Genomic DNA, 57671 nt, shown 5'->3' with positions numbered 1-57671 from the left:
CCGCAATTGGTTCAGCCATATATTTCGCAGAATAGTGAAGAGCCAGCTCTTCAAATTACTATCCGCCCGCAGACTTCCCAGCTTAGGCAGAGCGCGAAGACAGGTTTCCTGCACCAAATCCTGAGCTTCGGAGTCGTTGCGGGTCAATGCCATGGCATATCCGTAAAGCCCGCTCAAGTGCTGCATAAAAGCTGTGTCGTACATCTTTCGAATGACCTCGATTTCTGCTTCAACCTCAGGGCGGCGGGCAGCGCGCAAGGGATGTCGAAACTGGCAGAAAAGTGATACACGTTGCGGCAGTCACTCGCCGATTAGCGGTTTATCTGCCGTTACTAAAAGAAGGCATCGTCACGCATCCAGGAGGTCTGAGCTGAAACCATCCGACCGCCCGGCGCAGTTCGCCTTCGATTTCATCCATGCAACTGCGAGGCATCGATACCGCATGGCAGATGCCGCAATTGAATGTTGATCAATTGCATCCGCGCTTCACATTTATATGTGGGTCGGAGAATTTCGGAAATACCGATCTTAAATTAAAGCGGCAAATCTACGGGGTCCTCGATCGGGGGCTCGCGGAGAACAATTTGTCTCGCATTTTTTTTATAGCCTACAAAGTCCATCGAAAATCGGACTTAGAGCTAGAAGTGACAAAGAAATGACATCCTTTACAGCGAACGCTCTTACACTTCGGAGCTTAGACGGGACACACACATCCCGCCACGCTCTTATACATCAACTCGGCGATCCTCACCTATGCGTTTTATCACGAGATGAAATCTTCACTTACGTCGAGCCGTGTCTCATTAAAACTCATCCCCTCACGGCGCTTCAAGAACCAAATGTGTCAGGAGGAATATCGAATGGTTCCGGGCACGCTACCTCGATGTTATCCACAATCGCATGTTGAAAACGTTAAGGAAAAGTCACCACACCGAACTTACTGTGGTAACTCGCGGGAATATCTTACTTTCCCGCGTGTTTTGCTGGAGGTATGGTGTATTTAGACGGTAAGAGTGGCAGATCCTGTTGACGATTGAGACCGCACGCTTCCATTCTGCGTTTCTAAGACACGTTTTAAAAGGCATGCCGTAGGGCATAGCTGAACGGATCAGGCTCGGGGGAAATGGGGTTAGTTCGGTGACTGGGCGATTGTGTCGAGATATATATTGACGTGCCGTCCGGCCTTTTCCAGAAAGCCCGGCTTCTTGTCAAGCCGATCAAGAGCCATTGCGCCTTCGAGCAGAGAGATCATCAGCGCAGCAACTTCTTCCGGCGAAACCTCCGGCCGTATCTCTTTCCGCTCCTGACCATCCTTCACGACGCTTTCCAGATACGACCGCCATCCCTTGAGCGCGCCTCGCGCTATCCGCTTCAGCGCAACATTGCCATCATCGTTGTCGGTAATTGTGTTCATCAAGGGACAGCCGCCGGGAAAACATGGGCGCGATACCGCATTGGCGGCATGAATCTTCAGCTTTTCAATTGCATTGGACACAGCATCCATGCCGTCCACGCGAGCAGCGCAGGTTTCGTCCCAGGCGTATTCAAAAGCGGCAACAGCAAGCGCCTCTTTCGTAGGAAAATGGCCGTAAAGGCTGCCCTTTTCCAGTCCGACTTCCTCGACAATGTCCTGCATGGAGCAGCCGTCGAAGCCCTTGCGGTTGAAGAGGGCCGCAGCTTTGACGATAATGCGCTGACGGGTTTCCGATCCTTTACTCATGGAAGGTCCACATTTGCACGTTCAGTATAGTTTGACATGCAGAACCAGCTGATCGAGCGTCAGAATTGCGAACGCCGTGGTTCCTTCCGCGTTCGCATGAGGGAGGGGGCAGCCTCCCCCAAGCGCGGCCAGCAGAGTAATGAAACTTACCAGGGCAGCTCTTTACCGGCATGAATGAACTTGCCGTTCGGACCGTCCGGACCGATCAGCGCGAGATCGACGCTGGTCTTTGCGCCGTCGGCAATCTCCATTTGCGCATACTGCGTGCCCAATTCTGTCTTCACCCAACCAGGATGAGCCGAATTCACCTTGATGTTCGTGTCCTTCAGCTCGATCGCGAGATGGACCGTGAACTGATTCAGCGCTGTCTTCGATGCGTTATACGCAAATGCCTTCATCGGAGCGATCGGACTGTTCGGCATTGCCTGCAGTGTGAGCGAGCCCAGGATGCTCGAGAGATTCACGATGCGGCCGGCCGCACTCTTCTTGAGCAGCGGCAGAAACTCGCGCGTCACTGCAACCACAGAGTAAAGATTTGTATTGAAGACAGTCTGAAATTCCGACTCCGTTGTCTCGATAGTGTGCGCGTTGAGCAGGCCGCCCTCTCCGCCGATTCCGGCATTATTGATAAGAATATCGAGCTTGCCGAACTTGTCCGCAACAAAGGCAGCCGCAGCTTTGCGGTCCGCTTCCTTGGTTACATCCAAGACAACTGCGTGAGCTTCGATGTTCTCTGAGGTAAGCTTGTCGGCCGCCGCCTTCGCCTCCTGAAGCGTTCTCGCGCCCACGATGACCGTGACGCCCTTTTGTCCAAGTTGACGAGCCGTCTCGAAACCGATTCCGCGGTTCGCCCCGGAGATGAATGCTACTTTTTTGTCGCTAGGCATAATGCCCTCCTGAACGCATTGGATGAATGGTCGCTAGTCACGATTCACAAAAAAGCGACTGGTCGTTAGTTTTTATTGACACGTCACAATAAGTCTACTCAGCCGTTCCTTTCGTACGACGCCCTATTCGCCGGGAATCTCCTTGGTGGAAGCGCTGCCTCGGCATGCTTTTTTTCGGCCGGCGACATTTACGCGAATCGCATCGGACTCAATTTCATCTTTTAGTGAGAGCTTTCAACCCCAAGCGGCAAAAGGGCTTTTGCGGTGCCGCGGGCAGCGAAGACAAACAGGAGAATGTGGCATGTCGAAGGTATGGTTGATTACAGGAAGTTCCCGGGGACTGGGTCGCGCGTTCGCAGTGGCCGCGCTGGAAGCCGGAGATAAAGTCGTGGCTGGAGCCAGAAAACCGGAGCAGCTAGCCGACCTCGAAGATCGGTTCGGTAAGAATATCCGGGCGATTGCTCTCGATGTCACGAGCGAGGCCCAGGCCAAGCGCGCTGTCGAGACGGCAATCGAGACCTTCGGAAGCCTGGACGTCCTCGTCAACAACGCCGGCTATGGAAATGTCGCCCCGGTGGAAGATACCTCGCTCCAAGAGTTCCGCGAGCAGATCGAGACAAATCTCTTTGGCGTCATTATTATGACCAAGGCCGCGCTCCCCTACTTCCGCGAGAAAAAAGCCGGACACTTCATCCAGGTCACATCGATCGCCGCGCGGCTCGGCCCCATAGGACGCTCCCCTTACGCCGCCGCAAAATTTGCAGTGGAAGGTTTCTCCGAATCGCTCATGAAAGAGGTGAGACCGCTGGGCATCAAGGTCACCATCATCGAGCCAGGAGGTTTTCGCACCGACTTCGCCGGATCTTCCTCTGACCTTCGCGAAGGCCGTCCCGAGTATCAGTCAACCGTGGGAGCCACGGTACGCTTTCAACAGGACTACAACGGGAAACAGCCCGGCGATCCCGCAAAGGCCGCCGCCGCTCTGCTCCACGTCGTATCAATGACGGAGCCGCCGCTACGGCTGCTGCTCGGAAGCGACAGCTACGCCGCCGCCGAAAAGAGCACCCTCGAGAAACTCGAATCGGATCGACAGTGGAAGCACCTGAGTTTATCGACCGATTATTCGTCCTAAGTGAACTCGCCGTGCTCAAGCAACTTCTCAGCGATTGATACAGGAGTATTAGTTTCCACAATTGAGAGTGCCTGTTTCTGAGGATCAAGAGGAGGCGCCACAGAGCTGGTTCTTCAGCGGAGCCGTTATCGGCCCGCGCCCCCGGCACATCCACAGCACTAACTTACTTACTAATTAAACTGGTATCCCCAGATTAGTTACGGTATGCTGTTCGGCACAGGGAGGAAACATGCTCGACAACCTGTTTACGCCTGCCCATCTTATCGTATTTTTCGTACCTCTCTGCCTTATGTTGGCAGTTTACTGTCTGCCGACGATCGTTGCCGTGTATCGCCACCATCACAATCGCATGCCGATAATATTGGTCAACCTTCTCCTGGGATGGAGTGCGATTGGTTGGATAGTGGCCCTCATCTGGTCGCTGACTTCGCCCGTTCCGTCGCAGATTGTAATAGTGCAGCAGCCACAGCAGACTCCCCCAGCCCTATAAGCGACCGCTGGGAGCGGTCACAGGCTCCGAACCCTGGCCCGCCTTCGCTTCATCCTCACCGAGACACACTTCGGCGATAGATCGGCCATCAGGCCCTCATTGAAGGCAAGGCGCGTCTGAGGGTTGAACCGTTTGGGCAGCCCCGTTAGGAAGCACTTCGCAGACGCTCCCCACGCCGGAGGATTCGCCGCTTCGGTCGAAGCAGCTCTTAGGAATTGGAATTGCTCGATTGAGAAGGACAAGTCAGAGACTGTGAATTGGTCGGGGAGAGAGGATTCGAACCTCCGACCCCCTGGTCCCGAACCAGGTGCTCTACCAGGCTGAGCCACTCCCCGAACTTGTTGATAGGAACTCGCGAGCAGGGTGCCTGGTTGGTCCCTGCGCTCTCCGCGAGCTATTCTTGAGTGTAACAGAAAGCAGCCGTTTTGCCCGTGGTCGAGGTCAGCCGCCCAAGAGAGCCGGCAGCCAGCGCCCCACAGTGGCCGATCAGTGATGATTAGAAGCAGGAATGACCGGAGCCTGCTCTTTCCAGATAACAGATGAACCCGATCTCCCAAGCCGACCTGCGTTCCATCCATGTGCTCGATGGAGGCATGGCCACCGAGCTCGAGCGCCACGGCTGTGACCTCTCCGGCCCGTTGTGGTCGGCCCACATCCTCGATTCCTCGCCCGGCCTTATCGAGCGTGTTCATCTCGATTACCTCCGCGCCGGCGCCGACTGCATCTCGACGGCCAGCTATCAGGTCTCAAATCTCGGATACGCCGAATTCAACCGCACGGAGGCCGACGCCGCGCACGCCCTTCGCCAGTCCGTGGAGATCGCCATCGCTGCCCGCGACGAATACTGCAGGGAATCCACCCGTCCCACCTTCATCGCCGCATCTCTCGGCCCGTATGGAGCAGCCCTCCACAACGGAGCGGAGTTTCACGGCCGCTACACCATCTCCTTCGATGACCTCGTCCGCTTCCACGCCGAGCGTCTCGCCGTTGTCGCGGAGACGGAAGCCGACCTGGTCGCCCTCGAGACCGTCCCCTCGGTCGAAGAGGCCCGAGCCATCGCTCAGGCGCTGCAACTATTTCCCCCCGTCGCCGCGTGGGTCTCCTTCACCTGCAAGGACGAACGCAGCGTCGCTCACGGCGAGCCGCTGGCGGAATGCGCCGCGCTGCTCGAAAGCTCCGCACAAGTCGTGGCCATCGCCGTCAACTGCACGCAGCCAAAGTTTATCTCGTCATTGATCGGAGAAATCCAGTCCGCGAGCAGCAAGCCGGTCTTCGTCTATCCCAACTCCGGCGAACTGTGGAACACGGACAACCGCTCCTGGTACGGCTCCGCGGATATCGCCGGCTACGCCAGCCTCGCAACCGATTGGTACGCGGCAAGAGCCCAAGCCGTCGGCGGATGCTGTCGCACCACCCCCGCCCACATCCGCGCCGTGCGGCAAACCTGCGAGGAACGGCGGGCAGCTGCATCCAGATAGACGAGCCTCCTCCGTTTCCCTAGACTGCCCGCCGGCCGCAAGACAAATCGCAGTCTCAAAGATTTGGATTTGGGTGAAAATAAAATAAATCATGAGTGTTTACTCACTCATCTTGCATGTGAAAGGAAATTTTATGAACTGGACCGCCCAAAATATCCCTCAGCAAAACGGAAAGCTTGCCATCGTTACCGGAGCCACTGGAGGCATCGGCTACGAAACCGCGCTCGCCCTGGCCATGGCCGGCGCCGAAGTCATCGTTGCCGCACGCAACCCGCAAAAGGGCCGCGATGCCCTGGCTCGCATCGCCGGACACCGGCCCGCAGGAAAAGTCCGCTTCGAAGAGATCGATCTTGCCAGCCTCGCGTCTGTCTCGGCCTTCGCGGAGCGCATCCTCGCCGAAAACCGCCCGCTGGACCTGCTCATCAACAACGCTGGCGTGATGGCTCCGCCCACCCGCAAAACCACAGCGGATGGATTCGAATTGCAATTCGGCACCAACCATCTCGCGCATTTTGCGCTCACCGCAAAGCTGTTGCCCGCGCTGCGCCGCGCGTCCAGGCCTCGTGTCACGAACGTCTCCAGCCTCGCCCATCGCGCCGGCGCTAAGATCCTCTTCGACAATCTTCAAGCCGAGCATGGATACAAGCCGTGGCCTTTCTACCAGCAATCGAAGCTCGCCAACATGCTCTTCACCTTCGAGATGCAGCGGCGCAGCGATGCCGCCGGCTGGGGGCTCCTCGTCGATGCCGCGCATCCCGGCTTCGCCCGCACCGACCTCATCGCCAATGGTCCCGGAGCCAACTCGCTGCAGGCCAAAGGCAGCCGCATTCTCTCCCGCTTCCTCAGCCACGATTCCCTCGGCGGCGCTTTGCCAACCCTTTATGCCGCGGCCTCACCAGACGCCAGTCCCAATGGTTACTACGGACCCAACGGCTTTTATGAGATGAAGGGACCCGTAGCCCCGGCCTATATCGCGCCTCGGGCAAAGGATGCAGCCTCTGCAAAAAGGCTCTGGGAGATCTCGGAAAAACTCACCGGCGTGCGCTGGGGTTAAAACCCCGCAGCCGTGCGACAATAGTGTTTCAAAGCCATGAAATCAGATACTGCCGCGGCCCCTCAACCGGTCGCTGTCACTCCCGAGCTTCTGGCTCAGCACAGCATCACGGCCGAGGAGTACTCTCGCATCCTCGGCGCGCTTGGCCGCACCCCCAGCCTTACCGAACTTGGTATTTACAGCGTCATGTGGAGCGAGCACTGCTCCTACAAATCCTCGCGCGTTCACCTGAAGCGGCTGCCCACCAAGAGCGACCGCGTGGTCCAGGGACCGGGCGAGAACGCCGGCATCATTGACGTCGGCGACGGCTGGGCCTGCGCCTTCAAGATCGAGTCCCACAATCACCCCTCCTATATCGAGCCCTTTCAGGGAGCGGCCACCGGAGTCGGCGGCATCCTGCGCGACATCTTCACCATGAATGCACGGCCGCTCGCGGTGATGGACTCGCTCCGCTTCGGCCCGATTGAAAAAAGCTTGTCATCCCGACCGGAGCGAAGCGAAGCGGAGGGACCCGCAGTTTCAAACGGTCTCAGCGATGAAATCATCCGCAAAAACCATTCGATCCTCGAAGGCGTAGTCCACGGCATCGCCGCCTACGGCAATTGCTTCGGAGTACCCAACCTCGGCGGCGAGACCCGCTTCGAGCCCTGCTACTCCGGCAATCCGCTGGTCAATGCCTTCGCCCTCGGCCTCGTCCGCCGCGATGAGATCTTCTACGCCAAGGCCTCCGGCATCGGCAATCCCGTAATTTACGTTGGAGCCAAAACCGGCCGCGACGGCATCCATGGAGCAACCATGGCTTCCGAAGAGTTCAAAGAAGGCTCCGAACAGAAGCGGCCCAACGTCCAGGTCGGCGATCCCTTCATGGAGAAGCTGCTCCTCGAAGCCTGTCTCGAAGTGATGAAGCCCGGCACCGGCAAAACCAGTCCGATCGTGGGCATTCAAGACATGGGCGCAGCCGGCCTCACCTCTTCAGGCTGCGAAATGGGAGCGCGTGGCGGCGTCGGCCTTGAGCTGAATCTCGATCACGTTCCGCAGCGCGAAACCAAAATGACCGCCTACGAGATGATGCTCTCGGAATCTCAGGAGCGCATGCTCCTCGTCGCCGAAAAGGGTCGTGAGCAGGAGGTCTTCGACATCTTCCTCAAGTGGGGACTCGACGCTAAGATCGTCGGCACCGTCATCGCCGAGCCCCGTCTCCGCGTTCTGCACAAGGGAGTGGTCGAAGCCGATATCCCCAACCAGTCCCTCACCGACGACGCGCCGCGCTACAACCGTCCGATAGGCACCTGGAAAGCTCCCGTCCCGCTCGATCCCCCGGCAGAAGTTCTCGAAGAGCTGAAGAAGCCCCGCGATTACACCGCCGACCTCAAGAAGCTGCTCGCATCGAGCAACATCTGCGACAAGCGCTGGGTCTTCGAGCAATACGACAGCATGGTTCAAACCAACACCGTCCAAGGCCCAGGCGCAGAAGCCGGAGTCATGCGCATCAAGGGCACCAATCGTGGCCTGGCCATGGCACTCGCCGGCAACGGACGCTGGTGTTATCTCGATCCCAAGCTGGGCGCTATGCATGCCGTAGCGGAAGCTGCTCGCAAGGTTGCCTGCACTGGAGCTACACCCGTAGCCGCCACCAACTGCCTTAACTTCGGCAATCCAGAGAAGCCGGAGATCATGGCGCAGCTATCGGAAGCCATCGACGGCATAGCTGAAGCCGCGGCAGCATTGGGAACACCCATAACCGGCGGCAACGTTTCTCTATATAACGAGACCAGGGGCGAAGGCATTTATCCCACACCTGTTCTGGGGATTGTGGGTATCCTCGACGACGTGACGAAAGCTGTCCCAGCAAGCTTCCAGCGCGCTGGCGACGCGATCATTTTGCTCTCAGGTGTTACTACTCTCGTTCCAGAGGGAAATCTCAGGGGCTTTGGTTCGTCCGAATTCGCGAAGACTTTGTTGGGCTGCCAATGGGGCGCACCGCCCGAGCTTGACGTCGAGGATGACGAAGCAATTCTTCAATATTTCCTGATTAAGATGAGTAAGGAAGGCTTACTCCACTCCGCATCGGATGTATCAGATGGCGGAATCGCCGTTGCAATTGCGCGCGCCACCCAGCCCCTCGGCATCGGAGCGAACGTTGACCTGAGCGATATCGATACTACTCACGTCCGTTCTCCGCTCTCCGCTCCTAAAACGCCAGCAGCCCTGGTCTTATTCGCGGAATATAGTTCGCAAGCAGTGATAACCTGCGATCCCTCAGACGCAGACCGAATCTGCAAAGAATTTGGTTTGATGGCCGTAAAGATTGGCACGACGGGCGGCGATGCGCTCACGATAAAGTACGGACAAGCAGCGATCTCCGGCCCCTTAGGTTCGATTCTAGAACCCTGGTCCCAATCCCTCGAACAAACCCTCCACGACCACACCGCGAACGAGGTGCTCGCATGAACCACCTCATGATCGAGGGCATCGAGGGAGAAAAAGATCGGGTGCCCCATCCTTCCGCGCCGCCGTTGCGCGAAAGGGTGGGAGACCACAGCGCTGCAACTTCAACTGAGGACGACGATCCCAAACTAAGAGAAGAATGCGGAGTCGTCGCCGTCCACGGACACCCGGACGCCGCTCGCCAGGTCTACCTCGGCCTCTACGCACTGCAGCATCGCGGACAGGAATCTGCCGGCATCGCCACCGCCGACGGCAAGAATCTCTCCAACATCAAGGGCATGGGCCTGGTCGCCGACATCTTCACCGACGACGTGCTCAACAAGCTGCACGGCGATATGGCCATCGGCCACACCCGCTATTCGACAACAGGGGATTCAGCGCTGCTCAATGCGCAGCCCATTCGCGTCGAATCCACCAAGGGCCTCATCGCCATCGCCCATAACGGCAACCTCGTGAACCTCGGCAACGTGCGCTCGCGCCTCGAACGCGACGGCGCTTTCTTCCAGACCACCAGCGACTCCGAGATCATCGTCCAGCTCATCGCCCACTCGCGCGCTGGAACCCTGGTCGACGCCATCGCCGACTCGCTCTCGCAGGTCGATGGAGCGTTCTCGATCGTCATGATGACCCGCGACCGTGTCTTCGCCGCCCGCGATCCACGCGGCTTCCGCCCGCTCTCCATGGGCGTCATCGAGAATCCCGGCGGCCAAGATACCGTGGTCTTCGCGTCCGAGACTTGCGCCTTCGATCTGCTCCGCGCCAAGTTCGTCCGCGACGTCGAGCCCGGCGAGCTGGTCATGGTCACGCAGGACGGCGTCACCAGCCGCCGCTTCTCCTCTGGAGTCGAACAAAGCAGCTGCATCTTCGAGCACGTCTACTTCGCTCGCCCCGACAGCAAGATCTACAACCGCTGGGTGCAGGAGAGCCGCGAGGAGATGGGCCGCCAGCTCGCCCGCGAATCCGGCGTGCCTGCGGATCTAGTCGTGCCCGTCCCCGACTCCGGCGTGACCGCCGCCATCGGATACGCTGCTGAGTCCGGCATCCCGTTTCGCTTCGGCCTCATCCGCAACCACTACGTGGGCCGCACCTTCATCGAGCCCGAACAGCGCGTGCGCGACTTCGGCGTGAAGCTCAAGCTCAACCCGGTCCGCAATCTGCTCGAAGGCAAGCGCATCATCCTCATCGACGACAGCATCATTCGCGGAACAACGAGCCGCAAGATCGTAAGAATGGTGAGAGCCGCGGGCGCGAAGGAAGTCCACTTGCGGATAAGTTGTCCGCCCACGGTCTCGCCCTGCTACTACGGCGTAGACACCCCGCGTAAGTCCGAGCTGATTGCAGCCAATAACTCGATAGCCGAGATAAGAAACTACATCGAAGCCGACTCGCTCGCCTATCTCTCGCTCGACGGACTAAAGCAAGCCTGCGACGGCGAAGAACACAACAAATTCTGCGTAGCCTGCTACACCGGCGAATATCCCACGCAGTGGGTGGACGTAGAAGACATCCTGCCCGCAGCCGCAGCCCGCTAGCCTTCCTAAGCCGTCTCTACCGAAGGATTGTCGGCCTCTCGAAAGAAACCGGGTGCCCCACATCTCGCTTCTTAGATGTGGAATTCCACAATCGCCGTTACAACCACGGAACAATTGCCGAAGGCACAATTGCCTGGACGGCCAGTCCTGCCCCAAATCTCGATTTTGAGATGTGGGATTCCACATCATCCAGCGCTGAGTTTACTTGGCGCGCTGCGAAAGCAGGTTGATCGTTCCCGTGCCAACTGTCTGGCAGCCGTTAAGCTGAATGGGATAGTTCGCTGACTTCAGCACCACGCATCCATCGACGTTGATAGCGTACTGCGTCTTACTTCCCTGATTGCTGCAAGTGCCGGAGGGGAGCGTTACATACCCCGCCGTGCCCGGGCCGCCGATCCACATCACATTCGTATTGGAGTCGATGTCCAGCGTGGCAGGCGTTGCGATCGCTGTGCCTGTAGCCGGCGGCGTGCACGCAACCTGGACGCTCTCAGGAATTGGCGACAACTGCGCCTTGACCGCGCTCGTCGTCATTGCCGGATTCGTAGCCTTGGTAATACCGCCGGGACCGCCCGGCGACTTACCCGGGCTTATGCCGGGATCGAAGCAGAGTCCGGCAGTCGAACAGTCGTAGGGAAAGATTCCACCATCGGCCAGGATCGTGCACTTCGATGTGGGACTCGCTTCGTTGCAAAGATTATCCAAGCCTGCATAGGAAGCGACATTTACGGTAACTGGATTTCCCAATGTATCGACCCAGTTAAGAACGTCGCCTACCGAGGGCGCGAGGTCTACTTTGGTGTTGCCTTCAACCACAAATTTGATGTGGTTCGGCCCCGATAAAGGAGTCTGTCCTGTAACCGGCGAGGCATGTTGTTTCCCATACCAGATTCCGATCGCGATACCTACAAAGAGCGCCAGCAAAACCAGTAGCAACGATTTCATTGCTTACAATCCTCAATCGATTTCAAACGTGTGAATTGACTGCCGGCTCGCTCTTCAAGTGGGGCCTTGAACGTGCGTCTTCGCTGCGGCCGATTTATAACGTGGGTCCAATCTAACATCTTTCAAGTCGAGAGCAAGTTCTATTTCCAGGGGATCGAGCCCGCGGGCCATACACGCCAGAACAAGTTGTAACGATTCTTCCTTCTTGCCTAACAACGCCAGCGCCTGTGCCTTGGTGAACTGCGATTCTACGTCCGCTGCGCCCCGCGTATCTGCCTGCTTCAGGTCATCCCAGGCATTCGCTGCATTGCCCAGCTTCGCGTTGTAGAAAGCCAGCGTCATCCAGTCGATACCGTCGCTGGGATTTACTCTCACTTTCTCGTTCATAATGCGCGCCGCATTGCCGTAGCAGTCCAACATCTCTTTGGGATTGCCCAGCATGGAGTAGGTGTCGCCCAGGTTGCGCCACGCCAGATCGCTCGCGGGATTTACTTCCTTTGCCTTGCTGTAATTAAACAGAGCAGTCTTGAAGTCTTTTGAGGAAAAGGCGATGTCTCCAAGGCCCAGGTACGCGATCTCATTCGGGTGCCGGCTCAGGCTCTTTCGGAATGACTCCATGGCATCCTGGTTTCTGCCTAGCTCTACATACATGGTTCCTAAGTTGGCCAGAGGCATGGCCACCTGGGGAGCAACTATCGAGGCATCCTCGAACGCTTGTGCGGCCTCCTTATAACGCGCCTGGCGAAAGAGCGCCCATCCAAGGTCATTGTGTGCCGGCCAATAGTTGGGCCGGCTCTTGAGTATCTGCCGGTAAACCTCCTCGGCATCCTTCCAGCGGTTGAGATACTCATATGCCTGCGCCTTGTGAAAGCGAGTATCCGGATTTTCAGGATCGGCCTTGAGCGCCTGAGTTAAATAATTAAGGGCCTCATCGGTCTTACCGGAGTACAGCAGCGAGAGACCTTTACTTAGCAGCCCCTTTGCCGATTGCGGATTGTACTTCAGCGCCAGGTCCGCATTACTCTCCGCAAGATGCAAAGAGGCCGGCTCATGACGCAGGAGATATTGCCGCGTATACGCCAGCGAGAGTTGCGCATAGCCCAATGCGAAGCGGGGCATGTCGGTCAATATCTGTTGATATTTCCGGATCCCTGCATCCAGCGCGGTATCGTTAGGCTGATCCACCATCTGCCGGGCCTCGGTGTAGGCTCGGAAAACAGCCGCGGGCACTCGCTGCAACTCATCGGGATCGGCGAGGGAAACATCTTTGGGTAGTTCGAGCATGGCCGCGGCTAAATTCGCCGCCTTGTCCGCCAGTCCACCGATTGCATTGGAAAGAACACTCACGTGATCCTTACGCAGTACGTTGCTCGTCTCCGCATCCAGAATCTCCAGAGTAAGAGTAATCAGGAGCCTGGTGCGAATGAGAGACCCGGCCAGCGCCAAATTCGCCCCCAGCGATGTGACCAGGCTGGCCGGCGAAACATTGTAGTTCGGAGCTGTATTGAAGTCAGGCGAGGAGATAATCAGCAGATCCGTCGCATAAGCTTCCGCGCGAGAGAGCCGATTGCCGATCGAGTCCAGCAGATTCGCCACCATCGATCGATCTGCCTCCGCCGTCTGCGGCCACGCGAGCAGAGCTACAAAGCGCTTCTTCGGCAGCGGCGGCAGCGCATGCGATTTGTTGTAGACCTCGAAGGCGATTCCGCCGCAAACTGCCGCAGCTGCTCCGGAAGTTAAGACCAGCATCCCGCGGCGCGAGAGCAGCAAACGCTCTCCCAAACGCGTAGCCGCATTCCCATCGAGCAAGGCCAGCGCATCATCGATCGATGAAAATCGCTCCGATGGTTCAGGCTCCAGGCATCCCTCCACCACTCGCGTCCACGCCGCGGATGGTGGCCGTTCCGTTGCAGCAAAGACCTTTTCAGCCACTACGCCAAAGGCGTAAATATCGCTGCAGATGCTGGCTGACTGTCCGCGAAACAATTCGGGAGCAAGGTAGCCCGGCGTGCCGGCAATCATCAGCGCATTCAGGATGCTCGTCTCACCTGAAAAGGATCGCGCCAGCCCGAAATCCGTGATCCACACCTGAACATCGATGCCGGAGCCATCGATCATGATGTTGTTGGGCTTGATATCGCGATGAATGATGCCTGCCGCGTGCGCTGCCGACAGTCCTGCGGCAACCTTCCGGAGGATAATTTCAGCCTCAGCCAGCGATAGCTTTGCGGGCTGTTCGAGACGAGCCGCCAGCGTGTCTCCCGGCAGCAATCTCATGGTAAGGAAGAGAAGCGATTGCCCACTGCTCTCGCTGCGCGCGATGTCGTAAATCGGACAAAGGTTTGGATGGGTCACGCTGCGCGCGAGCAGCACCTCGTGCTCCAGGCTGCGCTGTGCGTCGGCATCCGCCGCAATCCGCGGAAGCAGCGTCTTCAAAGCCACGCGCACCCCTTGCAGATGCCGGTCTTCGACCTCGTAGACCTCGCCCATCCCTCCGCGCCCGATCATCCGTATGACCGCGAACCGTCCAACCAGCACTTCGCCGAGACGCAAGGTTGTAGCGGGAAAAATTCCTTCAGCGCGTCGAGTCGGGCCATGGGGCGCTGCGCTGGTTATGTCGACTGCAACCGGCCACTCCGGAAACGAGACATCGCCGCCTGAAGCTGCTCTGACTTCAGCGTCACTCGCATTCGATCTGGCCTGCTCGTCCATCGCCTGTCGCTTTCAATCAGGAACACAAATCCGAATCGCTGCCGTTACGCCGGTGCATTTCACCTGCTGCTGTTCGTTGAGCGGGGGCCTCCACGATTGCCGTCGCCGCAGGGACTATCCAGCGTTACAAAGATTCTAGAGGGGCAATATCGATATAGAGCTACGAAATAGAATTTGGAAAAGAAAAAGGGCGCTCCAGGCAGAGCGCCCCTCTCGATAATGCCGCGAGAACTAAGAGCCGGCAGCGAAACCCACGCCTACCAGCACCAGAATCAGCCACCATCCCACCACCGCCGCCGCAGCCTTGCCGCGTGAAACCTTGGCCACGATGGCGATGCCGATCACATTCAGAACGACCGCCCAGATTTCAAAGAGATCGATATGCGTGCACAGCGCCATGAGCCACTTCGGAGCATCCGTGCTGAGGTAGTAGCCGATGTTGGTCCCCACCGGGTTCTGCAGCAAGAACGAATCCGGAGCCAGTCCCGCGAAGATGGCCACGATCGCCAGGATGTACTTGATGTTCATCACCAGCGAGCCGTACATGCTCACGGCAAAGACCTGGCCGTACTTCGAGGCGCCGCCGAAGCCGAAGTTCACCGTCACCCACACCAGCAGCGCGTTGATTGCCGTAACAAACAAAATCACGATGGTGTAGCCGTACGTGATTCCGCCGGTGAATTTGGCCGCAATGGTCTTGGCGTTGGCTGCCTGCTCCGGCTGCATCTGGTCGAACTTCGCCTCCTGCTTCGGCGTCTGGTGCAGGATGTTTTCGTACACCTTGTCCCAGCCGATCTTCTGCTGGACGGCAAAAGAGAAGCACACACTCACCAGGATCATCACCACCAGCGGACCCCAGAAAGCAGAGCTGCGCAGGATATCGGTGAAAGTCCTGGACGGGGCGGTAAAGGTGTCAATGACACGCTGCGGCTCGGAAAGTCCTGTAATCGAAGACTGGGGAACGGGTATCGCATCAGCCATAAAACCTCCGGAGAAAGAGCGCGGGGAACGCGTAAATAGTTTGGCCGGATTGTAACTCGGCCGCCGGGGTGCATTGGTAAAAATCCGCCTTAAGCCAGCCGCACGTTTGTCGACTGCACCGATTCCATCAGGTCCTTCACCAGCTCCCACACGTGAACGCATATCGCAATGCCGAAGCCGGCCATCGTTCCCAGAATTCCCCAATGCAGGATCTGGTTGATGATCGTCGTGTATTGCGCGCCGCCGGCAGTAAGCCCAATGGCGTACTCGTGGGCCTGCAGCAGCCGATAGCCAATCCAGATGCAGAATGCCGAGCTGAGTATCCGGAAGACCGGCCGGAACCAGCGCAGATCGGGACGAAGCAGCGTGATCACATTTTCCGTTATGCCCGCCATCGCCAGGACCAGCAGCGGAATATAGACCTCCGACCATATGGGAGCCGGCTTTACGATCAGTGACGCCGGGCCGACCAGCAGGAATGGATAGCTGGGAACGGCCAGCAGCCAGACCAGGCCAATCACGCCGAAGACCAGCTCAGTTGCAAGATTGAGCCGCTTCGCTGGCTTGGAGACGCGAACCCGCGCCAGCTTCCCTGGGTCCCAATCCTCGCTCCCGATCGAGGCAGCGGCATAGCGATCGATAGCCGCGAAGATCAGCGTCACAATGCCGAACTGGATGAAAAATATCGACCACGCCGCTCCCACCGAGCGCAGAACCGCTGCGATCGGATGAGGGGCTGCGGCATGGTTGAAGACTGTCGAGAGGATGGTCGCGATCACATTGATCAGCAGCGTCACCAGCACCACAATCTTCAGCACCATCAGATAGATCGGATAAAGCACCGGGCCGATCAGGCTCTGCTGCGGCAAAAAGCTGGCCGCCACCCGCATGGGCTGGCCGCGCTGTTTGAGGATCGCCTTGATGTCCGCGTCTTCCAGACCGCGTCCCAGCTCCTCCTCGCGATCCTCCATCTGCTGGCGCAGGTCCTCGGCAAGCTCGGCGAGAATATCGTCTTTCTGCCGGCGCGGGAGCCAGAAACCAACCGCCTGCAGATATCGGTTCAGTAAATTGTCCTGATTCAAGTTCATGGTTATTCCCTCTCCTGAAGTGCGGGGATCTGAAATGTGGGTGTTGGTTCGCTTCCCTGCTGGCCTGCTGACTCGCTGACCGGCCCGCGGTCGGCCGCTCCCTCACCGGCTGCGCCCGCAACCGGGCTCACCTTCGTGATTCGGTCCAGCGCCGCGTTCATCGCCGCGTGCTCGTTCAGCAGCTGGTAAAGCACGACCTCGCCTTGGGCGGAAAGCCGGTAGAAGCGCTTGTTGCGCTTTTCCTCCTCGCGCCAGTGGCTCACCAGCAGCCCCTGCGCCTCCAGCCGCCTCAACAGCGGATAGAGCGTGTTCTCGTCGATGGCCAGCCCGGAATCGGCCAGGGCCTTGCGCAGAATGTAGCCGTAATGTTCCGTCCGAAGCTGGGCCAGGACAGCCAAAGTCAGGCTGCCGCGCCGCAGTTCCAGCCGAAGGTTCTCAAATAATTCGTTTTCCATGTTCTTCGCGTCACACACTGTGTAACAAACAGTGTGTGACGCAAGTATGTATCTACTCCTCATCTCTGTCAACCAGAATTTCGCACTTTTTTGCCTGCATCCGATATCGTCAGCCATCCACCCACGCCCACCGGGCATAAAGGCATCTCACCAGGGGTTGTAGGTGTGGCAGGAATCGGAGGAGTCAGGATGAAGAGCGAAAAATTGGGCGGGAGACGTGCCGCGGTCATGGCGGCAGCCCTGGCGTGTGGATCGTTGTTGCAGGCAGCCCCCCAGGCATCGGAGGCGGATCAAGCCTTCGTCGCGAAGGTCTCGCAGGGTGGCCTTTACGAGGTTGAAGCCGGCAAGGTAGCTGCGATGCGGGCCACCATGCCGGTGGTGAAGAACTTCGGGATCCTAGAATCGCACGATCACACCGGCGTGAACAGCAATCTCAAACGCATCGCGACCATGACCGGAGTGACCATCGCTCCCGGACTCAATGCCGAATTCTCCGAACGCCTGGCCAAGCTGAAGGCCGTCCCGGCCGCTCAATTCGACGACTACTACGTAGGCGACATGAAGCAGATCCACAACAAGGACGAAGGCCTCTTCAAGCAGGAAGCCCAGGAAGGCTCGGAACCATACAAGCAGTTCGCACACCAGACCGCCGTGCTGGTGAACGCGCACCTCGGCTGGCTGAATACCCTGTAACCGGATTCGCAACCGGGTGTCCCATCCGCGTCACAGGCGAAAAAGAAGATGCGTCGGCAAATTGTGGAAGCAGCAATCATCGGCAGGCTCAGCCCTTCCCGCGGACACGGCGGCGCCCGATCACGCCATGACCACTATAACCACTCACTTTGCAGGAAGGAAATCGATGAAATGGATGGATGAAGAACGCATTTCCATCCAGCGCAGCCACCACTCTACAGGCAAAGGAAACTAAACCCTCAACCCTGCACCCTATACCCTACCTTCATAGCGGCTGATAATACCGCCCCGCCGGATCGGCGCAGGCCATGCACAGGGTCTTTCCCTCGCGCTCGACAAAGCGATCGTAGTTGATCCCCTCGCCGCACTCCGCGCAGGCGATCCGCGCCCCTTTGTAGCCGGGAAACTCACCGGCATCCAGCTGAACAGCGACCCATTGCTCGGCAAACAACTCCTCATCGGGAAGCTCGCGATAGGCCTTCATCTGCTGCTGGTTCTTATTCTCGATTTCGGGAAACAGCTCTTTCGCCCGAGCCTTCGACGACTCCAGCGCCGCAATGCGCAGCGCACGCCCGTCGGCCAGATCGATGAACGTCGCCGCCATCTTGCCCCAGTCGCGAAACTTGAGCGCCCGCTTGCCCAGCCGGCAGCCGGTCACCACTCCGATGGCATCCGTCGCGCAACGGTCGATCTCGACAAAGGTCACAAGACGCTTGCGGTCTTTCCCGCGCGGCTCCTCGACCCCCAGCCGCCGGCAGCCAAGCATGGCCATGCGCACACCAAGGATCTGCCCGGCACAAAGATGCCCGTGCGCAATCTCCGCCATCTTCAGCAGCTCATCGAAGGATTCCACTTCTCTATTCTAGAAGCCGCAAAGCCTCACCATGAGATTCGTCATCTCGAGCGAGCCCCGCGAGCCGAGGGACCTGCAGTTTCCATCCCCTTACACGAAACCGGGTGCCCCACATCTCGATTTTGAGATGTGGGATCAAAGCAGGACTGACGCGCAGTAGATTTAGAACCCCGGACCATCCGCATCCCCCGCATCGCCATCCTCCACTAAGACCGCTGACAACCCCACCAGATCGAAGCTCACCGGAGCACCACCCTTAGGCTGAAAGGCGATCCGCAGAGGCTCCCGCTGCCAGGTCGCAGGCTCACACGCCGGCGAGGGATGGTCGGTCGCATTCCACGCACCCAGCTTCCGCGCCAACAGCGGCTTGCGCGCGGCAATCTGCGCCACCATCCCGTAAAGCTGCTTTCCGCCCGGGCTGAGGCCGCAATACGCAGCGTAATCGCGAAACCAAACCACGTCTGACACCGCCGGGTCATAGTCGGCCAGATGGAGTGCAACGATCTTCCCGGTTACGCGGTCGACTAGCAGCCAGGGCCCGCGCTGCCACACCCAATGCTCGGGCTTTTCCTGGGGCAGCGCATCGTTCAAGCGAATCGCACGGCGTACCGCAAAGCTGCGATCCGTCACATCGTGCGCCTCGCCCGTGGTCCACTCCTTCACCTTGCCATCGACGATGAGCGGACGGATGCGCAGCTCCTTTTCGTCTGCCCGAAAACCGGCCGGATCGCCCGCAACTGAATAAGGAACCTTCCGCACCCCGCCCAGGCCGACAGTATGCGCCTTCGCAACCGCGGCTAGACTAACGCCGGCAGTGGCAAAGAGAAGAATCGGAAACAGCAGGAAGAGTCGACGAAAAAGCACGCAGCCAGCATAGAAAGTGCGGCTCGCGACGAACAGGTCACCGAGGTAATGGAGCGGATCTCACCCAACCATTTGTCATCCCGAGCGAGCAGCGCGAGCCGAGGGACCTGCAGTCCGCTGTTCCCTCACCGGGCATCCAGACTGGGCCCCCGAACTCCCGAGGGAACGCCGAATTTCGGAGGGAGTCCCGGCCCCGTGCGATATTCGAACCCGCTATTTCTCCAGCGATTCGACCGCCTGCGCCACCCGGAAGACCGTGCTCTCGGCAAAATGATTGCCGAGAATCTGCAGGCCGATCGGCAGCCCCTCGTGCGAGTTGCCGCAGGGAACCGAGATCCCGCAGATGCCAGCCAGGCTGGCGGTCACCGTATAGATATCGGCCAGGTACATGGCCATGGGATCATCAGCCTTCTCGCCGATCTTGAAGGCCGGGGTCGGCGCGGTGGGCGTCAGAATCGCATCCACATTCTTGAAAGCTGCCAGGAAATCATCGGTCAGCAGCCGTCGAACCTGCTGCGCCTTCTTGTAGTAGGCGTCGTAGTAGCCGGCGCTCAGCACATAGGTCCCCAGCAGGATGCGCCGCTTCACTTCGGCGCCGAATCCGCCTTCGCGCGACAGCCGGTACATCTCCGCCAGCGTCTTCGCCTCTGGAGCCCGATAGCCATAGCGAACGCCATCGAATCGCGCCAGGTTGGAGCTGGCCTCCGCCGTGGCGATCACATAGTACGTCGGAACCGCATAGCGGGTATGCGGCAACGAGATCGGAACAATCTCCGCTCCAGCCGCGCGCAGCCGCTCGATGGTCGACTCGACCGCACTCTGCACCTCGGGATCGAGGCCTTTGCCGAAGTACTCTGACGGCACACCCAGCCTCATACCGGCAACACCCTTATCGATGCCCTCGGTGTAATCCGGAACCGGGCGCAGCGACGAGGTCGCATCGAGCGGATCGTAGCCGGCAATCGTGCCCAGCACCAGAGCCGCATCGTGAACCGAGACTGCAAACGGGCCTACCCTATCTAAAGAGGAAGCAAACGCAATCAACCCATAGCGCGAGACCCGGCCATAAGTGGGTAACACCCCCACCACGCCGCAGAATGAAGCAGGCTGCCGGATCGATCCGCCGGTGTCGGTGCCCAACGTCGCGACCGCCATCCCGGCTGCCACAGCCGCTGCAGAGCCGCCGCTCGAGCCGCCCGGAACGCGGTCGGTATCGTGCGGATTGCGCACCGGCCCGTACGCGGAGTTCTCGTTCGAAGAGCCCATCGCGAACTCGTCGCAGTTGATCTTGCCCAGGATCACCGCGCCGGCATCGATCAATTTCCGAACCGCCGTGGCCGTGTAGGGGGGGCGATACCCCTCTAGGATCTTCGATCCCGCGGTCGCGGGCATGCCTTCGACCGTCAATACATCCTTAATGCCAATCGGGACGCCGGCCAGGGCTCCGCGTGCAGAACCGGCCGCAGCGGCCTCGTCGATCCGCTTCGCCTGGGCGAGTGCGCCTTCCGTATCGACCGAGAGAAACGCATTGATTATGGGGTTCTGGGTTTCGATCGCGCGCAGGCACTCTTCGGTCGAGGCGACTGCAGAGTTTGGGCTCTCGGCGATCCCGCGCATCGCGCCGGGTAGTTCAAGATCGGAAATTCTCTTCGTCATTTCTTTGTCCTGCTGCCAGTTAGCGCTCAATCACCTTGGGTACCTTGAAGAATATCCCGTCAGAATCCGGCGCAGATATCATTACAGAGCTGCGCTCAAGGCAAGAACCGGCTTTATCCTCACGAAGATGCGCTTCCACAACGCCCTCCAGGTCAAGGATTTCGGCCACCTGCGCCATAGGCGCGATCGCGGAAGTATCTAGCTCATTCAACTGCGCAACATAGCCCAGGATTGCGTTCAAGTCGCGCAGCATTCCTGCTTCTTCTTGCGGATTCAACTGCAGATGAGAAAGCTCGGCGATGCGCCTCACATCCTCGACAGCCACGCCATCACCGGAATTGCTCATAATTCTGCCCACATCTTGGATTTTAACGTTCTGCTTGATTTTCGATTATAGAGCGACACTATCCATCGGTTCGGGTTCCTGCATCTATAAACAGATTGGGGGAACCAGTCACCATCAAGAGACAAAAAATATATGCGATAGTTACAAATCGGTGAACGAGCGTCATTAGGATGGAACCAATGAGGACGCTAGCAAGTGACGGTTCTGGCCGATAGTACAAATTCGATGCTGAACAGGGCGTTTCCGAAGCGTCGACCCGATTCAGTGCTCGAATGGTAGCCCGGAAGCTGAAGACGTAAAGATGAATCTCATTGAGTAAAAAATCGCGGGTCTGTTGATATACGCAGAATTAAATCACGAGTCGAAAAGGGATTTCTCCTTCTATTTCGTTAGTTATTAAGGTGGAACAAACGGAAAGAGAAAAAACGCTCGTGACCCCGAAGTTAAGATTCATAAGGCACTTAATTGCAGACTCGCTATCGCATATTCATCGACGCCATGCTTATAATTAGGCTTGTAGCCTCATGTTGACCGGAAAAAAATAGACCTGAATCAATCCCGATAGCGGCTCGGCGTCTGTTGTTCCTGGCTCGGCCGAGCATGACGTTTGAATTCACACTTTAAGATTCGGAATATTTCAAGTGCATGGCTACACCAGAATTCTTCAATACTGAGATTGCTTACAATGAGGGACACGTCCACGCTGGCGACTATACCGGCGTGCCGGAGTCGCAGCTGCGTGCTGTTCCTGCGAACCTTCCCATTGCCTCTTTCAGCTACCGCGCAGTGAAGCCTCTGATCGATCTGGTCATTGTCTTCCTAACTCTGCCACTCGTGCTGCCTCTCGGGTTGCTGATCGCGGCGGCCATCCGGATCACTTCCAAGGGATCGGCACTCTATCGTCATCGGCGCATTGGTCAATTCCAGCAGCCTCTTTATGTCTGGAAATTCCGAACCATGTACAAAGATAGCGATCACCTGCTCGAGCATCATCTCAGCACCAATCCAGATGCGAGACGCGAATGGGCGGATGCGCACAAGTTGAAGGACGACCCGCGGGTCACTCCGATCGGCAAATTCCTGCGCCGCACCAGCCTCGACGAAATCCCGCAAATCATCAATGTGCTCGCCGGCGAAATGAGCGTTGTCGGACCCCGTCCCATCGTCGACAAGGAACGGCCCAAGTACGGAATGTACTTTCAGGTGTTCTCCTACGCGATGCCCGGAATCACCGGCCTCTGGCAGGTATCGGGACGCTGCGATCTGACCTACGAAGAGCGGGTGCTGCTGGATGTGCAGTACGTCAACCGCTGGAGCCTGTGGATGGAACTCAAGATCCTCTTGAAAACCATCTTCGTCATGATGCAACGCGAAGGCGCCTACTGATATCGATTGTCGTGCCTCTGCGCGGCAATTGATGTCCGGCACTCCCCAATCTAAAGAGCATTTAGCTTCGCATCAGGGCACAACTTCTCCCGTGCTGCAAAAAAATCCCTCGCGGGCTTGAGCCTCTGAGGGATATTTTTTTGACCGTCTTGAATTAAATCGATGCACCAGATCCAAACCTACGCAATGCCTTTCAGCGTGCGCTCCAGCGCGTCTTCCCAGGACGGAAGCACGACACCGAACTTCAACTGAAGCTTTTCATTGGAGAGAACAGAGTTTGCCGGCCTGCGCGCTGGCGTCGGGTACTCCGCGCTCGCGATGCCGGTAACCGATGCCCACTTCCCGCCGTCTTCTTTACGGGCCCGTTGGAAAATGGCTTCTGCAAATCCGCACCAGCTGGTTTGGCCGGCACAGGTCATGTGATAAACGCCCGAACGATCTGCACTCTCGGCCGCATCCGAAGTCACCCGATCGATCACTTGCCGGGTTGCGGATGCTATCGCAAAAGTAGAGGTAGGCGACCCGATCTGATCGCTCACGATCTTCAATTGATCGCGCTCTGCGCCCAATCGCAGCATGGTGCGCAGAAAATTATGACCGTGCGCGCTGAACACCCAGCTGGTGCGGAAGATGAGATATCTCCCGCCAGCTTCAGCAATGCTGCGTTCGCCGGCAAGCTTGCTCGCCCCGTAAACATTCAGAGGACCAGTCTCATCCTCTTCCACCCACGCGCCGCTCTTCGAGCCGTCGAAGACGTAATCCGTCGAGTAGTGGATCAGTAAAGCGGACAGCTTGCGCGCCTCTTCGGCGAGAACACCCGCAGCTTCGCCGTTCACCCTCTGCGCCAGCTCCGGTTCGGATTCCGCGCGGTCCACCGCCGTATACGCCGCGGCATTCAATATAATTTCGGGCTTCGCCTCTGCTACAACTCGCCGCACTTGGCCGAGATCGGCAAGATCGCAGCGGTCACGTCCCAGTGCAGTAATCTCGTCGCGTCCTGCAAAGCTTCGCTGGAGCTCAATCCCCAGCTGTCCGTTCGCACCGAGAATCAGAATTCGCTTGGGCGATCTGCCTGCATCCGCTGTCACGCGAAGACCTCGGCCTCATCCAGAGTGCGGCCTTGCTGATCCTTTTCGGAAACAACAGCGTCCCGCTCGGAGACCGGCCATTGGATGCCGACCTTCGGATCGTTCCACAGCAACGTGCGCTCACCTGCAGGGGAATAGTAGTCGGTCACTTTATATGCGAAGCCGGCCTTCTCAGTAAGAACCGCAAACCCATGACCGAAGCCGGGAGGAATCCACAGCATCGCGCCGTTCGACTCCGACAACTCCACCGCAACATGCGCTCCGAAGGTAGGAGAGCTGCGCCGCAAGTCGACCGCAACGTCCAGCACCGCGCCGTACACCGCGCGCACCAGCTTGCCCTGCGGCTGCGTGACCTGATAGTGAAGTCCCCGCACGACGTTCTTAGTCGAGATCGAAAAATTATCCTGAGGCCACACCGCCGGCAGTCCGGCCTCTTTCATTACGCGTTCGTTGTACGTCTCGCAAAATGCTCCGCGCGAATCGCTGAACACTCTCGGCGTGAAGATAAGAACCCCTGGGATGGCTGTTTCTGTAACTTTCATGGACCTAAATCACTTCCGGAGAAAGGCGCGCATCGCCGAGGATGGTAAGCAAGTATTGGCCATACCCGCTTTTGCGAATGGGTCCGGCTAAGTTCTCAAGCTCTGTTCTCGAGATATAGCCGTAGCGATAGGCAATCTCTTCGGGACAGGCGATCTTAAGCCCCTGCCTCTTCTCGATAGTTTGAATGAACATTCCAGCCTCGAAGAGAGAATCGTGCGTGCCGGTATCGAGCCATGCCATGCCGCGGCTCATCACCTCCACGGTGAGCGAGCCCGCAGTCAGGTAGTGCCGGTTGACGTCGGTGATCTCGAGTTCGCCACGAGGCGATGGCTTCAACGCCGATGCGATGGATACGACTTGATTGTCGTAAAAGTACAGACCGGTGACCGCGAATCGCGACTTCGGTGCGGACGGTTTTTCTTCAAGACTCACCGCACGTCCGGACTCATCGAATTCAACAACGCCATATCGCTCGGGATCATGCACCTGGTACGCGAAGACGGTTGCGCCCTCGGTCTTGGTCGCCGCCTTCTTCAACTGCGCCGACAACGACTGGCCGTAGAAGATGTTGTCGCCCAAAACCAGCGCGCATTCATCATCGCCGATAAAGTCTTTCCCGATAAGGAAGGCCTGAGCCAGTCCATCCGGGCTTGCCTGGACGGCATAGCGAAGATCGATTCCCCAACGGCTGCCGTCGCCCAACAACTCCGCGAAACGCCCGGTGTCCTGCGGCGTCGAGATAATCAGGATCTCGCGAATCCCCGCCAGCATCAGCGTGCTCAGCGGGTAGTAAATCATCGGCTTGTCGTAGACCGGAAGAAGCTGCTTCGATACGACATGCGTGACAGGATAAAGCCGAGTGCCGGAACCGCCGGCCAGAATGATTCCCTTCATAGCGAGAGACGCTCCGCGTAATTCAATTCGATCCACTGTTGATAAGCACCGGAGCGGACATCATTCACCCAGTCCATGTTCTGCAGAAACCACTCCACGGTCTTCCGGATGCCGCCTTCGAATTGCTGCTGCGGTTGCCAGCTCAGTTCGCTGGCAATCTTGCGCGCATCGATCGCATAGCGGCGATCATGGCCCGGGCGATCCTGAACGTAGGAGATCAGATTGCGACGGCTTCCCAGTGCTTTATTCGGCTGCAGCTCATCGAGAATGTCGCAGATCGCATGGACCACTTCGATGTTGGTGCGTTCGCTCGAACCACCGATGTTGTAGGTCTCGCCCAGCCGTCCTTTTTCGAGCACCGCGCGAATCGCCGAGCAATGGTCCTCCACGTAAAGCCAATCCCGGACATTCAGCCCATCGCCATAGACCGGGAGAGCTTTGCCTTCCAGCGCATTGAGAATCATGAGCGGAATCAGCTTCTCGGGAAACTGATAAGGACCGTAGTTGTTTGAACAGTTCGTAGTCAGAACCGGCAGACCGTAAGTATGAAAATAAGCGCGGACAAAATGATCGGACGCGGCTTTCGACGCCGCGTAAGGGCTATTCGGCGCATAGGCGGTAGTCTCGCTGAACGCCGGATCTTCCGGCTTCAGCGTGCCGTAGACTTCGTCGGTGGATACGTGCAGGAAGCGGAATTTGCTCTTCTCGTCGGCGTCCAGCGTTTCCCAATAGGTCTTTGCTGCTTGAAGCAGCGAGAATGTCCCGACCACGTTCGTCTGCACAAACGCATCGGGACCGGTGATGGATCGATCGACGTGGCTCTCCGCCGCGAAGTGGACGATCGCGCGCGGCTTGTGCGTCCGGAAAAGCGAGGTCACCAGAGCTGTATCCCGGATGTCTCCCTTGACCAGCGAGTGCCTCGAATCGCGATCGAGCGATAACAGATTCTTCCGGTTGCCGGCGTAGGTCAAAGCATCAAGATTGACGACTTCAGACGAAGTATTCGCAATCCAGCTCAGAACAAAGTTGGAGCCGATGAATCCAGCGCCGCCGGTCACTATGATTATGTCGTTCATCCCCACTCCCCGCTCTTCGCCGCCCGCTGCAATCCGTACGCCTCTACAGTCTCACACCTTAGTTAGAACCTGTATGGCACTAAAGTATTCCCGCCCCCACTCGATTATTGGAGAATACTGATTGCCGCTGCACCGAATGCCAGCGACGAGAAGAGCTGCGAGAACTCCAGGAAGCCGCGCAGTGAGGATGCACCGAACGTCTTTTCGGGCATCACGATCGTGTCTCCCGGATTGAGGCGAACGGAATCGAAGGTGTTTCCCCAGACACCGCTGGCCGCCTGCCGGCTCAGGACCGAGCCATCGGCGCGAATCACGAAGACGCGCTTGCGATCCGCATTCCGATCAGGTCCGCCCGCCAGGTGGAGATAATCCTCCACGCGCCGGCCGTTGTGAAAGATGAATGAGTTCTGGTCATAGACAGACCCGACCACGTTGACGCTCGCAGGCACCGAGGGAACGATGAACCGGTCGCCATCTTCGAGCGGAAGATCCGGAAGGCTGTCGATCCCGGCGCTATCCGGCTTCACCTCCAGAACCATTCGGCCGGTCGCCTTGATCTGCTGTAGCTTGCTGATCAGCTCCCGCTCGCTAGCCAAGGCGGAATTCGCCGCGGCAAGATCCTGGGCCGAGGATACGGCGGACGAAGACTGCGCCAGCGTGCCCCGCACAATCTGCAACTGCAGAGATTGGACGTATTCGTCGATCCTCTGCTGCTGAGCCATACGCGTCCTCTCGCGGGTGAACTGCGAGCCGTAGAGATAGGCATCGCCGGTCATCCCGCCAGCGCGCTCCACCAGCTGCCGCAAGGTTTCTCCAGGCTGCACGCTGTAAGTGCCGGAATGGAGGAACTCGCCTTCCAGGCGGACAAACTTTGTCTGCTGTCCGATCGGCACATGAATATCTGCCTGCGAGAAAACGCTGATGACATCCCCGGCCTGCAGTTCGATGTTCTGACCTGCATCGTGCTGCATTACGAGCTTGCCGAGGTCGAAAGTAATCAACGATGTCTTGAGTGTCTCCGGGTCGAGCCGCTCGATGACCGCGTAGTCCCAATCGATTTCCGGAGCAGACAACTGCACCGTCGTGCGCGGGCCTCGTGCGGCCGCAGTATTTTGGGTGACCAGACCGCTGTCGCGATCGGCCAGCGTCCCACTCCCGGCCTGTTGATTCGCGTTCGGCGAGTAGGTCCCCTGCTGCTGCTGTTGCTGCTGCGAGCTTTGGTCCGGGAAATATCCCCCCGGCTGCTGCACTCCTTGATTGTCGAAAGGGAACTGCGGATTCTGCTGAGACGATTGGCTCAGGTCGTTCGGATTGCCGCCGTAGCCGTTGTTATTGTTGTTATTGGCAGACGTTGGATTGCTGCTGTACGCGGGATAGCAGGGAACCAGATTGTTATATCCATTGACCGTCCCATTTTGCGATCCATTTGTAGGACCGTTCGCGTTGCTATCGATCGTTCCGTTTATCGTCGTCGCCAGGCAGCGCCGCGGGAATGATTGCGCGCGGAAGCGCAGGTCCACCGGGTTCGTCGGCTGGCTCTGCGCGGCCAGGTACGGAACCGGTTCGAAATCAGGCGCGGGAAGTCCAAGCTGCGTGCGACGCCACCAATAGTCGCGCGTAAGCAGCGATTCGCGATCCGGAATCAGGTCGGCGACATGCATGCCCGCGTGCCAGGCAAAACGGCCGGGATTGGCGGTGTTTCCCCGCAGCGTAACCGTCTTCTGATACATCGGCACGATGGAGAGCACGCGAATAATATCGCCGCCGCGAAGCGCAGTCGCCAGGCCGGTCGCATCGAAAGCGACCTCCATGGCCGTACGGTCCTGATGGTCTTGAATGCGTTCAATCGAGATGCGTGATTCCGCGGCGACAGTGGAAGCGCCGCCGGCTGCGGTCAGGATCTGCTGCATGCTCGTGTCATCACGCAATTCGTAGATGCCCGGCTTCCGCACGCTGCCCGTCAAAGCGATCTCGGGACCCGCCGCGGGAATGAAGAGGATATCTCCCGACTCCAGCTTCGTGTCCTTCGATTTATCGCCGCTTACCAGCAGGTCATAGAGATCGAAATCAACAACCGTCTTCCCGCCGCGCTTCAGATAAATGTGACGCAGCGAACCTTGCACAGAAGGGCCGCCGCTCGCGAAGAGCGTATCGACCAGAGTGCTGAGAGAGCTGACGGTATAGGTGCCGGGACGATGCGCCTGCCCGACCACATAAACCTGAATGGCTCGAATCTGGCCGATATCCGCGGTCAGATCGAAATTGCGATAGACCCTGCTCACCGCCTCGCGGACGTGCTGATCGAGAGCCTGAAAGGGAAGTCCGGCCACATGCACCGGTCCGACCTGCGGGATGTAAATCTCGCCGGCCCGGTCCACGCGAACGTCTGCGGTAAAGTTCACCTGGCCCCAAAGCCTGAGCCGCAACAGGTCTCCCGGTCCGATCACGTAGTCGGGAGGTATTGGCGTCTGGTCCATCGGCGCGAAGGTCGAAGGGGCATTCTGGAACAGGTCGGCGCCGAAGATGGGCAGCACCTGCCCTGTGGTTCCAGCCACAAACTTCTGGAACTCCGTCAGAGGCTCCGGAGGCAGCTTCTGCAGGATCGTCTCCCGCGCGCCATTCTGTCCCGAAATGTTCCCGGCATCGTTGTAATTCTGCGGCCTCGCCCCCTGTATCTGCTGCGATCCGGAGCCCGGTATATTCGCGGCGCCTGCCTGACCGAAATTCTGTATCTGAGATCCGGAACTCGGACTCTGACTGCCGTCAGTGCAGGTCGAGGAGTTCGCCAGCAGCGGATCGGTGCAGTCCACCTGCGGTGAAGTTGTGCCGGTTGAAAACGGATCGGAAGAAGAGGAAGTCTGCGCGAAAGCCCCATGCGCAAGCAGGGGTAGGAGAACGCCAAAGGCCAGAACCAGTTGCCTACGCATAAATAGGGGAAGCCGGGGCGTCATAGCTGCAAAGCTGCCGCGTAACCAGCGAATCTTGCTCCTTCGAATAGAAAGTATCGGATATACCTTCGGATGTCCTCTCAATTCTAGTGCGTCGCGGCCCCCGTGCAAATGCTTAACGGCGTAACTTCATCGGGATAGAACTATACCTCGTGGAATTTATAAGCCCTTGGGGCCTCTCGCCGGGCTATTCGACCACTAATGTAAGCGGCAACGAGTTGCTCACCCCAGGCGCTGCTCCGGTTACCGTAATCGTGTAAGTCGCCGGAGGGGTTGTATTCACAGGAGCACTCGTGGAGGCTGCATCGGAGCCGCTCCCCGCACTCGCTCCCAGACCGCAGCTGATAGGCAGGAAAAGCAGCGGAACGAGAAGCAATACCATCACGAACCTCCGGCGGCGCAGCGCAACCAGCCCGAAAGGGACGAGAAGAGCCAGCAACCGTCCGTAGCCGCGAAAGAATGTCCGAAGACCGGCTGCCGCTGCCGTCGACCCCGGCTGACCCGTTGCAATCGTCACCGTGGCGGATGCAGTTGCCGTCCCACTCAATGCCAGGCTGACCGGATTCACGGCGCAAATCGAAGAGGGAGGCGCTCCCGCACAGGTGAGAGTCACCGTCCCCGTAGAACCGTTTACCGGCAGAATTTGGATCTGAAAAGCGGCAGTCTGCCCACTGGTGATCGTCTCTGACGATGGTCCGGTGGCCTGAAGAGTGAAGGCGACGCCGTTCCCCGAGAGCGCCACCTGCAACGGGTTGGCCAGGCCGCCGGCAGCGACCGTTAGCGTGCCGCTGCGCGCGCCCACCTGGAGGGGAGAAAACGTCACATTGATCTGGCAATTCCCGCCGGGAGCGAGACTGGCCCCACACGCGGGCGACCCCGGCTGGGCCGCAAAATCTCCGCTTACCGAGAAGCTCAAGCCGGTCAGTGCCGTCGCCCCATTATTGGATAAGGTCACGGCCTGGACCGGCAGCGGAGGCGTGCCCCCCACCCCGAAATCCCCAAAGTTGATCGAAGCCGGAGTCAGCGAGACCCCTGCCGGAGCCAGGCCCGTTCCGCTCAGACTCACCGTCTGTGTGCGAATTGCATCGCTCACCGTGAGCGCCCCCTGCTCCGCCCCAGTTTTCGCAGGCACGAATTGCAGAGCGAGCGCACAGCTGGAGTGTCCGGAGAGCGACGTGCCGCAGTTGTTCACCACCAGGAAGTCTCCGGTCACTTGCGCCGCGATCAGCTGCAGCGCCCGGTCTCCGCTGTTGGTCAGCGTGACCAGCTGCGCCGGACTGGCCGTTCCGATCGCCTGCGCGCTGAACGAGAGGCTCGCGGCCGAGAGCGAATCGGTCGCCAGAGCAACTCCAACCCCGGTGATCTGCGCCGTTTGCGTCCCTGCACTGTCGACGACAGTCAATGTGCCGGATCGAATCCCCGAAGCTGAGGGAGTAAATGAGATGGCCAGCGTGCATCCGCTGTCGGTATTGAGTCCCCCGCCGCAGGTGTTGGCGCTGATCGCAAAATCTCCAGTCACGGCTTCGCTGCTCAAGCTGGCCGCAGCCGCGCTGGTATTGGAAATGGTGACATCGAGCGCTGCCGCAGTCTGCCCCACCAGCGTCTGCGGAAAGGCAAGCTGCAGGGGCGTCAGCACCACGGCAGCACCAGGCGTGCCTGTTCCCGCCAGCGACACCGTGAGCTGCCCGCCGGAGACATTCCCGAAGACGGTGAGAACGCCGCTCCTCGCTCCGGTCTGCGTGGGAGAAAAAGTCACATTGACGGCGCACGTATTCCCCGGCGCAACCGGAGCCGAGCAAGTATCCGTCTCCTCGAAATCGCCGCTCACATTCAAGCTGCTGACTGTCAAAGCCGCCGTGCCTGTATTTGCAATCAACACCTGCTGCGGCGCACTCTGCGTTCCTTCCTGCTGCGCCGGAAAAGTCAGTGCGGCCGGAGCAGCGGTCGCAGTCGTGAACACGACGCCCGCAGTTACCAGCGGTATCTGCCATATCCCGCGTCCATAAGTCGCGACCCGCAGCAGCGAAGTTCCTCCCGCGTTGAAGGTCGCCAGCTGCACCGCAGGCGCGTTGGGCAGCGACGTGCCAAAGCCGGTCCAGCAATTGTCCGAGGGACAATCGGTCACGTCTGTCGTGACCCACACCCCGGCGTCGGTCGCGACATAAACGGTATTCGCGTCGTTGGGATCGACAACGATGCTGTTCGCCGGAGCATTCGGCAGATTGCTGATGATATTCGTCCAGTCCGAGCCCCCATCCGTCGACGCATAGACCTGCGCCGCGTTGATGCCGTTGCCGCTGAATCCCTGCACCGTGACATACACCGTCTGCCCCGTGGGATCGTGAGGATCGACAAAGATGCTGGAGATATCGAACGAGCCAGGATTGAAAAGATTCGCTGCAGAACTGGCATTCAGAACCGGCGACTGGGCAAGATCAGTCCATGTGGGCGACTGACCGGCCTTGTTCGGCACCGACGCCGAGAACAGATGGCCGGCAATCGCCGGTCCGCCGCCATCGTACAACCCAGCCATCCCCGCATAGATGAGCTCAGATGTCCCTCCACCTCCCGATGCCGCAACCGACCGGATTTCGGCATCGCCATTGCAGACCGGCCCCTGATCTCCGTCCAGCATGGGACTCAACACGCTGGCGCTGCTCCAGCCTGATCCGCTACCCGGTCCGCGCCATACCCGGCACGTGCCAAGCAAAATGTTCGCAGTATTCACCGGATCGAGAATCCACGGCGCGGGGATAACCTGCGCCTCGCCGTCGCCGTCGACCTGGGCATCCGCGATCACCGGCGCTCCAAAGCCAGCTTCGCCGCATCCCGATCCTGCAGTGCAGAGATGAATCGATACGCCAAACGCCGATGTCGCATACCAGTTCCGGGGATTCGCGGGATCGATCGCCGCATCGTTTCCTTCGCCGTCCAGAACCTGCTGCCACACCGGCGGGCTCCCCTGCGGAGCCGCCGTTCCCAGCGCGCCCAGTGACGCCATCATCTTCTGTGAATTCGTAGCATCCTGCGCAACGTTCTCCACCTCAGCCAGCGAGCCCAGGCCGGAGTTCAAATTCTCATAGTGGTTCGCGTCGTCAGCCGGACATGCGCCTGCACCCTCGTTGACTAGATCCGTCGTGCGCCACATGCCGCCGTCGTTACCGAAGTAAATAAGACCCAGCGATGCAAAACTCGCGTCCAGAGCGTGCTGCGCAGGCGCGACCATAGCGGATCCGCACCCGGAAATATTCTTCGTAGTGTTGAGCCACGCGCACCCAGCCGTCAGGCTGCACTTGTAGACATCGAGAGTTCCGGCAAACAGCACCGTGTCTCCCTGCGAAGGAACCGCGGCCAGATACAAGTCATAATCGGCCTGCGGAATCGTGGCATCACCAGAGCCGGCTTCGAGCGCAGCATCGCCAATCTGGTTGGCGAATTGAATATTCGCATTCGCACAGGCCCCTGAAGTGATTCTGCAAACATCCCGCCAAAGTCCCTGGTCGAAATCGGCATCGTCGACCGTCAGCGAAAACATATCGCCGGTGACCGGCTGCACCGCCAGCGCGCCGCGAAAGATTGGACAGCCTGTCGACCCCGTCGAGCCGGGATTGGCCGGACAATACAGCGCGCTGAGATTGTTGCCGCTCGGACTATTCCCGGGCAAACCTGCGCCCGGCTGATTGGCCAGCCGCGTCCAGGTAATCCCATCGGCCGATTGGTAGTATCCGTGGAAGCGCACCGCCGCATAGAACATCTGCCGCACCGGATTCCACACTACCGAGGTCGCCGCATTGCCGGGACCGCTGAACACCGTCTGCTCCGACTGCACCGGACTGCCGCTGCCGTCGCTGATTGTGCTCAGCCGCCAGCTCTGACCCGCATCCTGCGAATAATAAAGACCGCGGATGTTGCTCGTTGCAATCCCCGCATTGACCAGTGATTCCTGGGTCGGCCCCTCTGCAGCCGACGACACCGCCGCCACCACCAGGCTGGGATTCGTCATGCTCCACGCAAACCCGGCAAAGCTGTTTCCGAAGAAGGTAAAGAAAGCCGGAGCGCCACTCGCAGCAGTCGTAGTCTGCGTAAGAAGCGTCCACGTGATCCCGTGATCTGTGGACCGCAGAATGCCCGCCCCATAATACGAATCGGTCACATTGTTGGGGTCGCCCGTCCCGGCGAGGATGACCCCGGTGCCGCCGGGCTGCACGCTAAGCGCGCCGATGCTCAGCGAAACACCGGCCACGCCCGCAAAGACTCCTGTCGTATCCGTAAGCGGCGCAAAGGTAACGGCATTGGCCGGCCCCGCGGCGTTGGTCGACTTCCAGACCCCGCCGCCCGTACTCCCCACATAGACCGTGTTCCCCGTCGCATCCGCGGGATCGGCGGCAATGCTGGTCACCCTGCCGGTAACCAATCCATAAGCGGCAGTCGATACCTGCGCCGGACCAACCGGCTGCCACGCTGCACTCAGCGCCGTCACGGCCGCTGCGCTCGCATGAGGATGCGCAACACTACTCTCGGCCTTGGGCAACGACGAGGCGACAACCTGTCGGGCACGAGCAGCGGCCAAAGCCTGCGCAGAACCCGCTCTGCTTTGACCCGCAATCCCCCGCTCAGCAAGAAAGCGCTCCGTCCGCTGCTTCTGCCGCGCCGCATCTCCGATTGCGGACGAAGACTGCTGCGCAGACAAAGCGCACCCCGCTGGCAGCAACGCGACCCATACGCAGACGCACAACCGGAGTGATCTCACCGCGCACCTGTTTCCGCCGCCCACCCCCGCCAGCCATGAGGACATGGACATGCAATCGCAGGGTGGGGCTACGTCAGATTCAATTGGGAAATGTCGGAAGCATTATGAGAGCGTTCAACAAGAGTAGCTAGATTACTTAGGTGTGAAGAAACAAGCGCAACGCGACTGACCGCTTCTAAGCCAACCTGTTTTTAGCTGACCGGACTTGAGCTAACCGCTTCTTACCTAACCGCTTCTTAGCTGCCTACCTGCCGTATATACCGCTTCGAGTCGAACTTCTTGCCCGTCGAAGCGCCCGACATGTAGCGGATGGTCCCAAAGATCGGTCTATCGAACCAGGGCCTGTCATGCACGCCGCCCATGGCCCATGCGATGCCGTTGTACCCATTCGGATCGCGGCCATCGAGCTCGTACTTGTCGTTCAAAATCACCGCCCACTCCCACGCCTTCGCCGGATTCGGCGACCACTCCAGCATCTTCTTCGCCCAATACATGCGCAGATAGTTGTGCATCCATCCCATCTTCACCATCTGCATCTGCGCCGCATTCCAAAGCTCGTCGTAGGTCTCCGCGCGCTCCATCTGCTCGAGCGAATAGACGGGATCACGCTTGTCGCGCGCGTGCTCACGCAGCGTCTTCTGCGCCCACTCCGGCGCGCACTCGATGGAGTCGTAATTCGGCACATACTTCACGAAGTTGACCGACAGCTCACGCCAGCCGATCAATTCGTTGATGTACGAATCGCGCGCCGCCTGCGTCGCATGGCCTTCCTTCACGGCCTCATCGACGGCCAGCGCAACGGTCAGCGGGCTGATGTGTCCGAAGTGCAGGTAGGGAGACATCTGGCTCGTCCCATCAATCTCTGGATGATTCCGCTGCTTGTCATAGTCGGCCAGTTGATAACGAACGAAGTGCTGCAGTCGCTTGAGCGCCGCATGAGTACCGCCGATGAAGCTGTCCACAGGTTTTACGGAACGGTCAAAGTTCTTCCATCCCGCAGTGACATCTTCTCGAACGTTGAATTGTTCGAAGCCGCGCGGCTTTGTCCACGCATGCTTTGCCTTCGTATTCTCAAGCGCGACGAGATACTTCGGCAGCTCCGCATTCAGCCGCGGCCGCATGATGTGCAGCATGTACTGGTGCTTGGGAAAGACTGACGACGGCACCACCACATCGGCATCGACCGTCCAGAACGGCAGCTCCAGCCGCTTGGCCAGAACCTTACGCCAGCGCTCCGGCTCGCGGCAGGGATTCTCATCGCCGATAACCATCGCCGCGCCGGTTTCCTTGAGCAGCGCCTCAAGAGAATTATTGGGCGGCCGCCGCACGAGGAAGGTCACATTGCGCTCGGCTAAGTCTTCCTCGATATCCGCCAGTCCCTGGTTGAGAAAGACATAGTGCCGCAGATTGGCATGAGGAAAATTCGAGATCGCGGAAAAATATACGACGACTGGCAGATTGAGCTCATCACCGATCTTGATGGCAAGATCGACGGCAGGATTGTCGATGCCCCGCTCCGCCCGCTGCATCCAGTAGACGACGCACTTGCCAGCTTGAAGCGGAGCACCGCCGCGCCGCACCGTCACACGAGGATCATCGGCCAGCTTGGCCAGAAACTCCGGCCCAGCATCGTGCTTTGAGTCGACTTCGCTCCGGGTGTCAACGTCGTTCCTGGTGTCGACTTTATTTTTAGTCCCGGCTTCTCTCTTCCGCACAGCCACGAAAGCGTTCTCCCTCATTCATGGTAGACGCGGGAAGGCGCAAACAAACCCGCCGCAACCCTTTGCTTTCGCAATCCCAAAATTTCAGAGGCAAAAAAGAAAGACGGCCAAAGCCGCATTTGCTTAATGAATTCGACAGTTATTTTTCGGAGGGAGCGTGAGACTTCAGTCTCACGAATAAACCAATGAAATTCTACGGGCTTTAGCCCCGGATCTTTGGCGCTTTCAACTCAGTACGCTTTTATCATTGGTTTCAGCCACCCGCTTTTCATCCAGCCGGATCTAAGCCAACCGCTCTCCGGCCACCCGGACTTCAGCAAGTTACCATCTACCCCACGCCCGGCTCAGATAATCCGTAAGCGTCATGGTGATAAGCACAATGAAGGTGAAGAAGCCGGCAGCGACCGTCAGCTTGGTGAGTTTCGAGCTGTACTTCACATGCATGAAGAAGAGCACGACGATCACCGCCTTGAACACCGCAATGCCCAGCGCCACGATGGGATTGAAGATCCCCATCTCCAGATAGGACGCTCCGACGGTGAGCGCCGTGCAGAGCAGCAGCAGGCCGAAGATCACCGCATAGACTGTGGGGCTGACAATTGTGTGTACGTGATCGCTGGCCGGTTCGTTGGGTGCAGACATTGTTTCGCCTCTTGAAGTTTTATGCCGTCACTGGTGCCGGCTGATCAGATATAAAAGCGGGAACAGAAATATCCACACGATATCGACGAAGTGCCAGTACAGGCCGAAGTTTTCTATCGTCGTCATGTGGCCTTCGGTGTACGCACCTTGTCGGGCTCGAATCACCAGAACGATCAGGATCGAGATGCCGATGATCATGTGCAGAGCGTGCATGCCGGTCATCGCGAAGTACAGCGAGAAGTACACCTGGGATTTCTGCGCCATGTCCGGCGCAAGCTTGTCGTCGGGATACCCCTTCGATCCGTTCACAAAATCATTGGCGCTGAAGTTCAGCCCCGGTACGTGGTGCTTCTCCCACTTCTCGTGGTACTCGTCCGCCTTGATTCCCAGGAAGACCGTGCCCAGCAGGATGGTAAGCAGCAGCCACATGACCAGCGCGCCCTTGCGTTTCATCTCGGCGGAGTACACACCCATCGCCATAGTGAAGCTGGAGCAGATGAGCACCGCGGTATTCACCGTGCCCAGCAGGATCGACAGTTGATGGCTTCCCGCGACGAACGCCGGATAGTACCAGTTGCGGTAAATCAAGTAGGCGGCGAACATGCCGCCGAAGAACATGATTTCCGTCAGCAGGAAGAGCCACATGCCGAAGCTGGCCGTCTCGCGCTGCTGCTCGACAGTCGCGAAGTGATGGCGCAGATACGGCGGATGCTCATGCTCGCCGTGCGCGTGCTCGGGATGGGTTGCGATCGCCTGGCTATCCAACGGTCGTCACCTCGTTCTTGGTCTTGTTTGCCAGCCACTCGTAGTCGTACGCCTCGTAATCCACAATCGGAGTTTCGAGGAAGTTTTCCGTCAGGGGAGGCGATTGAATCTGCCACTCTAGGCCGGTCGCCTGCCAGGGATTCGCACCCGCGATCTTGCCGTACTTCAGAGACCAGGTGAGATACAGCATAGGCAGCAGATATCCCACGCCCAGCACAGAGGCGCCCGCGGTCGAAAGCACATTCAGCACCTGGAACTCAGGCGGATATGCAGCATAACGCCGCGGCATGCCCAGATAACCGACGATGAACTGCGGGAAGAAGGTCAGGATGAATCCGATAAACGTCACCAGCGCAGCCAGCTTTGACAGCCCCTCGGGATACATACGCCCCGTCATCTTCGGCCACCAGAAGTGAACGCCGGAGAGGAAGGCCATGAGCATGCCGCCCACCATCACGAAGTGGAAGTGGGCCACGATGAAGTAGGTCTCGGTCAGATGGATGTCCATGCCCAGCGATCCGAGAAAGACGCCGGTCAGGCCGCCGATGGTGAACAGGCCGATGAATCCGAAGGCGTAGAGCATCGGCGTCTCGAAGGTGATCGAGCCCTTATACAAAGTTGCCGACCAGTTGAAGATCTTGATGGCCGAAGGCACCGCCACCAGCATGGTCAGCAGCGAAAACACCAGCGCCGAATAATTGGAGACACCCATGACGAACATGTGGTGCTCCCATACGAAGAACCCAAAGACCGCAATCGCAACCGACGAGAAGGCCACCGCGGTATATCCGAAGACCCGCTTGCGCGAGAAGGTGCTGATCACTTCGGAGATCACGCCCATGCCGGGCAGAATCATGATGTACACGGCAGGGTGCGAGTAGAACCAGAAGAGATGTTGAAAGAGCAGCGGGTCGCCGCCCTTGGCCGGATCGAAGACTCCGATGCCAATCGTCCGCTCCAGCAGCACCAGCACCAGCGCAATGGCTAGAACCGGCGTGCCTAGCACCATCAGGATCGAAGCCGCATAGTGCGACCAGACAAACAGCGGCAAGCGGAACCACGTCATGCCCGGCGCGCGCATGCGATGAATCGTCACGATGAAGTTGAGGCCGGTGAAGATCGAGCTGAATCCCGCAACGAAGATCGCCAGTCCGGCGGTGATCACGTGCGTATTCAGATAGTGCGTGCTCAGCGGAGTGGTGAAGGTCCAGCCCGTGTCCACGCCGCCTGAGATCAACGCCGCCAGCGTCAGCGTTCCGCCGATGATATAGAGATACCAGCTCAGCAGATTGATCTTCGGAAAGGCCAGATCCTTCGCGCCCACCATGATCGGTATCAGGAAGTTCCCAATGGTCGCCGGCACCGAGGGCACCAGGAACAGGAAGATCATGATGATGCCGTGCATGGTGAAGAGCTTGTTATAGGTGTCCGCCGCCATCAGGTCGGTCTGCGGGGTCAGCAGCTCCAATCGGATGAGGCCGGCCATCGCACCGCCAATGAAGAAGAAGAAGGTGATCGAGATCAGATAGAGGATCGCGATCCGCTTGTGATCTCCCGTAAGCAGCCAGCTCTTCAGGCCATACTCGCTGTTCAGATAAGACCGCTTCGGCAAGGTCGCCGTCTGCTGGTCTGGAAGGCTTACGATTGTGCTCATTGGTTCACCACCCCCGGCTGTGCTGCCGTTCCCTGGCGCTGTGTCTGCACCGACTGCGGTACCTGGCTGGAGTGCATATCGGTGTAGGTCCGCTGCGCCGTGATTCCATTCTGCCCTAAATTCGAAGGTTGCACTTCGCTGGTGTTTAAAGTCTGCTGGATACGGTAATTCGAGTGCAGATGCTTGATGTACTCCACTAAGTCGATGAGCCCCTCTTCGCTGATCTGCCCTTGATAGGTAGGCATGATAGGCGCGAAGCCTGCAGTCACGTGCATGGTCGGATTCAGAATCGAATCGCGCAGGAAAGCGTCGTCCACGAAGGCATAGGATCCGTTGGCCAGCGGCACCCGCGACGAGTAAACCGCAGCCAGGTTCGGTCCGCGCGCCGCCGCATTTCCCGAGTGGCAAGAGTTGCAACCCAGGCTGGCGAAGAGCCGCTCGCCGTTCTGCGCGAGAGACATGCCGCTGGTCGAGCCCGCCGTCCAGGCCTCGTATTCTTCCGGCTTCAATACCGTCACTTCGCCAATCATCTGGGAGTGCAGCGTGCCGCAGTACTGGGTGCAGAACAGATGATAGGTCCCCGGCGTCGTGGCCTCGAACCAGACCGTCGTATAGCGGCCCGGAATCACCTCGCGCTTCACGCGAAAGGCGGGAATCGAGAAGCTGTGAAAGACGTCCTGCGAGATCATGGTCAGCTGCACCGGCCGTCCGCTGGGAACGTGCAGCGAGTTGATCTCATGCTGCCCGCCCGGATGTTCGGCCTTCCACATCCACTGCTTGCCGACAATATAGATGTTCATCGCGTTGGTCGGCGGATCGTAGATACGGAAGTAAAGCAGCGCGCCCCAGACAAAGGTCACCATGAACAGCGCCAGCGGGATGATGGTCCACGTGGCTTCGAGCAGCGTCGAGCCCTCGATCTGCGTGGCCTCGGGGTTGCGCTCCTTGCGATACAGAATGGAGAAGCCGGCCACCAGTGCGATGACAATCGCCATGCCCACCAGCGAGATGAGGATCAGGAAGAAATAGAGTGCATCGACCTGCGGGGCGATCCTCGACGCTTCGGGCGGAAAGAGCGCGAAGTGCGTCATCCAATTAACGAGAAATTGCCAAAGTACCGGGCTTATAAAATGCATCGTTCCCTTTATCCGATCGCGGGTTTCCGGGTCGCCATGCGCCCGTTCCGGATATCACGCCGAAAATTGACAAACATATAGCTGCCGAGAATCAACACGGTAAGAATGCAACCGAGCTGCACAATGCGCGCAATCACCAGATCGTGGCGGTTCAGCAGCGGGTTATAGCGGTAGCAATAAGTGATCACCGCATCCACCGGCGTGCCGATCCGTCCCTGCGAAGCCTCGACCAGACCCAGCTGCACATCGCGCGAAGAATACTCGGTTCCGAGATAGTACTGAGCCAGAATGCCGTGCGGCGTCACCAGCTCGATCGAGCTGGCATGCGCGAACTGGTTCATCTTCCCATCCGGACCCGGCACCTTGGTAAAGCCAAAGCCGCTCGCCGCTGCCAGCGCATCGATCTCCGGCTGCTGGCCGGTGAGGAAATGCCAGCCGCTCGCCGTCTGCGGACGCCCATAACGCTTCAGATAGGTAGCCTTTTCCTTCGCTGCAATCTCCGGCGTCTCGGTGGGATCGATGCTCACGAAGATAACGTTGAAGTCCTTGCCCGGATCGAACTTGACCATCTCCAGCGACCCGACCAGCTGGTCGATTTCTTCAGGGCACAGCATCTTGCACTGGTAGTAGACCAGCGCAAGAATCGCAGGCTTCTGCCCGAAGTAGTCGCCGAGCTTTACGGCCTTGCCGCTTTCATCACGGAAGGCAAGATTCAAAGGAAGCTGCGTGTTGAGCTTCTGCAGGATGGCAACCTTTTTGAGCAGCTGAGGAGCCTCATCCCGCACCGGCCCAGCTTCCTTCTGGCCGTAATCGGAAACCTGAGACCGAGCCGAAGGCGCACCCACACAGAGCAGCGACAGAGCCAGCAGGCTCGTACCCGCCGCCTTCGTCCAACCCCGCATTGTAGCCACTCTCATCATCGAAACCCGATCCCAACTCCCGTGCTCTGCTTTTCTGTGCTCTGAACCCTGAGCCCTGAACCCTAAACCCTAGTTGTTATTCGCCTTAGCCGAGGACTGTTCGCCCGGCAGCCTGGTCGCGCTTTCTTCTTCCTGCTCGAATGCTGTGCGCGCAAAGCCGTTGGTCAGCGGAACCTGCACCACCGGCTTCGAGTCTCCCGCCATCAGCGGCTCTGTGTTGGTCACTGCCGGAGCCACTGGAAGCCCGCGCTGCGCGATCAGTTCCATCGCCCGCTCGATCGGAATACGCACCTTGCCCTGTCCTCGGTCGATCCAGCTGTAGTGATCGAGCAGCAGATCTTCGCGCTCATGAAGGCCCGCGACATCCTGGTTGCCGTCGTCGACCTGCAGACGCGGAGTGGGAAAGCTTTGCGTCAGCTGGTGCAGCTCCTGCTGTTCCTGGGCAGGATTCGACTCCATGTTGCGCAGTTTCCCCGTAGGCTCCGCGGAAGACGCATTCCACTTGTTCACCGGGCCGTCGCTCTTGGACAGCGCGTTGTTGATCACCTTGCCCATGCCGAAGCAGAAGACGAAGAAAACGGCGACGCAGGCAAACAGTCCTACCAGGAAGACAAAAATTCCCTGCACGCTGACGTCGGTGACTTCATAGCCCTCGCGCACCGAGTGCGCCATGTCCGGCGACGGGTGACCGTGGGCGTCATTTTCAGGCACGTCGGACGGATTATGCGTGGGCATGTTCGGGCTCCAGAATCTCCGCCAGGTGCGGATCGTTCGTCGCGACCAGCGGCCGCTTGGTGAGCTGGGTAAAGTAGTAGGCCATCCAGAAGGCGATCAGCGCCGTCGGCACCGCCAGATATTCCAGCATGCCTACGCTGAAGTGCAGATTGCGCCGCGCATCGGCGAAGTTGGGCTCGATCAGCCACCACATATCCCAGCAGCGGGCGAAGATCATGATGCAGCAGACCACCACCAGCCGGCTCTTGATCCGCTTCAGGTCGCGCGACAGCAGCAGCGAGAACGGAATCAGCCAATGGAAGATGACGTCGAGCGTTGCGATCACGCCCCAGTTGCCGCGAATGCGATCCAGATACCAGGGAATCTCTTCCGGCGAGTTGCCCGACCAGATGATCAGGAAGGAAGCAAAGGCCAGATACATATTGAGCATGGTGAAGGCGAAGCAAAGCTTGCCCAGATCATGCTGCTCGGTGACACGGAAGATGGTCTTGATCGGCTCGGCATTCGAAAGGCCGATTAGCGTCAGAATCACCAGCGCCAGCACGCCGTATCCCTGGCCGACAAGGAACTGCAGCCCATACACCGTCGAGTACCAGGTGGGGTCGAGCGACATAACCCACAAAATCGCGCAGGCGGTCAGCAGGATGGCGTAGACCACCACGCCGAATCCGCTGATGTTCTCGAATTTCGTCTGCCAATAAGGAACGTTGGGCGCAGGATCGGCATCGCGCTTCAGCGACCAGCTATTCAAGAGGTAGCTGTAGAGAAACCACACCGCGAAGCAGAAGAGCGACGTCACCCAGAAGGTCGTCGGATTCAACATGCCGTGCTTGAAGATGATCGCGTGTGCCTGCTCATTGGTGATGAGATGCTGCTTGGCTGCACTTGCCGCATCGGGATACTGCGCCCACAGGTAGAGCTTTTTGAAATTCACGCCGAAGATCGCGACCGGCAGGAAGTAGAGGAAGGGGATCGGCAGAGTCCGGCTCATGGCTTCAAGCGGCCGCCGCACCAGCAGGCCCCACTTGCCGCCCGATAGATACTGCACCATCAGCAGCGCCATGCCGCCCACCGAGAAGCCGAAGGTAATCATCAGCCCCAGCAGCCAGGCGCGCAGGAAGTGGCTCCAGCCATCTCCGCTCAGGAAGCCGAGAACGACTGCAACCGCCGAGAAGATTGCGCCGATAACCAGCGCTCTGCTCCGCCAGCCGGCGACAAAGGCCGGTGCGGCCAGTTGGTCCGGCAGCGTTTTGGTGTGATGACTATGACTCATGAGCCTCTTCCCAAACCCTCAATGCTTTCTTCCTGCAGTCCTGCTTTGCGATTCCCAGCTTTTACGATTCCAGCTCTTGCGATTTCTAGTGCGAAGCCGGCTTGGTGCTCGTGCCGCCCGTTGTTGGAGCCGCGGTTGCTGGAGCCGTTGCTTCTGGATGGATCGGAGGCCGGTTCTTCGACGCCGGAGGATTCTGGTTCTCCTCAGGAACGCTCTCAACCGTGGCTCCCGTCGGCTTCGCCGAAACCGCCGTGCCCGGCAGTTCCCATGGCCCCGCATAGCTCGCCGGCAATCCCTCTTGCTCTGCGATGTCGGAAAGGTTCTCGACCTTTCCTCCCGCCGCAACGTCGCCCTGCTTTCCGTTCTGGCTCAACTGCAGCGCGCGAATGTAGGCCGCGACCGCCCAGCGATCCGCCGGAGGCAGCTGCGCTGAGTAATCCGGCATCGCCCCGTAGCCGTTGCTCATGACATAGAAGTAGTGGCTCAGTGGCTGGGCCAGGCGCTTGGCGTCATGGAAATTTCCCGCCGGCTTATAGCCGCGCTGCACGATCATGCCGTCACCGTTGCCGACCCGCGAGTGGCAGGGCGTGCAATAAACATTGAAACGCTCCTGGCCACGCTCGAGCACTTGGATCGTCGCCGGAAAGGGCAGGGCGTCCTGCTCCTTGCCATCTACCAATCCGGTATAGAAATACTGATCTTCGCGGAGTTGCCCGCGCGCCACCGTGTGCTCCACCTGCGGACGCGCAGACCGCCCATCGGCAAAGAAATCCGTGCCGCGCTGGGGAATGAACTTAGGCTGGTTGTGCATATCCTGCCGGCAGCCAGCGATCAAGCCAAACCCAGCCAGCGCAGCAATCCCAACAGATCTCAGCCATGCCCCCTGAGCTCTAAAACCTAAACCCTGCACCCTAAACCCTGTAGTTTTAATACTCCACCTCCACCACCGAAAGCGGCGCCAGGGTTTCCAGAAAGCTGCGCGTCTCGGCAGGCTCGAACTTCGGATCTGTGGCTTCGAGGCACAGGAAAAATTTGTCGGTGCTTGCGCCGTTGCGGAAGTTGGCCGCATTGAAGAGCGGGTGATACACCTGCGGCAGTCCGTTCAGGGCAAGCATGCCGAAGGCCGCGGAGAGTCCGGCAAAGAGGATGGTCCACTCGTAAGCGGGAACGACGAAGGCCGGCCACGAGTAGTAAGGACGTCCCGCAATATTCAGAGGATAGGCCCAGAGCGAGATCCAGGTCTCGAGGCCGAACATGGCCGCGACCCCCAGCAGGCCGCCGATTAGGCAAACCAGCGAGACCTCGTTCTTGTGAAAGCCGATAGCCTCCGCCGCCTCTTCCACCGGATAAGGCGTGTAGCAATCCATGCGGCGATAGCCCGCGGAGTACGCGTTCTCTGCGGCCCGCACCAGCTGCGTCGGCGTATCGAATTCGGCTAGCAGGCCGTAGGTTCCTTCAACGATAGGCATTAGTCACCCGCCTCCGGTAATGCTTCAGCCTCTGTCCGCACCTTGGCCTGGGGCAGCATCATGCGAATCTCCGACATCGGAATCATGGGCAGGAAGCGCACGAAGAGGAAGAAGAGAAAGGTAAACAGCCCCAGGGTTCCGGCAAAGGTCGCGTAATCCCACTTGGTGGCGCGATAAGTACCCCAGGAAGACGGCAGGTAATCGCGATAGAGGCTGGTGACGACGATCACGAAACGCTCGAACCACATGCCGGTGTTGACGATCAGCGACATGAGGAACATCAGCGGCACGCTCTTGCGCACATAGCGGAGCCACATCAACTGCGGCAGCGCGATGTTGCAGGTGATCAGCACCCAGTACGACCAGCCCATCGGCCCGAACATGCGGTTCCACATCATGAAGTATTCCCAGTGGCTGGCCGAGTACCAGTAGGACATGAATACTTCCATCGCGTAGCCGTAGGCCACGATCAGCCCCGTCGTCAGCATGACCTTGGCCATGTTGTCGAGATGGCGCAGCGTGATCAGGTCTTCCAGGTGATAAAACTTGCGGATCGGCACCGCCAGCGTGATGACCATGGCAAAGCCCGAATAGACGGCGCCGGCCACGAAGTAAGGCGGGAAGATCGTAGTGTGCCAGCCGGGCAGCAGCGCCACCGCGAAGTCGAAGCTGATAACCGTGTGTACCGAAAGCACCAGCGGCGTCGCCAGACCAGCCAGCAGCAGCGAGGCCGTCTCATAGCGCACCCAGTGGCGCACCGAGCCGCGCCAGCCCATGGCCACGATGCCGTAGACATACTGCCCGAGCTTCGACTTCGAGCGGTCGCGCAAGGTCCCAAGATCGGGAATCATGCCGATGTACCAGAAGACCACCGAGATCGTAGCGTAAGTCGAGACCGCGAAGACGTCCCACAGCAGCGGCGAGCGGAACTGCGGCCAGACGTTCATCGAATTCGGATACGGAAAGAGCCAGTACCCCAGCCACGGCCGGCCAACGTGAATCAGAGGGAACATGCCGGCGCAGACTACCGCAAAGATGGTCATTGCCTCGGCGAAGCGGTTGATCGAGTTGCGCCACTGCTGCTTGAAGAGCAGCAGAATGGCCGAGATCAGCGTACCGGCGTGGCCGATGCCGATCCACCAGACGAAGTTGATGATGGCGAAGCCCCAGGCCACCGGGATGGTGATCGCCCAGATGCCCACGCCGCGCAGAAAGAGCCAGGTCACGGCCACCAGCAGCGCGCCCATCACCCCGCCCGCCAACACAAAGCCCGCAAACCACCCCAGCGGAGTGTGCGGCGTCAGGACAATGTTCGAAATCTTTTCCGTGACCGACTTGAATGTGTGCCCAGGCGCGAGAACCCGGTCTTCCCCGGTGATGGGGTCGATCATGGGATCGTTAATGGGTGCGTCTTTGGTTGCCATCGCTTAAACCCTCTTGGCCTCGACTCGGATTAGCTGTTCTCCGGCGCAAACTCTCCGCGCGCGGCCGCAAGCTCGGGATTGATGTTGATCACTTCCGCTAAGTAAGTGGTGCGGGGACGCGTGTTGATGTCGGCCAGCACGCCGTAGGAACGCTCCTGCTGTTTGAGCTTTCTTACCCGGCTCGACCCGTCGTTGATGTTGCCGAAGACAATGGCATCGGTTGGGCAGGCCTGCTGGCAGGCGGTGACCACTTCGCCGTCGCGAATCTCGCGATTCTCCTTATCGGCTTCGATCTTGGCCGCGTTGATGCGCTGCACGCAGTAGCTGCACTTCTCCATCACGCCGCGGCTGCGCACCGTCACGTCAGGATTGTGCATCAGCTTCAGGCTCTCCGTCTCGTAATCGGAGTAGAGCAGGAAGTTGAAGCGGCGCACCTTATAAGGACAGTTGTTCGAGCAGTAGCGGGTGCCCACGCAGCGGTTGTAAACCATCGTGTTGAGGCCTTCCGGCGTATGCACCGTCGCACCCACCGGGCAAACCTGCTCGCAGGGCGCGTTCTCGCAGTGATGGCAGGCCATCGGCTGAAAGTGCGCGCGCGGCGCGGCCAGATCGCCCTCATAGTAAGTATCGATGCGCAGCCACGCCATCATGCGCCCCATCGTCACCTGGTGCTTGCCGACGACTGCAATATTGTTTTCCGCATAGCAGCTCGCCACGCAGGCATTGCAGCCCACGCAGGAGTTCATGTCGATGGACATGCCCCACGCGTTCTTGTCGTAGCGATAAGCCGGGAACATGCTGGTGTCTGGATCAGGATCGTCCTTGCCCGAACCTTCGTGCGCGAAGCCCGGGTGCTGCTTGAACTCATCCAGCGTGGCATAGCGGATAATTCCGCGATCCATCGCCTCGTTGCCTTCGATCGAATGTGTCCCGCTGCCGTCGCCGCCGACCTTGACCGAGCGCTGATCGATGTAGTGGCTCTTGGTGACCGCAAAGCCCCACACGTCGCCGGTCTTCTTGATGCTCGCTCCGCCTGAATAAAGCGGCGCGTCGGAAGTTCTGATCTGATAGGCGTTGAAGCCCACGCCGCCGGCAACGCGGCCAATCTTGCGGCCCTGCCCCAGATGCAGCGTGATCGAGCCATCCGCATGGCCGGGAACCGCCAGCGCCGGAGCCAGTACCTTCCTGCCGTTCAGCGTGATCTCTAAAACGTCATGCTCCGACGCGCCGATCTTTTCGAGCGTTGCATAGCTCATCAGCGCAGCGTTGTCCCAGGAAAGGTTCGTGACCGGACGCGGAATCTCCTGCAGCCAGCCCACGTTGGCATAACGGCCATCGTAGACGTGATAGTCGGGACGGAAGATGATCTCGATCGAATCGGCTGCAGCCTGCGCTGCAACTGCCGGGATCGCAGCTTTGCCTCCACCGCTCTTCGCCGTGTAGGCGGTGTTCGCAATGAAGCCGTCGTGCAGAATCTTGCGCCAGCCGAAGTCCGCATCCGCGCCCTTCGCCGGAGCCTGCGCCGCCCATGTCGCGCGCACGGCCTCATAAGCCGAGAGGTCGGGATTGTCGAGCAGCGACTGCACCACCTCATGCGCCGAGTGGCCGCCATAGAGCGGATCGATCAGCGGCTGCACAACGGAAACCGTGCCGTCATACGCGCGCGCATCCGACCATGCTTCCAGATAGTGCGTCCCGTTGATGTGCCAATCCGTAGTGAGTCCCGTCTCGTCGCGATGCGAGCCGAGATGCACGGTCGTCTTCACCTTGCCCAGCGCGTCTTCAAACTGCAGATCGGCGGGAGCCGAGTACACCGGATTGGCATTCAGGATGACCAGCCACTCCACCTTGCCCGCGTTCATGTCCGCAACCAGGGACTTCAGATCGTCGGTCTGCATCGATGGCATGGGATTCACGGTCTCGGTATAGATCACCGTCTTGCCCACGTTGCCCAGCGCATCGTTGATGGCGATGGCCGCTGCGTGCACACTCGCCGGCTGCTGCTCGCCGGGAATCACCACGCACTTGCCGCCGCTTGCCTTCAAATCTTTCGCGACAGAGGCCAAAAACTTCTGCGCATCATCGGACCATGTATATCCCGACGGTGCCGAACCAGCTCCAACTGCCGCTGCCAACGCCGCCGCAAAGCCCGGAACGTCGCTCGCCCGCAATGCCAGGCGATGATCCGCCTTGAGCCCCGTAGTTGTCGTCATGCTCTCGGCGACATAGAGCCGGTTCATGCTGTAGTCGCCGGAGGAAGCTTTCTCCAGCTTGCGCCGCTTTGTGTAATCCTTGGCCAGCTTGTGAAATCCGGGGAAGGTCGCGCCGGAGAGAAAGTCCGCATCGAGCGAAACAATCACATCGGCCGCATCCAGCTTGTATTGCGCATCGGCGTAATCGCCGAACGCCGCCTTCGACGCCGCATACGCGGAGTCGCGATTGACCGCGTCATACTGCACCCACTTCGCATTTGGATAGGAGGCCTGCGCCTTCTTCCACTGCGCCGCCATGGTCGGCGAAGTTACGGTGCCGCTCAGGATGTAAACGCCCGCTCCACCCGCTGCTTTTTTCTCGGCCAGCGTGGCGCGAAAGGAAGCCAGAAACGCCGCCCACTCGCGAATTTCGCCGCGATAGTAGCAGCGCTGCGAGCGATCGGGATCGTACAGGTCGAGCAGCGTGCCCTGCGTGATCGGATCCGATCCCCCCGCAGTCAGCGGATGATCGGGATTGCCATCGACCTTGATCGGCCGATAAGCATCGCTCTTAACTAAAAGTGGAACGGCTCCCGTGGGAAATGGAAACGCCGTCGCAAAGAACACCGGCTTGCCCAGAATCAAATCTTCCGGAGCCTTCACGTAAGGATAGATAGGCTCGTCGGGCTGCTTGGTGCATCCAGCCAGTCCGGCCAGCGCCATCGATGCGCCCATCAGCTTCATGAAGCCGCGCCGCGAGACCGGATCGATCCACTCCGAGCTGTGCTGCGGGAACTCCTGCTGGACCGCCGCGTCGAACTCCGGCGTGCCCGCCAGCTCATCCAGCGAACGCCAATACTTTTTGCCCGTCTGCCCGGCCAGCTTCTTGCGGACCCCATCCAGCGTAAGCTTCGCAGTCTGTTTTTCAGTGGCCGAAATCTCGTGCTCGCTCATAAACTCGACGCCGTCTCCCGCTGTACCCTGCACCCTGAACCCCACACCCTGCTCTTTCATCGGTGGCATACCTCGCAGCTCGACAGATCGCGCGGCGAGCGGATGTTGTAGTGCTGCACCAGGAAGCTGCCCAGCGCCTCCTGGCTGGTGAACTTCGTATAGCTCACGGGCTGCGGCGTCCTCACCGATGTCGGCGCGTCTGTGGCCTGCGCGCCGGAAATCAAGGCGAGGCGTGCTGGATTCAGATGCAGCGAGGCCAGTTGCGGATTACCCGATCCCGACGCGGGATCGCTGCTCGTGCAGTTCACCGACTGCGCAGTCGGAACGCCCTTCTTCACATCGGAAGCCGCGCACCAAACGGGGCTCAGCTCCGACGGGCTCTTCCACGCCATGTTGTAGATCTGGCTGGTGGGCCGGATATTCGCGGCCGGATTGCGATGGCAGTTCAGGCACCACTCCATCTGCAGCGTATTCTGCTGATACATGATGGGCATCTCATCGACCCGTCCGTGACAGCTCGAACAGCCCATGCCCTTGTTCACATGGATCTCGTGGCTGAAGTAAACGTAGTCGGGAAGGTCGTGCACCTTGGTCCACACGATCGATTCGCCCGTGGCCCAGCTGTCGCGCACCGGCTGCAACAGCTCGGCGTTGGTCCAGATCTGCGCGTGGCAGTTCATGCAGGTGCGCGTCGGAGGAATGCCGGCGTAGCTCGATTTCTCGACCGACGTGTGGCAGTACTGGCACTGCAAGCCCAGCCCCTGCACATGGTGCTTGTGGCTGAAGGGAACCGGCTGATCCGCCCGCTGCCCCTGCCGCGTCACCCAGGGCGACCGTTGCAATTGATCGAGCGTTACTCCCAGGGCAATTACGATCAATCCCGTCAAGACCAGGCTCATCCGGGCAAGCGCGTTTGAGCTGCGGTCAAAAATCTGCGCCATGAATGCGTTCCTGCTTCCTCAAAGATCCATGCTTGGTTTGGCGGACTGACGCCCTGCCTCGAATGCGGTGAACGGAACGGAGGTTGCGGACATCATTTTTCGCAACCCAAAACAGGGGGCTCAAAATCGAAGGATCACTATATCAGGCAAAACGGCAATCAAATCAAGCGCGCACGGCAACTCCATGAAAAATCTAGCGAGGGTCTTCTGCTTGTAAATAACGACTGAATCAGTCGCAAATTAGGAGCAGCTAAGAAGCGGTTGGCTGAAGTGCGGGTGGCTAAGAGGCCGGTCGCTGAAAAACGGGTCGCGAACAAACGAATGAGGAAAATCATCGGCAAGATATAACGGCACTTCAACGAAATGATTTCTCTCCCTCGCGAAAAAGTTTCTCCGCCCACGACCATCAACGATGAGTACGTTCGGGGAACGTGCATCAATCCACGAGGGAGAGAAAGAAGTCATTGGAGATAAGATGCCCGGACTTCGGCTACCCGCTATTTAGCCACCCGCCTCATCAGCTAGTCTTAGATCCATGCTCGATGGCCGCCGAACTCCGCGCTACGACACCACCCTGGCCTGCAAAGAATTGGCTGAGGCCGATCCTGTCTTAGGACAACTCATCGAGCGCGCCGGACCGTACACGCTGCGCCTCAAGAGCCAGCACTCGCCGTTTGAAGCGCTGCTCGAGTCGATCATCTATCAGCAGCTGCACGGCAAGGCCGCGGCCGCCATTCTCAAGCGATTGCTGACTTACTTCGGCGAGTATCATCCGACGCCGGAACATATCCTCGCCGCGCCGGAAGATCGCATGCGCGGCTGCGGCCTCTCCGCAAACAAGCTGCTCGCGCTGCGCGATCTCGCCGCGAAGACATTGGATGGCACCGTCCCCACGCTCACGCAGATTCGCCGCCTGCCCGACCAGGAGATCATCGATCGCCTCACACAGGTGCGCGGCATCGGTCCCTGGACAGTAGAGATGTTGTTGATCTTCCGCCTAGGCCGCCCCGATGTGTTGCCCGTAAGCGACTACGGAATACGCAAAGGCTTCGCGCTCACCTTCAAGCGCCTGCCTAAACGCAAGCCCTTCGACGCCACCATGCTGGCCAAGCCCGCCGAGATGCTGCGTCGCGGAGAACGCTGGCGCCCCTGGCGGTCTGTGGCGAGTTGGTACATGTGGAGAGCCTGCGATCTAGCCGGCAAACCCTCGCCCCCACCGGAATAACTTGGCCGATATGCTCTTGGCGCTCTTAGCGTCTTGGCGGTGAAACAGCCTTCCGCTAATAGAAAGTAAAATCGGCCGGTAGGTGGATGATAGAGCTGGAACAGGGATAATAGTTGCGAGGACTCCCCCAAATGCCGGCACCCGAACGCTACATCTGCATCCACGGCCACTTCTATCAGCCGCCCCGCGAAAACCCCTGGCTGGAGACGGTAGAGACGCAGGACTCCGCCGCTCCCTATCACGACTGGAACGACCGCATCACCGCCGAGTGCTACGCTCCTAACGGTGCGGCGCGCATGGTCAATGCGGAGAATCGCATCGTCCGCATCCTCAACAATTACGGCTGGATCAGCTTCAACTTCGGCCCCACGCTGCTCTCCTGGCTGAAAGAGAACGCCCCCCGCGCATACCGCATGATTCTGGATGCCGACGTCAACAGCCGCCAGCATTTCGCCGGGCACGGATCGGCCATGGCGCAGGTCTACAACCACGTCATCATGCCGCTGGCCTCGACGCGCGACCGCATCACGCAGATCCGCTGGGGCATCGCCGACTTCGAGAGCCGCTTTGGACGCAAGCCCGAAGGCATGTGGCTGCCCGAAACCGCAGTCGACACCGAATCGCTCGAGCTGCTGGCCGAGCACGATATCAAGTTCGTAGTCCTCGCGCCGCATCAATGCGCCCGCGTGCGCTCCATCGCGGAAACCGAATCGGCATGCTCGCCCAACGCCACCGAAACCGTCGCCGCAGCCGGCACACAGAAGAAAACAGCCAAACCAGCAGCCGAACCCGAGAAACCTGTCGAGTCCGCCTGGAAAGAAACACCGAATGCCTCTGTCGATACAACTCAGCCTTACTTGGTTCGCCTCAAGAATGACCAGTGCATCGCCGTCTTCTTCTATGACGGACCGCGCTCCCGCGCCATCGCCTTCGAAGGCATCCTGAATGACGGCGGAAACTTTGCCAAGCGCCTCATCGGCGGCTTCACCGATGCCGATCGCCCGCAGCTGGTGCATGTAGCCACCGATGGCGAGAGCTACGGCCATCATCATCGCTACGGCGAGATGGCGCTGGCCTTCGCCTTGAAATGGATTGCCGGCGGAGATCAGGCCAGGCTCATCAACTATGGCGAATTCCTGGAGCGGTTTCCTCCGCTATGCGAGGCGCAGATCGTCGAAGATACCTCGTGGAGCTGCGCTCACGGCATCGAACGCTGGCGCTCCAACTGCGGCTGCAACGGCGGGCGCCAGGGATGGAATCAGGAGTGGCGCAAGCCATTGCGCGACGCACTCGACTGGCTGCGCGATTCGGTAGCGCCCATGGTCCAGGCCAAAGCCAAAGGTCTCTATCCGGACCTCGACAGCGCGCGCAACGCCTATATCCAGGTGGTGCTCGACCGCGAAAAGCGAGCCGCCTTCCTCAGCCACTACGGCGACCCCAAGCTCACCGAGGCGCAGCACACCGATGCGCTCGAGCTGATGGAGCTGGAACGGCACGCCATGCTCATGTACACCAGCTGCGGCTGGTTCTTCGACGACATCTCCGGAATCGAAACCGTGCAGATCATCGCCTATGCGGCGCGCGTGCTGCAGCTCGCATCTTCGCTCTTCGGCGAAGCAGGAGCCGCGCTCGAAGCTGAATTCGTGCGCATGCTCGCCGCCGCCAAGAGCAATGTGCCGGAGAGGCAGGATGGAGCCGCCATCTTCTGGGATTCAATCAAGAACATGGCCGTCGGCCTGGAACAGGTGGCTGCCCACTACGCCATCAGCTCCATCTTCAAGAACTACGCCGGTCAGGCCGATCTCTTCTGCTACACCATCACCCGGCAGGCCGCGGAAGTCGTCTCCTCCGGCCGCGGACGATTGATGATCGGGCAGGCTCACATCGCTTCAAAGTTCACCGACGAACAGGAGACCCTCCTCTTCGCCGTGCTGCACTTCGGCGATCAGAACATCACCGCCGCCGTGAAGCGCTACGACGAAACGCAAGCCGCAGCTCACGCCGAATTCATCCAGAACGCGCGCACCGCGGTGATCCGCGCCGACTTCCCGTCCGTCATCCGCCTCTTCGACAGCTACTTCCCCGGCCCGTCTTATTCCATTCAATCGCTCTTCCGCGACGAGCAGCTGCGCATCATGGATCTCATCCTCAAGACCACTCTCTCGGAAGTGGAAGACACCCTTATCACCATCTACCGCGACCAAGCGGCGCTGCTGCACTTCCTCAGCCAGAGCAATCTGCCGCGCCCCGCAGCTCTGACCCTGGCCGCGAATTTCGCCATCAACGCCGGCCTGCGCCGCGCCCTCGAAAGCGATCCCATCGATGGGATCGAGCTACGCTCTTATCTCGGGCTCTCCCGCGCCGACCAGGTCACGCTGGACAAGACCCTGCTCAGCTACATCGCCGACCAGAAAATGAAACGCGCCATGATCGACGTGCAGGAAGAAGTCACGCTCAGCACCGACGAAACAGCGGCTCTCGAAAATGCGCTGCTCGTAGCGCAGATCTTATCGACGCTGCCCTTCGAGCTCAACCTATGGCAGGCGCAAAATCTCTGGTACGACATTTACCGGCGCATGGGCCTCTCCTGCAGCCTCGACCCAAACTCCTGGTGCCGCAAATTCTTCGAGCTCGGCAAGCTGATGCGCATCTCCGTAGAAGATTTAGTTATCGAGGACGACGGCGCAACGCTGCAGGTAGCCGTATCCGCGAGGGCATAGAGCCTGAAATCAAGGCCACTGCGAAAGCTTGTCAAACCGGAACGAAATCGGGCCACAAGCGCTGAAGTGTAAGGGATGTCCCGAGACGAACATCCGACACGTAAACCGGGTGCCCCACATCTCGATTCTGGGATGTGGGATCACACAAGCCCACGGCCCAAAAGCGCGATCGTCTCATTAACCTACGCACGAAGACACCCAAACAACGGAGGGAGCCCCGGACTTATTCCGGGAATCAATTCAAAATCAGAGAGCGGCTTCAGCCCCGGAGGAAATTGTGCAGCGAATCAGCTCCGCCAGCGCAGACTAACCGGACCGCTCATCGGATGCCGCGCCGGCTCGCCATCGAGCCGCGCCTGCTTCAGCGCGAAGTACCACTTCGCGGGGCGATCCGCATCATCGATCAGCATCAGCGACGGATCGTACCGCAACCCCTCCGATTGCTGAACCATCGTCATCCGATCCTGCTCGACAAAGCGCTTCCCGAAGAACTTCGCGATCGTCGTGACCAGCGGAATCGCATAAAAAATATTCCACGCCGCATAGACATCGATGCGGCAGGCATTCGCCACCGTGGGAGTTACAGTTGTGAGGCTGGAAAACCACTTCGGACCGCAGCGAATGGTCTCGAAGCGGCGATTTGGCAGAACGAAATCGATGGTCGTCGTAATCGGCTCGCCGTAGACACCCAGCAGCTTGTACGGCGCCGAGTTTCCCGACGGAGCATGCGCCGACATGCGAAACCCCTCCGGAATCGGCTCGAAATGCTTTTCCTTTTCATGAATGCTGGCCCGCTTGCGCCACCACCACGCCTGATGCACGAACGGCCCGTGCGCCGGATCCATCAGCCCGATGATGCCGTGATCGACATTGCAGGGCAGGTCGGCAACCAGGTGTGCGCTGCGGAACTTCGCTCCGAACTTCGGAAGCTCAGGCACCGCAGGACGAATCGCCTCCAGGCGCGCCCGCCCCATCCCCGGCTCCGAAACATAGACCCACGCATAGCCGTCGCGCTCCTCGCAGGGAAAAGCCGTGGCAAAAATCCTGCGCGCATCGAGCGTGTCATGGCTGGTGAGCGAGGGAATCAGCGTGCACTGCCCGCTTCCCGGCTCGAAGGCCCATCCGTGATATTTGCAGGTAACTTCCTTGCCGTCGAACCATCCGCAGGAGAGGGGAATCCCACGATGCGGACAGCTGTCGCGCATGGCAAACAACGTGCCGTCGTCCTTCCGCCCCAGCACCATGGGAATGCCCATCAGCATGGTCGTCTCAAGCTTCTTGCCCGAGAGCCGCTCGCTGCGCATAGCCGGATACCAGTCGTTATAGAGGAGCGTGGTCGCAGGGACCTGCGGAAGCGTAGCCATATTCGAAGTTAGAAAACCTAGCCTTACTATATCGCCCACAGCGAGAACGATAGCCGCAATGCCCACTCATCCCCTTGCGGAAACTTGGCGTCCTTAGCATCTTAGCGGTGAAATTCCCTCAAAAAGCATGTACCACAGAGAACATAGAGACTTTCACCGGATATCTCCACAGAGACGCCAAATACACAAGTACAGACCTCTGTGCTCTCCGCGTCCCCTGTGGTGAATACCCGTAAGCGCAGTGAACCGCAAGCCTCTCCCCAAAAACCGCAGCCGCGTGCGAGAAGCGCGGCCGCCAGGAGACCAGTCCCGCTCCAGAATCGCCCCAATGCGCCCCTTTGCGGACTTAGCGTCTTAGCGGTGAAATTCATCACAAAAGAGCACCGCAGGCCAAAAATTATTGACCGTCTATATGACTGACAACTAGCCGCTCCGTCCGCTGACCCGCCTGCGCCGAAGGCGCGCTGACTCGCGGCCTCTATATAATCGCCCAATGCGCCCCCAACCGCGCCCCGGCCACTCCAACCCCGCGAAGGACAGCCGCCGATGAACAGCCTGCGCACGGCCAAGCGCTTCTGGCTCCCGCTGCTCGGCCTCTGGTTTCTCCTCTACGCCTCCTTTTCGCTGCTCAAACCGCCGCTGCTCGACGGCGTCGACTCCGTCCAGGCCGAAGCCGCCCGCGAGATGGCCACCGCTGGCGATTGGATCACCCCGCACCTCGATGGCGTGCGCTATCTCTCCGTCTCGCCGCTGCTCACCTGGGCCACCGCCCTCAGCTTCAAACTCTTCGGCGTAACCGATTGGGCCGCGCGTCTCCCCCTGGCCTTCGCTGCGCTCGCGCTCTTCATCGTGACCCTGGCGCTGGGCGCGCGCATGTTCCTCACGCCGGTCGCCGGCTTTTACTCCGCGCTCATTCTCATCACATCCAGCGGCATCTTCCTCTTCTCGCATCTGCTCTACCCGCAGGTCGTGCTCACCCTCTGGGTGACAGCGGCGCTCTATTTCTTCTGGCGCTCGACACGCGCCCCGTCGCTCGGAACCGCCCTCGGATTCGCCCTCTGCTGTGCCCTCGGCACGCTCACCCAGGGACCGGCCGGCGTCATCCTGCCCCTGGCGACGGTCGTTCTGTTTCTCTTCTTCACCCGGAACCTGAGCCATCTGCTGCGCTGGCACCCCGTGATCGCTACTGCCGTCTTTTTGGCCATCGCGCTTCCGTGGCGGCTGGCGGTTCACTCCGCTAATCCCAGGCGGCCCTATTTCTCCGCACTGCCCCGCGTGTGGAACACACCGCTCCTGCTCTTCTGGGCCTTTCTCCTGCTCTTTCTTCTGCCCTGGAGCTTCTTCTCCATCGCCGCGCTCACCCGCATTCCACGCCTGCTGTTCACTCGCCCGGTGGCTGCAGCTGGAGCCAAGCTCGATTGCAAGCAGCAGGCGCAAATCCTGCTCGTGCTCTGGCTGGTCGTGACCACGCTCTTCTTCAGCTTCTGGAATCGCCACGAATTCTCGGCGCTGCCTGCTCTGCCCGCCCTCGCCATCCTCGCCGCAGGATGGCTTGCCGAAGACGAGGCGTCTCCATCGCCGCTCGGCCGCATCTTTGCCTGGATCTTCGCCGTGCTCGGCATCGCAACGGCCTTCGCCGCGGTGGTTTTGGCCCTGCACGCCCCGTTCCCAGGCTTCGCCGTGGACATCGCGACCTTGCTCCATCTGCACAGCGGCCACCGGCTCTTCTTCGGATACCTGCGCGATCTCACCCTCGCCTCCATGGGCGCGTTTCGCATTCCGCTGCTCGTCGCCGCAGCGGCTCTGGCCGCGGGTGTCGTAGCCAATCTCGTCTTCCGCCTGCGCGGCCACGCCCGCCTGGCTAACTGCTTCCTTGCCGGAATGATGGCCTTTCTGCTCATCGCCGCGCACATCGCGCTGAATACCTTCTCGCCGGTCTTCTCTTCCGCCATCCTCGCCGAAGCCATCAAGCCCGAGGTCGGCGCCGGCGACGCCGTGGTCATCCAGGGCCGCTACGAAGACGCCTCCGCGCTCGGCTTCTATCTTGAGAAACGAATCCTGATCCTCAACACGCCCGCAGGAGACCTCGCGCCCGGATCTTCCGCCTCCGACGCGCCCCCCGTCTTTGTCGACCTGAACGACCTGGCCAAGCTATGGAACGGCCCGGGCCGCGTCTTCCTATGGACCACCCCCGACGCCGCCCCCCAACTACCAGCCCAGAGCTACCTCATCGGACGCGACGGCGGCCACCAGATCGTAAGCAACGAGCCGAATAACGGTGGAGCAGCGTTCTGAAGGCAGGGTGTAGGGGACAGGGTTTAGGGTGCAGAGTGTAGTGTCGGGTGCGGCAGAATCTAAAACGCCGTCATTCTGCGCAATCCGAAACCCTCGATGCGCGTTGTTGGGTATTGGGATGGTACAGCGAAGAATTTCAGCAATCGCGGGTGCCTGTAGAAGGTCAAGAGGTTGTTTCATTACCGATACGGCTGATGGGCGAGTTGTAGTTGAGGCTACCAT

At 59.4% G+C, this 57671-nt stretch carries 43 protein-coding genes and 1 tRNA gene (1 of these 44 running past the window's edge); 11 read left to right on the top strand and 33 right to left on the bottom strand.

Going from position 1 to position 57671, the window contains the following annotated elements; translation table 11 throughout:
• The 3 genes from XX99_RS04140 to XX99_RS04125 form a co-directional block, all read right to left on the bottom strand.
• On the bottom strand, positions 1-153 hold the 5' portion of the coding sequence (locus XX99_RS04140; RefSeq protein ID WP_231581142.1) for a sigma-70 family RNA polymerase sigma factor. Its footprint begins 360 nt before the window's first position; the window shows 153 of its 513 coding nt (coding positions 1-153); it begins with the start codon at positions 151-153; its stop codon lies beyond the left edge, outside the window.
• Between the two features lie 976 nt (positions 154-1129).
• A complete protein-coding gene (locus XX99_RS04130; RefSeq protein WP_050058138.1) occupies positions 1130-1720 on the bottom strand; it encodes a TetR/AcrR family transcriptional regulator in 591 nt (196 codons plus the stop codon).
• A gap of 146 nt (positions 1721-1866) precedes the next feature.
• Complete coding sequence (locus XX99_RS04125; protein WP_050058137.1) at positions 1867-2607, bottom strand: SDR family oxidoreductase; 741 nt, start codon at positions 2605-2607, stop codon at positions 1867-1869.
• 301 nt (positions 2608-2908) lie between these two features.
• On the opposite strand from XX99_RS04125, the gene XX99_RS04120 reads away from it, so the two are divergent.
• Complete coding sequence (locus XX99_RS04120; protein WP_050058136.1) at positions 2909-3739, top strand: oxidoreductase; 831 nt, start codon at positions 2909-2911, stop codon at positions 3737-3739.
• 229 nt (positions 3740-3968) lie between these two features.
• The gene (locus XX99_RS28520; RefSeq protein WP_082125243.1) at positions 3969-4229 is read left to right on the top strand and encodes a superinfection immunity protein; all 261 of its coding nucleotides are present in this window, start codon (positions 3969-3971) and stop codon (positions 4227-4229) included.
• Positions 4230-4487: 258 nt separating this feature from the next.
• Here the strand turns inward: XX99_RS28520 and XX99_RS04110 are convergent.
• A tRNA-Pro gene (locus tag XX99_RS04110) sits at positions 4488-4564 on the bottom strand.
• Between the two features lie 204 nt (positions 4565-4768).
• Here XX99_RS04110 and mmuM point away from each other — a divergent pair.
• From mmuM to purF, 4 genes are all read left to right on the top strand, one after another.
• Positions 4769-5707: a homocysteine S-methyltransferase gene (mmuM, locus tag XX99_RS04105; RefSeq protein WP_050058135.1), complete on the top strand. Its 939-nt coding sequence runs from the start codon at positions 4769-4771 to the stop codon at positions 5705-5707.
• Between the two features lie 133 nt (positions 5708-5840).
• Positions 5841-6761: an SDR family oxidoreductase gene (locus tag XX99_RS04100; RefSeq protein WP_050058402.1), complete on the top strand. Its 921-nt coding sequence runs from the start codon at positions 5841-5843 to the stop codon at positions 6759-6761.
• 36 nt (positions 6762-6797) lie between these two features.
• Complete coding sequence (gene purL / locus XX99_RS04095; RefSeq protein WP_050058134.1) at positions 6798-9212, top strand: phosphoribosylformylglycinamidine synthase subunit PurL; 2415 nt, start codon at positions 6798-6800, stop codon at positions 9210-9212.
• Positions 9209-10741: an amidophosphoribosyltransferase gene (gene purF, locus XX99_RS04090; protein ID WP_082125242.1), complete on the top strand. Its 1533-nt coding sequence runs from the start codon at positions 9209-9211 to the stop codon at positions 10739-10741. Before purL ends, purF begins: the two co-directional genes overlap by 4 nt.
• A 201-nt stretch (positions 10742-10942) precedes the next feature.
• Here the strand turns inward: purF and XX99_RS04085 are convergent, their stop codons facing one another.
• The 5 genes from XX99_RS04085 to XX99_RS04065 form a co-directional block, all read right to left on the bottom strand.
• Entirely contained in the window at positions 10943-11686 is a 744-nt protein-coding gene (locus tag XX99_RS04085; RefSeq protein ID WP_050058133.1) for a hypothetical protein, read from the bottom strand.
• A 54-nt stretch (positions 11687-11740) separates the two neighbouring features.
• A complete protein-coding gene (locus XX99_RS04080; protein ID WP_050058132.1) occupies positions 11741-14398 on the bottom strand; it encodes a protein kinase domain-containing protein in 2658 nt (885 codons plus the stop codon).
• A gap of 231 nt (positions 14399-14629) precedes the next feature.
• The gene (locus XX99_RS27610) at positions 14630-15379 is read right to left on the bottom strand and encodes a YIP1 family protein (RefSeq protein WP_050058131.1); all 750 of its coding nucleotides are present in this window, start codon (positions 15377-15379) and stop codon (positions 14630-14632) included.
• Between the two features lie 89 nt (positions 15380-15468).
• Positions 15469-16467, bottom strand: a complete 999-nt coding sequence (locus tag XX99_RS27605) for a hypothetical protein (protein WP_050058130.1) — start codon at positions 16465-16467, stop codon at positions 15469-15471.
• Between the two features lie 2 nt (positions 16468-16469).
• Positions 16470-16922 carry a PadR family transcriptional regulator gene (locus XX99_RS04065; RefSeq protein ID WP_082125239.1) on the bottom strand — a complete coding sequence of 151 codons (453 nt, stop codon included), beginning with the start codon at positions 16920-16922 and terminating at the stop codon, positions 16470-16472.
• A gap of 189 nt (positions 16923-17111) precedes the next feature.
• Between XX99_RS04065 and XX99_RS04060 the strand changes: the two genes are divergently transcribed.
• Positions 17112-17615: a DUF4142 domain-containing protein gene (locus XX99_RS04060; protein WP_231581141.1), complete on the top strand. Its 504-nt coding sequence runs from the start codon at positions 17112-17114 to the stop codon at positions 17613-17615.
• Positions 17616-17880: 265 nt separating this feature from the next.
• Here the strand turns inward: XX99_RS04060 and XX99_RS04055 are convergent, their stop codons facing one another.
• The 4 genes from XX99_RS04055 to gatC all read right to left on the bottom strand — a co-directional run bounded on the left by XX99_RS04055 (position 17881) and on the right by gatC (position 21334).
• Complete coding sequence (locus XX99_RS04055) at positions 17881-18468, bottom strand: FmdE family protein (RefSeq protein ID WP_050058129.1); 588 nt, start codon at positions 18466-18468, stop codon at positions 17881-17883.
• 162 nt (positions 18469-18630) lie between these two features.
• Positions 18631-19332: a hypothetical protein gene (locus XX99_RS04050; protein WP_050058128.1), complete on the bottom strand. Its 702-nt coding sequence runs from the start codon at positions 19330-19332 to the stop codon at positions 18631-18633.
• A gap of 213 nt (positions 19333-19545) precedes the next feature.
• Positions 19546-20949 carry an Asp-tRNA(Asn)/Glu-tRNA(Gln) amidotransferase subunit GatA gene (gene gatA / locus XX99_RS04045; protein WP_050058399.1) on the bottom strand — a complete coding sequence of 468 codons (1404 nt, stop codon included), beginning with the start codon at positions 20947-20949 and terminating at the stop codon, positions 19546-19548.
• 58 nt (positions 20950-21007) lie between these two features.
• Positions 21008-21334, bottom strand: coding sequence for an Asp-tRNA(Asn)/Glu-tRNA(Gln) amidotransferase subunit GatC (gatC, locus tag XX99_RS04040; protein WP_050058127.1), 327 nt, complete (start codon positions 21332-21334; stop codon positions 21008-21010).
• Positions 21335-21979: 645 nt separating this feature from the next.
• Here gatC and XX99_RS04035 point away from each other — a divergent pair.
• Positions 21980-22720 carry a sugar transferase gene (locus tag XX99_RS04035; RefSeq protein ID WP_050058126.1) on the top strand — a complete coding sequence of 247 codons (741 nt, stop codon included), beginning with the start codon at positions 21980-21982 and terminating at the stop codon, positions 22718-22720.
• Between the two features lie 179 nt (positions 22721-22899).
• Here the strand turns inward: XX99_RS04035 and rfbD are convergent, their stop codons facing one another.
• From rfbD to XX99_RS03940, 19 genes are all read right to left on the bottom strand, one after another.
• Positions 22900-23808: a dTDP-4-dehydrorhamnose reductase gene (rfbD, locus tag XX99_RS04030; protein ID WP_050058125.1), complete on the bottom strand. Its 909-nt coding sequence runs from the start codon at positions 23806-23808 to the stop codon at positions 22900-22902.
• Positions 23805-24350 (bottom strand): dTDP-4-dehydrorhamnose 3,5-epimerase, encoded by a 546-nt coding sequence (rfbC, locus tag XX99_RS04025; RefSeq protein ID WP_050058124.1) that lies wholly within the window; start codon positions 24348-24350, stop codon positions 23805-23807. The genes rfbD and rfbC overlap by 4 nt, the downstream gene beginning before the upstream one ends.
• Positions 24351-24354: 4 nt before the next feature.
• The gene (gene rfbA / locus XX99_RS04020; protein ID WP_050058123.1) at positions 24355-25245 is read right to left on the bottom strand and encodes a glucose-1-phosphate thymidylyltransferase RfbA; all 891 of its coding nucleotides are present in this window, start codon (positions 25243-25245) and stop codon (positions 24355-24357) included.
• Positions 25242-26321: a dTDP-glucose 4,6-dehydratase gene (gene rfbB / locus XX99_RS04015; RefSeq protein ID WP_184085172.1), complete on the bottom strand. Its 1080-nt coding sequence runs from the start codon at positions 26319-26321 to the stop codon at positions 25242-25244. Before rfbB ends, rfbA begins: the two co-directional genes overlap by 4 nt.
• A 104-nt stretch (positions 26322-26425) precedes the next feature.
• A complete protein-coding gene (locus XX99_RS04010; protein WP_184085175.1) occupies positions 26426-29248 on the bottom strand; it encodes an SLBB domain-containing protein in 2823 nt (940 codons plus the stop codon).
• 208 nt (positions 29249-29456) lie between these two features.
• On the bottom strand, positions 29457-34019 hold the full coding sequence (locus XX99_RS04005) for a choice-of-anchor D domain-containing protein (RefSeq protein WP_231581140.1): 4563 nt from the start codon (positions 34017-34019) through the stop codon (positions 29457-29459).
• Between the two features lie 236 nt (positions 34020-34255).
• Positions 34256-35740, bottom strand: a complete 1485-nt coding sequence (locus tag XX99_RS04000; RefSeq protein WP_231581139.1) for a deoxyribodipyrimidine photo-lyase — start codon at positions 35738-35740, stop codon at positions 34256-34258.
• 321 nt (positions 35741-36061) lie between these two features.
• Entirely contained in the window at positions 36062-36382 is a 321-nt protein-coding gene (locus tag XX99_RS03995; protein ID WP_050058121.1) for a cytochrome C oxidase subunit IV family protein, read from the bottom strand.
• 27 nt (positions 36383-36409) lie between these two features.
• The gene (locus XX99_RS03990; RefSeq protein WP_050058120.1) at positions 36410-37147 is read right to left on the bottom strand and encodes a cytochrome c oxidase subunit 3 family protein; all 738 of its coding nucleotides are present in this window, start codon (positions 37145-37147) and stop codon (positions 36410-36412) included.
• Positions 37140-38801 carry a cytochrome c oxidase subunit I gene (gene ctaD, locus XX99_RS03985; protein ID WP_050058119.1) on the bottom strand — a complete coding sequence of 554 codons (1662 nt, stop codon included), beginning with the start codon at positions 38799-38801 and terminating at the stop codon, positions 37140-37142. The genes XX99_RS03990 and ctaD overlap by 8 nt, the downstream gene beginning before the upstream one ends.
• Positions 38798-39937, bottom strand: coding sequence for a cytochrome c oxidase subunit II (coxB, locus tag XX99_RS03980; RefSeq protein ID WP_082125236.1), 1140 nt, complete (start codon positions 39935-39937; stop codon positions 38798-38800). Before coxB ends, ctaD begins: the two co-directional genes overlap by 4 nt.
• Positions 39938-39945: 8 nt before the next feature.
• A complete protein-coding gene (locus tag XX99_RS03975; RefSeq protein WP_184085177.1) occupies positions 39946-40839 on the bottom strand; it encodes an SCO family protein in 894 nt (297 codons plus the stop codon).
• Positions 40840-40926: 87 nt separating this feature from the next.
• Positions 40927-41592: a hypothetical protein gene (locus XX99_RS03970; RefSeq protein ID WP_156185787.1), complete on the bottom strand. Its 666-nt coding sequence runs from the start codon at positions 41590-41592 to the stop codon at positions 40927-40929.
• Positions 41579-42865: a hypothetical protein gene (locus XX99_RS03965; RefSeq protein WP_050058116.1), complete on the bottom strand. Its 1287-nt coding sequence runs from the start codon at positions 42863-42865 to the stop codon at positions 41579-41581. Before XX99_RS03965 ends, XX99_RS03970 begins: the two co-directional genes overlap by 14 nt.
• 85 nt (positions 42866-42950) lie before the next feature.
• Positions 42951-43676 carry a c-type cytochrome gene (locus tag XX99_RS03960; protein WP_082125274.1) on the bottom strand — a complete coding sequence of 242 codons (726 nt, stop codon included), beginning with the start codon at positions 43674-43676 and terminating at the stop codon, positions 42951-42953.
• A gap of 115 nt (positions 43677-43791) precedes the next feature.
• Positions 43792-44334 (bottom strand): DUF3341 domain-containing protein, encoded by a 543-nt coding sequence (locus XX99_RS03955; RefSeq protein ID WP_050058115.1) that lies wholly within the window; start codon positions 44332-44334, stop codon positions 43792-43794.
• The gene (gene nrfD, locus XX99_RS03950) at positions 44334-45758 is read right to left on the bottom strand and encodes an NrfD/PsrC family molybdoenzyme membrane anchor subunit (protein ID WP_050058114.1); all 1425 of its coding nucleotides are present in this window, start codon (positions 45756-45758) and stop codon (positions 44334-44336) included. The genes XX99_RS03955 and nrfD overlap by 1 nt, the downstream gene beginning before the upstream one ends.
• Before the next feature lie 29 nt (positions 45759-45787).
• The gene (locus XX99_RS03945) at positions 45788-48973 is read right to left on the bottom strand and encodes a TAT-variant-translocated molybdopterin oxidoreductase (RefSeq protein WP_231581138.1); all 3186 of its coding nucleotides are present in this window, start codon (positions 48971-48973) and stop codon (positions 45788-45790) included.
• A complete protein-coding gene (locus tag XX99_RS03940) occupies positions 48961-49845 on the bottom strand; it encodes a cytochrome c3 family protein (RefSeq protein WP_050058113.1) in 885 nt (294 codons plus the stop codon). The genes XX99_RS03945 and XX99_RS03940 overlap by 13 nt, the downstream gene beginning before the upstream one ends.
• A 535-nt stretch (positions 49846-50380) precedes the next feature.
• Here XX99_RS03940 and XX99_RS03935 point away from each other — a divergent pair.
• Positions 50381-51070 (top strand): DNA-3-methyladenine glycosylase family protein, encoded by a 690-nt coding sequence (locus tag XX99_RS03935; RefSeq protein ID WP_050058112.1) that lies wholly within the window; start codon positions 50381-50383, stop codon positions 51068-51070.
• Between the two features lie 131 nt (positions 51071-51201).
• Positions 51202-53790 carry a DUF3536 domain-containing protein gene (locus tag XX99_RS03930; protein ID WP_050058111.1) on the top strand — a complete coding sequence of 863 codons (2589 nt, stop codon included), beginning with the start codon at positions 51202-51204 and terminating at the stop codon, positions 53788-53790.
• A 287-nt stretch (positions 53791-54077) separates the two neighbouring features.
• Here XX99_RS03930 and XX99_RS03925 read toward each other — a convergent pair whose 3' ends face one another.
• Positions 54078-55154 (bottom strand): Rieske 2Fe-2S domain-containing protein, encoded by a 1077-nt coding sequence (locus XX99_RS03925; RefSeq protein WP_050058110.1) that lies wholly within the window; start codon positions 55152-55154, stop codon positions 54078-54080.
• A gap of 546 nt (positions 55155-55700) precedes the next feature.
• Between XX99_RS03925 and XX99_RS03920 the strand changes: the two genes are divergently transcribed.
• Complete coding sequence (locus tag XX99_RS03920) at positions 55701-57449, top strand: ArnT family glycosyltransferase (protein WP_050058109.1); 1749 nt, start codon at positions 55701-55703, stop codon at positions 57447-57449.
• Positions 57450-57671 lie beyond the last annotated feature (222 nt).

Source organism: Silvibacterium bohemicum (assembly GCF_001006305.1).
GTDB classification, from domain to species: domain Bacteria; phylum Acidobacteriota; class Terriglobia; order Terriglobales; family Acidobacteriaceae; genus Silvibacterium; species Silvibacterium bohemicum.
This window is presented reverse-complemented; position numbering and strand designations above follow the sequence as displayed.

Coding starts and splice junctions, on each gene's coding strand:
- XX99_RS04130 (WP_050058138.1), bottom strand. CDS start 1,720: ATGAGTAAAGGATCGGAAACCCGTCAGCGCATTATCGTCAAAGCTGCG.
- XX99_RS04125 (WP_050058137.1), bottom strand. CDS start 2,607: ATGCCTAGCGACAAAAAAGTAGCATTCATCTCCGGGGCGAACCGCGGA.
- XX99_RS04120 (WP_050058136.1), top strand. CDS start 2,909: ATGTCGAAGGTATGGTTGATTACAGGAAGTTCCCGGGGACTGGGTCGC.
- XX99_RS28520 (WP_082125243.1), top strand. CDS start 3,969: ATGCTCGACAACCTGTTTACGCCTGCCCATCTTATCGTATTTTTCGTA.
- mmuM (WP_050058135.1), top strand. CDS start 4,769: ATGAACCCGATCTCCCAAGCCGACCTGCGTTCCATCCATGTGCTCGAT.
- XX99_RS04100 (WP_050058402.1), top strand. CDS start 5,841: ATGAACTGGACCGCCCAAAATATCCCTCAGCAAAACGGAAAGCTTGCC.
- purL (WP_050058134.1), top strand. CDS start 6,798: ATGAAATCAGATACTGCCGCGGCCCCTCAACCGGTCGCTGTCACTCCC.
- purF (WP_082125242.1), top strand. CDS start 9,209: ATGAACCACCTCATGATCGAGGGCATCGAGGGAGAAAAAGATCGGGTG.
- XX99_RS04085 (WP_050058133.1), bottom strand. CDS start 11,686: ATGAAATCGTTGCTACTGGTTTTGCTGGCGCTCTTTGTAGGTATCGCG.
- XX99_RS04080 (WP_050058132.1), bottom strand. CDS start 14,398: ATGGACGAGCAGGCCAGATCGAATGCGAGTGACGCTGAAGTCAGAGCA.
- XX99_RS27610 (WP_050058131.1), bottom strand. CDS start 15,379: ATGGCTGATGCGATACCCGTTCCCCAGTCTTCGATTACAGGACTTTCC.
- XX99_RS27605 (WP_050058130.1), bottom strand. CDS start 16,467: ATGAACTTGAATCAGGACAATTTACTGAACCGATATCTGCAGGCGGTT.
- XX99_RS04065 (WP_082125239.1), bottom strand. CDS start 16,922: ATGGAAAACGAATTATTTGAGAACCTTCGGCTGGAACTGCGGCGCGGC.
- XX99_RS04060 (WP_231581141.1), top strand. CDS start 17,112: ATGAAGAGCGAAAAATTGGGCGGGAGACGTGCCGCGGTCATGGCGGCA.
- gatA (WP_050058399.1), bottom strand. CDS start 20,949: ATGCGCGGGATCGCCGAGAGCCCAAACTCTGCAGTCGCCTCGACCGAA.
- gatC (WP_050058127.1), bottom strand. CDS start 21,334: ATGAGCAATTCCGGTGATGGCGTGGCTGTCGAGGATGTGAGGCGCATC.
- XX99_RS04035 (WP_050058126.1), top strand. CDS start 21,980: ATGGCTACACCAGAATTCTTCAATACTGAGATTGCTTACAATGAGGGA.
- rfbC (WP_050058124.1), bottom strand. CDS start 24,350: ATGAAAGTTACAGAAACAGCCATCCCAGGGGTTCTTATCTTCACGCCG.
- rfbA (WP_050058123.1), bottom strand. CDS start 25,245: ATGAAGGGAATCATTCTGGCCGGCGGTTCCGGCACTCGGCTTTATCCT.
- rfbB (WP_184085172.1), bottom strand. CDS start 26,321: ATGAACGACATAATCATAGTGACCGGCGGCGCTGGATTCATCGGCTCC.
- XX99_RS04010 (WP_184085175.1), bottom strand. CDS start 29,248: ATGCGTAGGCAACTGGTTCTGGCCTTTGGCGTTCTCCTACCCCTGCTT.
- XX99_RS03995 (WP_050058121.1), bottom strand. CDS start 36,382: ATGTCTGCACCCAACGAACCGGCCAGCGATCACGTACACACAATTGTC.
- ctaD (WP_050058119.1), bottom strand. CDS start 38,801: ATGAGCACAATCGTAAGCCTTCCAGACCAGCAGACGGCGACCTTGCCG.
- coxB (WP_082125236.1), bottom strand. CDS start 39,937: ATGCATTTTATAAGCCCGGTACTTTGGCAATTTCTCGTTAATTGGATG.
- XX99_RS03975 (WP_184085177.1), bottom strand. CDS start 40,839: ATGCGGGGTTGGACGAAGGCGGCGGGTACGAGCCTGCTGGCTCTGTCG.
- XX99_RS03970 (WP_156185787.1), bottom strand. CDS start 41,592: ATGCCCACGCATAATCCGTCCGACGTGCCTGAAAATGACGCCCACGGT.
- XX99_RS03965 (WP_050058116.1), bottom strand. CDS start 42,865: ATGAGTCATAGTCATCACACCAAAACGCTGCCGGACCAACTGGCCGCA.
- XX99_RS03960 (WP_082125274.1), bottom strand. CDS start 43,676: ATGCACAACCAGCCTAAGTTCATTCCCCAGCGCGGCACGGATTTCTTT.
- XX99_RS03955 (WP_050058115.1), bottom strand. CDS start 44,334: ATGCCTATCGTTGAAGGAACCTACGGCCTGCTAGCCGAATTCGATACG.
- nrfD (WP_050058114.1), bottom strand. CDS start 45,758: ATGGCAACCAAAGACGCACCCATTAACGATCCCATGATCGACCCCATC.
- XX99_RS03945 (WP_231581138.1), bottom strand. CDS start 48,973: ATGCCACCGATGAAAGAGCAGGGTGTGGGGTTCAGGGTGCAGGGTACA.
- XX99_RS03940 (WP_050058113.1), bottom strand. CDS start 49,845: ATGGCGCAGATTTTTGACCGCAGCTCAAACGCGCTTGCCCGGATGAGC.
- XX99_RS03935 (WP_050058112.1), top strand. CDS start 50,381: ATGCTCGATGGCCGCCGAACTCCGCGCTACGACACCACCCTGGCCTGC.
- XX99_RS03930 (WP_050058111.1), top strand. CDS start 51,202: ATGCCGGCACCCGAACGCTACATCTGCATCCACGGCCACTTCTATCAG.
- XX99_RS03925 (WP_050058110.1), bottom strand. CDS start 55,154: ATGGCTACGCTTCCGCAGGTCCCTGCGACCACGCTCCTCTATAACGAC.
- XX99_RS03920 (WP_050058109.1), top strand. CDS start 55,701: ATGAACAGCCTGCGCACGGCCAAGCGCTTCTGGCTCCCGCTGCTCGGC.